Here is a 57671-nt window from a genome sequence, read left to right as displayed (position 1 = left end):
TCATTATCCCCCGGATTGAGATTATACAAAACCGTTTTGGCCAATTGATCTGTCGAATCAAGTTTGTTTAAAAACCTGGATAATGCCTGCGCCTGGCTATAATCGCCGATGGAATCCCAGCCAGTATCCGGCCCAAGCGTACTCAGCATCCGGGAATTATTATTTCTTAATGCACCTAAATGAAACTGTTGCGCCCAGTCTTTGCTGTGATCCATTTTGGCTAGGCCATATAACAAAACAGATTTGAAGGCCGTACGCAACTCAGCGGAACTCGTTTTTCCTGATAATGTTTCCGCAAGTGCCATACGCGCCGCTGTTTCGTCAAAAGATGCATATATATGTTCCAGACCGTGATCGGACAATCGTCCGCCCATTTCAGCAAAAAAATCGTGGCGGTTTTTTAGTGCAGCCAGTAAATCTTCGTAAGTACTGCCATTAGAAACACCGGCTACTTCGAATAATTTATTCAGATATTCTTGAAATTCAGCCGGAGAATCTATTAGTAACATCGCTTTATCCGGACGGAAAGTCGGTAAAACTTTTATGTCAAAATTGCTGTCAGCGATGATCTGATGATGTTCCAGAGAATCTGTCGGGTCGTCTGTTGTGCAAATCACCTTCACATTCATACGGCGCAAAAGACTTCGGACACTAAAATCTTTTTGCTTCAATTTTGCAGAACATTCGTCGTAAATTTCCCTTGCAGTATCTTTATTAAGCAGAATATCAATATCAAAATATCTCAGCAATTCCAGGTGCGTCCAGTGATACAGCGGATTTCGCATGGTGTAAGGAACAGTAGCTGCCCATTGCTCAAACTTTTCCCAATCGCTGGCATTTCCGGTGCAGTATTTTTCGTTAATGCCATTTGCCCGCATAGCGCGCCATTTGTAATGATCACCATAAAGCCAGATCTGCGTCAGGTTTTCAAACTGTTTGTCCTGTGCGATCTGATCCGGAGGTAAGTGGCAATGGTAATCAATGATCGGCATTTCCTTTGCATAATCATGATACAATATGCGTGCAGTTTCTGAACGTAAGAGAAAATCTTCGTCAATAAACGTTTTCTGGGCGGTCGTATTTGTGGCTATCATTGCTACATTTTTTACTTCGGCTGTCAGCAATCAGCTGTCAGACTATTTTTGAATATTTTCTATCAAACTTCTTTCGATTCCCATTTCCAGACCACGCAATTCTGCCAAACCACGCAATCTGCCAATGGCCGTATAACCAGGGTTTACGCGTTTTGTTGCCGTTAGATCATCCAGCATTCTATGCCCGTGATCGGGACGGAATGGCATTCTCAAATCTTTTCTATTCTCAGAAATCCTTCTTTTTTGTTCCAGAATCAAAGCGTGCATCACAGCGTACATATCCACATCTCCATTCAGGTGGTCCGCCTCATAAAAACTTCCATCCGGCTCCCGGCTTGTAGCGCGCAAGTGGATAAAATTAATTTTATCTCCCAAACGGTTCACCATTCCTGAAAGGTCATTATCCGCCCTGACACCATAAGAACCGGTACAAAAACATAGTCCGTTTGCCGTATTGTCGTATGCTGCCAGTAATAAATTGGCATCGTTTTCCGTGCTGACAACTCTTGGAAGGCCTAAAATCGGATAAGGAGGATCGTCCGGGTGAATGGCCAGATTAATTCCCGACGCTTCCGCAACGGGAGCAATGGCCTGAATAAACTGATACAGGTGTGTCCGCAGTTCCAGGTCGCCAACATTTTTATAGGTACTTAAAACCTTACGAAATTCTTCTATGGTAAAACTTTCCTCAGAGCCTGGTAAACCGGCAATAATATTTCGGGTCAGTTTGTTAACATCGTCTCCGCTGGCTTTCTCCAGCCACTGTAATGCAGCCGTTTTTTGTGTTTCACTATATTGATCTTCCGCATCTTCTCTTCTTAATATATAAAGATCGAAAGCAGCAAACTGCGTCGCGTCAAATCTCAAACCCGTTGAACCATCGTGCATTGGCGCGTCCAGATCGGTTCTGGTCCAATCCAGGATCGGCATAAAATTGTAGCAGACCGTATCAATTCCGCATTTTCCCAAATTGATAAGTGACTGCTGATAGTTCAGAATATACTTTTCAAAATCTCCGGTCCGGGTTTTGATTGCTTCATGAACCGGAATACTTTCCACTACAGACCATGTCAGACCGGCTGCTTCAATAATTCCTTTACGATTTAGGATTTCATCTACTTCCCAAACAACACCGTTTGGTATATGATGTAAAGCAGATACGATTCCCGTGGCTCCTGCCTGACGGATATCCTGTAATGAAACAGGGTCGTTTGGGCCAAACCAGCGCCAAGTTTGTTCTAATGACATATTTTGATAGCTATTGGCTTTTAGCGATGAGCTTTTAGCCTATGGCAATTTGAGGTTTTATTAATTTTATACCAAAATGTTTTTAGCTTTTAGCTGATAGCTATCAGGCTACCAACTTATGCTCCGGCACTCTTTCACGCAAAACTTTCAATGCCCGGCTCATTTGGGTTTCTACTGTTTTAACTGATATTTTTAAACGATCAGCAATGTCACGGTAGCGCAGACCTTCCTCACGGCTTAACCTGAAAATGACTTGACACTGGCGTGGCAGATCCTGAATACAACCTTCCACGCGTTCGTAGAATTCATTAAAGGCCATTTCTTCGATCGGTGTGTAATGATCAGCGTGCGTCAGGTTCCATTGCACATTATCCAGGGATTCCCGCTCGTGCTGACGGTGAATTTTTAATTTCAAATAATCCAGCGCCTGATTTCTGACTGCCCTATAAATATAAGCCTGAAAAGAAGTATGCACTTCAATCTGTTCCCGGTTCTTCCATAGTTTTACGAAAACATCCGAAACCACTTCCTCTGCAATTTCTCTTGTTACCACAACCCGCATCGCATAATTACAAAGGGAGCGATAGTGATGCGTAAACAATTCACGAAAAGCTAAATAATCTCCATTGGCGACTACCTTACCAAACAGGTTTTCCAGAAGACTTTTCTGCGAATAAACAGCTGGTAATACATTAGTAAACGATTTCGTTTCCATCAACATTGGGAGTAGGTGAATATAGAAAAATTCTCAGATTATGAACGCACCATTCAGTGCAACTACCTCTATTATTCGTCTAGTTTAATGATTGGTTCGTTGATATACAAAAATAAATCTTGAAAAAAATCAATATATTTACGCAACCGTTCCCGAAACCGTTCCCGGAAAACCATTTTTCCCGGAACAGTGAAAAATAGTTTGAATTTTGCTCCAATTCTGTCTCTGGTGCATTTCAAAGATTAAATATTATAATTGCATTATTCTGATATCCTCTTCTATATGAGAAAAGCGTCCATTACCATTAAGGAAATAGCAAGACAGTTAAATGTTTCAAAATCAACGGTTTCGAGAGCACTGCGCGATAGTCCGGAAATTAGCGAAGAGACAAAGAAGAGGGTTATTGCACTGGCGGAATCACTTAATTATTCTCCAAATCCCATTGCATTAAGTTTATTGAAAAACCGGACGCAAACGCTGGGTATCATTGTTCCTGATATTGCCAATGCGTTTTTCTCAACGGCAATCGGCGGTGTTGAAGATATTGCTTATAGCCGTGGCTACCATACGATGATTTATCAAAGCCATGAATCTTATGAACGGGAACTTGCGGACACAAAACACATTGCGACAAGGCGTGTAGACGGGCTCATCGTTTCAATATCCAGTCAGACAGAGAATCATGATCATTTTGTAGCCTTACAGGAACAGGGAATTCCCGTCGTATTTTTTGACAGGGTAAGCGAAACCATGCCAAGTCACAAAGTTCGGGTGGATGATTACAAAGGTGCTTATGAAGCTACGGAACATTTGATCAGCCGTGGTTGTAAAAAAATTGCTCATATAGCGGGTCCCGCGAATCTGTCCATCAGCCGTAACCGATTAAAGGGTTATCAGGATGCCCTGGTCAATAATGGATTGGAGTTGCATGACGAATGGGTGGTGAGCAGTGAATATAATCAGGCCGGCGGAACGGAACGCGCCTATCAACTAATGGCTTTGAGAAACCGTCCGGATGCAATTTTTGCAGCAAGCGACCGGATTGCGTTCGGCGTTCACTGGGCTTTGCGCCAGTTAGGTTACCGGATGCCGGATGATGTTGCCATAGTCGGCTTTTCTGACCTTGCCATTTCTTCTTTGCTGGATCCTCCGCTTAGTTCTGTTGCGCAACCGTCATTTGAAATGGGACAACTTGCAGCTACATTATTATTAGACCTTATTGAAAGCAAAAGCACCCCGGTCGCTTTCGAAACCAGGGTGCTTACTTCCAATCTTATAATCAGAAAATCGTCTATGAAAGAATTAGTTGGTGATTGATTTCAACTTTCTTTCGAACTCAGACAAAATTCTTTCTTTCATTGCAACTTTACGCTTCTGGATATTGATACGTCCCTGTGCCTGTTTGTCTTGCTCAGGATCGCCGGTAGCTGTTCTGTCAAACTCGATGACAGCGAATTCAAGGTCGCTTTTTTCGCGTTTTGCAAGCCACTCCAATTCTCTGAGTTTCGTACGAAGCTGTTCTTCCTCACTTTTCATTTCGAAAGCAGGATATTTACGGCTGATTACACGGGCCAGATAACTAAGCTCAAAAATCTTGTCGCAAACAGAACGGAAACGCTCAGCCAATTCCTTATCAGCAAGTTTGAAAGGAATTTTAATTTCTTTCCATTTGCTCAACAAAACCTTTGCTTCCTGTGATGCTTCAACGATATCTTTTTGTCTCAACAAAGTTTCAGCGCGCGCTAACAATGCCTGTTGTTCAGCAATTCTTGGGTCAACACGTACCTTTGGCTCAATACCTTTGGCAAGATTATACTTGTCGTAGAATAATTTAAGGAAATGGCGGTAAGCCTTATTCACCTTAAAGAATCTTTTTGGAGGAACTTCTCCCACATTGTTCCATGCCACCCGAACTTCGCGTGCCTTATTATAGGCATCGTCAAGGTCGCGGGAATAACTAAGTGTTTTAGTGATCTTGATCAGACGCTCGTATTCATCGATACGCTCCTGATTAATTTTATTTTGTTCGTCAAAATAATCGCGGCGTCTCTGGAAGAAACTATCAAGAATTTCCTGGAAAGTAACTTCTACTTCATCCTGAAATTCTTTTTCAACCGGGCCGGTCCTAATCCACTTAGCTTTAATTTCCTGAATCTGATCCGTTGCTGCTGCATAATCTTCAATAGCAGCCGCCACTTTTACATCTTCAATCAGTGCGCGTTTGATTTCAAGGTTTTTTAACTGATTAATTTCAATTAAACCCCGCAAATACTCTTCCTTTTCCTGAAGTCTTTCCAACAGAGGGACGAAATCTCCCAATGCGTCAAAACTTATCAGTTTCCGTTGCAACTGTATAAGTTTTGTCAAGTAAGAACCTTTGTTCAGCGCCTCGTCAATTTCAGTTTCCAGTTGTTCTACCTTGTTAAGTACGATAGAAAAACGGTTTTTGAAATAATCGATAGCTTCTTGTTCCGTCCTTTTTACTTCTCCAATTTGCCGGTCTGGGTACTCTAAATACCCTTTTAAAAATACTTTGCTGTCTTTAACATAGCCGTATTCATCATTCAATGTGGCATTTTCCATTCTTTCAAGTTTTTTATCTGCTAAGTGTAGGGATAATAACGATATTTGCTTTGCACAAATTAACTAAAAAATGAGTAACGAAACCATTATTTTCTCAATGTCGGGAGTTAACAAAATCATTCCCCCCAACCGACATATCATAAAAAATATTTATTTATCCTTTTTTTATGGAGCTAAAATTGGTGTACTAGGGTTAAATGGCTCTGGTAAATCTACACTTTTACGCGTCATAGCAGGTATAGATAAAGACATTCAGGGAGACGTTGTGTTTTCTCCCGGCTACTCTGTTGGCATGCTGGAACAGGAACCAAAACTTGATCCGACCAAAACCGTTCGCGAAGTTGTGGAAGAAGGTGTACAGGAAATTGTAAATCTTTTGAAAGAATACGACCAGATCAACGAAGCTTTCGGCGAGGAAGATGCTGATTTTGATAAATTACTAGAAAGACAAGGTACGGTTCAGGAAAAACTGGACGCGACCGACGCCTGGAATCTCGACAACCGTCTGGAAGTTGCGATGGATGCTTTGCGCTGTCCCCCTTCCGATACGCTGGTTGGTACTTTATCCGGCGGAGAAAAACGCCGGGTAGCCTTGTGCCGTCTTTTACTTCGTCAGCCCGATGTATTATTACTTGATGAACCAACCAACCATTTGGATGCGGAGTCAGTACTTTGGCTTGAAGAACATTTAAGGCAATATAAAGGAACTGTAATCGCAGTGACCCACGACAGGTACTTCCTGGATAATGTAGCAGGCTGGATCCTTGAACTTGACCGTGGTGAAGGAATTCCATGGAAAGGTAATTATACTTCCTGGCTGGAACAAAAACAGGAGCGTCTGAAAAAAGAAGAAAAGACAGAATCCAAGCGCCAAAAAACACTTGCACGCGAACTGGAATGGGTACGTATGGGCACCAAGGGTCGCCAGGCTAAATCCAAGGCGCGTTTAGGAGCATATGAAAGATTATTGGGTGAAGAAGGAAGAGAAAAAGAAGAAAAACTGGAAATCTTTATCCCGGCGGGCCCACGATTGGGTAGTAAAGTAATTGAGGCGCATGACGTTTCAATGGGTTTTGGTGATCGTTTGTTATACGAAAACCTGAATTTTGCTTTGCCTCCAAATGGTATTGTTGGAATTATTGGTCCAAACGGTGCTGGAAAAACTACGCTGTTCAAACTTATCACCGGCGAACTGAAACCATTACATGGCCATTTTGATGTTGGAGAAACGGTTCAACTGGCTTACGTTGATCAGGAACACGATAATCTGGATGCCAATAAAACGGTTTATCAAAGTATTGCGGACGGAAACGACTGGATCATGATGGCGGGAAAACAATCCAACGCACGTGCATATGTGAGCCGTTTCAATTTTGGTGGCGGAGATCAGGAGAAAAAAGTTGGAACACTATCAGGTGGAGAGCGAAATCGTGTCCATTTGGCTATGACATTGAAGGAAGGTGGAAATCTTCTATTACTCGATGAACCTACTAATGACCTGGATATCAACACACTTCGTGCATTGGAAGAAGGTCTGGAAAATTTTGCAGGCTGCGCCGTAATCATCTCCCACGACCGGTGGTTCCTGGATAGAGTGGCCACACATATCCTGGCTTTTGAAGGCGATTCTCAGGTTTACTGGTTTGAAGGTAACTTCTCGGAATATGAAGAAAACAGGAAAAAAAGATTAGGTACCGAAGCGACACCAACGCGTATTAAATATAAGAAACTGGTGTAGTCAGTTACAACTTAAACAGGATTGAAAAGACGGTCACTAAAAAGTGAACCGTCTTTTTTTCTGACACAAACTTCTACATCAAAAAACATCTCATAGTAATAATTTCAGTTTAAGTTTTTACCGTTCACTAAATTTTTTCTATTTTTTTTCAAATTCATAAAAAAATTTATTCTTATATAAATTTTATATTTTACGGTACTTTATAAATAATTTTGGCCAAAATCGTACCTTTTCAGGCCAAAATCAATATCGACTGATCGAAACATATTACTGATACGTATAGTATACAACTACATTGATAGTATAAATTCTACGATTATGTAGTATGTTTAAAAGCGGAAATGTCAAATCCACTTACAATACGGTCGATTATATGTGCGGAAACAACTACCTTACATCTCTTCTTTGCTTAGCTCAAACAGTAAGGAAAATCAAGTCAGGTTTTATCATTATTTTTATTTTCTGTGTGTATAGTCCAAAGCTTTCGGCCCAGCCCGAAATCATTTTGAATACAACAGGTTATGGATTTAATAAGGATGAGGCGAACGGAATCAACAGCGAGCAATGGGATTATATCAAAAGATTTGTCAACCTTACCTACAATGGTCAGGATGCGAGCATTTCTGCTGTCCGTTTGCACATTGAATGGAACCAATATGAGCCTACACCTGGAAATTATCAACGCGATAAAATAAAGGCAGCGGTAAAAGCAATTACCGAGTTAAAGCCGGGGATGAAATTTGCGCTCCACTTTCCTTACCAGCGCCCGGGCTATTGGAATGATTCCTACTTTGGAAGTGCAGACATTGCGCAGACTAAATATGGAGCACTTGTACGGTCAGAAATTGCATATTCCTGCCCGTCTATTTTTTCAGATTATGCCCAAAGCCGGTTTAACGCTTTTGTGGATGATGTGTTAACCCAGATCAAGGATTATTATCCAAAACTATTATATGTTCAAATGGGCAACAGCCCTGCTGAGGAATTTGCTATTCCTTTTAACAGCGGAAGTTCAGGGCCTGATCCCGGATTTTTTGAACAAAAGGCTTTGGAATCATGGAGAACCAAGTTTTTGCCTCTTCGTTTTCCAAATCAAACCACAGCGACATGGGGAAGTCAAAAAGTAAATATCAGCACAGCTCCACAGCCTACCGACGGAAATTACAACTCTGAAATGGGAAGAGATTTGCATCGTTTTGCTGGCTGGGGACTTATGAGAAAATTTCAGGGTTTTTACAAAACGGTAAAGAGCCACAGCCAATCAATAAAAGTCCTTTATTTTATTTCTGATTTTGGTACGCCGCAGGGAAATGTATCGTTTCTTCATAACAGCACCCTGCCTTTGGCCCTGGAACTGGCGGATGGTATCTATACATCAGACGGAACAACACAATATGATCTTCAGAAAAAGATACTTGCACTTGACGTTTTAAAAGGTACGAATCCTAATAAAATAGCGGCAATTGAATTTGATCCGGAAGATTTAGGCGAACAAGCTGGCGGTGGCGGTCCGGGAATTAATTGGAACATCCCCTACGAATGGATGCCGAGAGGTTATAAACATGGTGCAGACTATATCCATTTAGCCATGCACTACACGGAGACGGTGATGAATCAGCTGGCTCCAACGCTTGCAATCATTAAATCTCAATATGTTGGTAAAAATTATAAAGCACCAGCTCGTGAGGCGGCGGTTCCTGTAAATATTTTCCCAAACGTATTTACCGATAGATATTTATTTCAGCAATGGAACGATACAGGAGGAGGAAACTGGTCAGCCACAGATAATCGTCCAAAGTCATTTAAAATGACTGATGACGGATATTGGGATAATCTTTGGGACAGTACTGATCTTCTCCCATGTACTTTCACAATTCAGGCCGCAACTTCCGACGACAAACCTGCGGCAGGGAAAACAACGACACTATCTGTAAATTGTGCCGGTGGAGAATGCGGAGACGTAAAATATACCTGGAACGGCGAGGGCGCTGTTAACAAAACCGGAGCGTCCATAGCGATACAGGCGCCATCTGCAAGTGGAAGTTATGTATACACAGTAAAAACCAACCGGGATGGGTGCAGCGCTAAGGTAGCAACAACTTCTTTGGCTGTTGGAGATCCGTTGCCCGTTACTTTGACTAGTTTTACAGCTAAAAAATCAGAAAAAACAGCTTTGTTGAATTGGACAACAACCATGGAAACAAATAGTGACCGGTTTGATATTGAGCATAGTACCGAAGGAAAAAACTGGGAAGTTTTAGGAAATGTAAAATCAAATGGCGAGACGAATCAAACGCTTTCCAAATATTCCTTTACTGATGCCCAACCTGTAAATGGCGAAAATCTATACCGGTTAAAAATGATTGATAATGATGGTTCTTTTGCATATAGCCGCATTGAGAGCGTAATATTCGAAACAGGGAATCTGGCAGTAGTTTATCCAAATCCGGCTGTAAATAAGTTAACAATTACGGCTGATGACTGGAGTAAAATTGACAAAGTACAGATTCTGAATCTTTCCGGATCAGTTATTTATGAGTCTGACAATAAAGCAGGACCTGAAATTAATGTGAGCGGATTGACACCAGGTGCTTATGTGCTCAGACTTGTGCACACAAGCGGTTCACAGGAAACACAAAAATTTGTAAAGAGAGGTTAATTTTTCAAAATATAATTCCGTGAAGCGGCTGTCTAAAAATAGATAGCCGCTTTTTTCTGTTAAGGTTTAACTATTTTTACCAGGCGCATTTCATCGGTCATTTGCCCAAAGATCAATTCTTAGTAACTTCGCTTCGAATCAGCCATTACGATAATAAATAATGAGTCAAAATACTTCGTCCAGAAAAATACATTTTATCTCCATAGGCGGGAGCGTCATGCACAATCTCGCCATCGCATTACATCAAAAGGGCTATATTATTACAGGGTCTGATGATGAAATATATGAACCTTCGGTTAGTCGCCTGGCAAAACATAATCTTTTACCAGCAGAAACGGGCTGGTTTCCTGAGAAAATTACTCCCGATCTTGAATCTGTTATTTTGGGGATGCATGCCAGAGAGGATAATCCTGAGTTGAAAAAAGCGCAGGAACTGGGTATCAGGGTTTATTCTTATCCGGAATATATTTTTGAACAAAGTGTTGACAAGCAGCGTGTGGTTATAGCAGGAAGTCATGGAAAAACAACCATTACTTCGATGATTCTGCATGTGCTGAACTTTAACAAACGTGTTTTCAATTATCTGGTCGGAGCACAGATAGAGGGTTTTGAAAATATGGTCAAACTTTCTGATGATGCGCCAGTTATTGTTATTGAAGGAGACGAATATTTCACATCACCTCTGGACAAAACGCCTAAGTTTATGCATTACCAGCCGCATATGGTACTCATCAGCGGTATTGCCTGGGATCATTACAATGTTTTTCCAACCTGGGAATCTTATGTAAAACAATTTGAAGTCCTTGCTGATTCTATTCCAAAGGCCGGTGCGATCGTTTTTGACCAAACTGATGATATGCTGGATGTGATCGGACAGAAAGAGCGCCCGGATGTAGTCAGTATTCCTTACGAAGCACATCCTTATAAAATTGAAAATGGCAATACTTTCCTGACAACGACTGATCAGGGCGATATTCCTCTTTTGGTATTTGGTGAACACAATATGAAGAATATCAGTGGCGCCAAAGCAATTTGTGAAAGACTTGGCCTTACTGACGAGGCATTTTATACAGCCATACAGTCTTTCAAAGGTGCTTCCAAACGCATGGAACTGCTGGGAAGTAATGAAAACGTAAACATTTACAGGGATTTTGCTCATGCTCCATCAAAAGTGGAAGCTACCACAGCCGCTGTAAAAGCGCAGTTTCCTGATCGGAAATTGATTGCATGCGCAGAGCTGCACACTTTCAGCAGCCTCAACAAAACATTCCTGAAACAATATCGCAGAAAATTGAATGCGGCTGATATTGCAATCGTTTATTACAATCCATTAACGGTAGAACATAAGAGACTGGAACCGATATCAGAAACGGATATCAGAGAGGCATTCAAACGTGAAGATCTGAATGTTTTCACGGACAGTAAAAAACTAGCTGATTTCCTGAAAGCACAGGATTGGGAAAATACCAATTTACTGTTGATGAGCTCCGGAACTTTTGGAGAACTGGATTTTAAAGAGCTGACTGAAAAAATTATTAAATAAAAATCGCCGTTTTTTAAATATCATGCAATGCAATCCATCGTAGTATACTGCGGTTCAAATTTTGGCACAAAAGCTATTTACAGTGAAATGGCCTATGAACTTGGCCGGGAACTGGCAAAGAAAAATATAAAATTGATTTATGGTGGCGGAAATATGGGGCTGATGGGCCGCGTATCAGACGGCGCTATGGAAAATGACGGGTCTGCAACAGGAATCATACCAAATTTCCTGGCACAGCTGGAAGTGGCAAATAAAACGTTGACCGAACTTCATTTTGTTGAAACCATGCATGAGCGTAAAGCCAAAATGGTTTCGTTGTCTGATGGTGTAATTGCTTTACCAGGCGGATTTGGCACATTGGATGAATTGTTTGAAATACTGACCTGGTCGCAACTGAAGATATTTAAAGGCCCGATCGGACTTTTAAATATTAATGGTTTTTACGATCATTTGCTGGCCCATTTGGACAAGACAGTAGAAGAAGGATTTTTACATATTGAAAACCGGGAATTACTTTTGGTGGCTGATAACGCCTCCGAACTTCTTGAAAAGATGGAAACTTTTCATCAGCATTAGAAAGAAATAAGCGGCCAGAAATATCGTTGTATTCCAAAACGGGAAACTGAAATTTCGTTTTTATTTATTCAAAACACACCATATCCTCCAACAAAAATGCGTGTTCTTCTGCTTTTAATATTTTCCGCGCTGATTATTTCTCCGGTTTGGGCACAGCTTGAAAATCTTGGTAAAACGGTTAATACTGAATTTAACGAAATTGCTCCGATCATTTCTCCGGATGGAAAAACAATCTATTTTTCAAGAATCAGTCATCCTCAAAATACAAATGGCACAAAAGGCAGCCAGGATATCTGGTTTTCTGAATTAAAAAATGATAAATGGACGCCCGCCCGCAGGTTGCCATCTCCTTTAAATAAGGAAGAATACAATAGTCTTTACAGTATCACGCCTGACGGCAATACGCTTTTAATCAAAGGCGCATACAAAGCCGGTGTTTATGAAACCCGTGGATTTTCATTAAGTAAAAAAACCGCCAAAGGCTGGTCTGTTCCTAATAAAATTGATATCCCGAATTATTCCAAAATAAGCAAAGGCCAGTTTGATTGCGGTTATTTGTCGACTGACGGAAAGTCGCTGGTAATGTCTTTCAGTGAAAAAAAGAACAGTAAAGTAGATGATCTGTATGTCAGTTTTAAACAAAAAAACGGTACATGGACAAAGCCGATGAATCTGGGCCCGGAAATAAATACAGAAGATTTTACTGAAACCACGCCATTTCTTGCTCCTGACGGGGTGACACTCTATTTTTCGAGTGATAGAAAAGGAAGTCAGGGAAGCAACGATATTTATTACAGCAAACGGATTGACAAATCCTGGAAAAGATGGAGCCGGCCGGTAAATCTGGGTGCTGCTATTAATACAGACGGTTACGATGCGTATTATACCATTTCCGCCGCAGGAGATTATGCTTATATGATTTCTTTCAAAAATACAGAAGGAAAAGGTGATGTGGTAAGATATAATTTACAGCCGAAACCTGTTCCGGGTGACACTGCCACGACGCAGCCAAACATACCAACATCAGATCCGGTGGTGATGATCAGCGGTAAAGTAATTGATTCAAAAACAGGCAAACCAATAGAAGCGACAATAATTTATGAAACTTTACCGGATGGCGAAGAAGCGGGAACAGCTACTACGAATCCATTGACAGGTGAATATAAAATCGTACTTCCTTATGGTCAAAAATATAGTATGCGTGCCGTCGCACCCAACTTTATTGCAGAGGGAGAAAGCGTTGATTTGACAGATTCCACAACCACAGGTAAAGGGAAAAACTATAAAGAAATTTCAAACAAATCTTTAAAGCTGATACCCATTGAAGAAGGACAAATTGTTCGTCTGAACAATATTTTCTTTGCATTTGGTAAGGCAACATTAAATTCAGAATCATTCCCGGAACTGGACCGTATTGCAATTACGATGAACGAAAATAAAAAATTGTTTATTGAAATTGGCGGACATACCGATAACGTCGGAGGCAATGAAGCCAACCTCAAACTTTCACAAGACCGCGCTGATGCCGTGCGTGAACATTTGATCAGCAAAGGTATTGAGCCGGACCGCGTGGCAAGCAAAGGATATGGTGAGACGATGCCGGTTGCCAAAAACGACACCCCGGAAGGCCAGCAAACTAACCGTCGTGTGGAGTTTAAGATCTTGAAGAAATAAATTTCTCAGTCCATTTTCATTTTAAGGTTATGCAAAATATCGAATTTCAAATATTGATATCAGGCACCTTGGATGAGTACAAAAACTTTATCAAAGAGAAGGATTTGCAATCTTACTTTGATAAATTAAAGGACAGCGAAATTTCTGTTGATACTTTCAGCTTTTACACATCAGTAGCCGCTGTTTTTTCTTCCAAAATTGAAGGTGAAAATATTGAGCTGGATTCTTACGTGAAGCACAAAAGATTCGGGATAGAATTTTTACCCGATTATACACGTAAAATAGACGACTTGTATAACACATATCAGTTTGCCAAAGAGTCCTTACTAACTGAAAAAAATATTCTTCTGGCTCATAAAAATCTTACAAAAAATCTTTTGCCTGAAAATCGCCAGGGACAGGTCAGGACTGGAAATATGTATGTAACCACCTCTGACGGGAAAATAGAGTATGTTGCTGCGAGTCCTTTTGTAGGTAAAGAAGAACTATCCAAATTTTACATGGATATGGATTTATTGTTAAAAACTGATCTCTCAATAACTGAAATATTTTATTTCGCATCTATGCTTCATTTGGTATTTGCAAAAATCCACCTTTTCGATGACGGTAACGGGAGAACTTCAAGGCTAATTGAAAAATGGTTTCTTGCTACGAAACTTGGTCCCAAAGCATGGTTTCTGCAATCGGAGAAAAATTATTATATACAGCATCAAACATATTATAATCACATTCGCCGGCTTGGCATTGAATATGATCAACTGAACTATGAAAAGGCCCTTCCCTTCTTGTTGATGTTGCCACAGTCTTTAAATACAATGAACTAACATTTTTTTAATCCCTCCTACCCGATTTTAACTGTACATTTGAGGAATAATTAATCCTTATGACTTCGAGAAAATCTCCGGCGATCGGCTTTATATTTGTTACACTTCTGATTGATGTAATTGGCCTTGGTATTATCATTCCGGTCATGCCAAAACTTATCAGCGAACTCGTGGGCGGCAGTTTAAGCGATGCGGCTCGTTATGGAGGCTGGATACTTTTTTCCTATTCCTTTGTACAATTCATCTGCGCTCCGATTGTTGGAGGCCTAAGTGATCAGTTTGGTCGACGTCCGATTCTGCTGGCTTCCCTGCTCGGTTTTGCACTGGATTATATGTTTCTGGCTTATGCGCCAAGTATCGGATGGTTATTTGTAGGCCGGATCATCGCGGGAATCATGGGTGCAAGTTTTACAACCGGCGCCGCTTACATAGCAGATGTCAGTTCTCCTGAAAAACGCGCTCAGAACTTCGGACTTATTGGTGCAGCTTTTGGATTAGGTTTTATTATAGGCCCGGTTTTGGGTGGTTTATTAGGTCAATATGGATCGCGGGTTCCTTTTTTAGCAGCGGGTGGACTTTCTTTGGTCAACTGGATTTATGGATTTTTTATCCTGCCTGAATCTTTAAAACCAGAAAATCGCCGGAAGTTTAGCTGGGATCGTGCCAATCCGGCCGGTGCACTAAAAAATCTGCAACGCTACCCGGTCATTTCCGGACTCATTGTTTCCCTGGCCTTATTGTATATCGCCAATCATGCGATACAGAGCAACTGGTCGTACTATACCATGGAAAAATTCCACTGGGACGCAAAAATTATTGGTTATTCCTTAGGCGCAATGGGACTGCTCGGCGCGATTGTTCAGGGAGGGCTCATCAGATTGATTATTCCTAAAATCGGCCAAAAGAAGGGTGTCTATATTGGTTTATTTCTTTATTCCGTAGGCTTTGTTTTATTCGCTTTTGCAGCCGAAACCTGGATGGTATTTGTATTTATGATTCCATATATTTTAGGAGGAATTGCCGGACCGTCGTTACAGGGACTTATTTCAACGCAGGTACCTGCCAATGAACAGGGAGAGTTACAGGGCGCCATGACCAGTTTAATGAGCCTGACCTCTATCATTGGCCCTCCGCTCATGAGCAATCTTTTTTACTTTTTCACAAAGCCTACCGCTCCGTTTTATTTTCCGGGCGCGCCTATGCTTACCGCAGCTGTACTGACTTTGATCAGTGCTTTTTTAGCAAGGAAAAGTTTAAACAAGAATTTTTAATAGGTATTGAAGAAACTCAACGAAAGCAACAAAAGGAAAACAGCAACCCACAGCACATCGACAAAATGCCAGTAACGGGTTATCAATTTAAGTTTTAAGCGATTAGGAGGATTGACGCTGTAAACGAAGGAATCCACATAAGTCCTGTTTTTTAAAGCCTTTTTAAACATGATCCCCAGATAAATTACCCCAATCAGGATATGGATCAAATGTAGTCCTGTGAGTATGTAAATAAATCCAAAAGAGGTGTTGTTCTGATTACCAAAACTTCTGCTTTCAATAATTTCCATCCAGCCACCGCCCTGCAATAACATAAAGGTGATTCCCAGTGTAAGTGTTGCTGCAAGAAAAATCCTGTAATGCAGAAAACGCTCCTGAACAAAGGCCAGGTTAGCCTCATGTAAAGTAATACTGCTGAAAAGAATAACCAGAGTGCTCAGCCAGAACATATCAGGCAACGCTACAAAATGCCAGTTCGCGCCTTCTGCACGAAGAATATATTCAAGAAAAATTATCCCAAACAATAAGGAACTACCAAAAACCCCAAGCCAGAGCATGAACCCGAAAGGCTCCCTCCGCTTTGTAAATGGATTTTCTTTGTCTTTAGTAGATTGTTTAGGACTCATTATTTCAATCTCTTTATCAAAATAGGTTAATTGGACGGGAATATAAGTTTTTATAACGACAATTTTTGTAGTATAGATACAACAAAATCAGAATAATTATTTAAGATAGCCCTGCCATACTTTATACTCATTAAATTTATAAGATAAGTCCGTTTCCTCTTCAAAAATACCAAACAAAGTCGATCCGGAGCCGCTCATTGCTGCATATTTTGCCCCTTCGTGATACAACCTTTCTTTTATTTCTTTTAGAACCGGATATTTTGGAAATAAGGATATTTCAAAATCGTTTTTAACAACTTCTTTCCAACTTTCCATTGGCATTTTTAGCATGTCACGAAGATCGTTTTCTGATTTTAACGGCCGAATTCCAGCATAAGCCTCGGCCGTAGAAATGTGCAGTTCAGGATTAACCAGTACAATCCATTTACCTTCCAGTTTTAGACTGATTTCCTCAAAGCGGTCACCTTTTTTAAAACAGTACAACGGTTTATTTTCTATAAAAAAGGCACAATCACTTCCTAATCTACGTGCATAATCCAGTTGTTTTTCCAAAGAAATTCCTAATCCGAATAATTCGTTCAAAGCCTTTATTGTGAATGCGGCATCCGAAGAGCCACCGCCCAGGCCTGCACCAATGGGCACAGCTTTCAGCAAATGAATACTCACCGGTCCAAGTGCATAATCCGCCGCCAGCATGTCATACGCTTTTGTACAAAGATTTGTTGCCGGATCTCCCGGAATATTTATACCATCCGATTGAAATGAAAAACTTTCAGCAGGAAGTATTTCCAATGCGTCAGACCAGCCAACCGGATAAAAACAGGACTCAATATTATGAAATCCGTCCTGCCTTTTTTCAACAATATTAAGTCCGATATTAATTTTCGCGTTTGGAAAGACAACCATGAATGATGAAAAGTATGTTAGCAAACGACAAATATCAGCAGTAATTCTTGAAGTGGTATGGAAGGCTTGAAATAAGTGTTCAAATTTATTTACTTACCTTTTCATCTTCTCATCAAACATAGGAACAATTGGAAAACACGATCAAAAAAATTCGTCAGCTCGGTCTGAATGAGGATTTGCTATCGGATTTTGTTCTTCGCCTTGAAAAAGCAGAATATCCGAAAGGACATTTGCTGATCAAGTCAGAAAAGATTGAACGATCTGTTTATTTCATAGAAAAGGGAATTGCCCGCGCTTATTGTGATCAGGAAGACAAAGAGGTAACGTTTTGGTTTGGAGCAGAATCAGATATTTTACTATCCTACAATAGTTTTTTTCTTGGTAAGCCGGGATATGAAACCATTGAATTACTCGAAGATTCGGTGCTTTATAAAATCTCAAACGAGGTTTTGCAAAATCTTTACAATACCAATTTAGACATGGCCAACTGGGGAAGAAAACTTGTGGAAGCTGAATTGATAAAAACAGAAGAAAGATTTATTTCCCGGCAATTTAAAACGGCGGCATCGCGCTATGAAGATTTCATAAGTTCCTACCCTGCCATACTTCAAAGAGTTCAACTTGGACATATTGCTTCGTATCTCGGGATAAGTCAGGTTACGCTAAGCCGCATTCGGGCAGATATCAGGTAATTTCATTTTTTAACATTTGTAAAATTTGCATTGGAAAAACTGTCGGAACTTTGCCGGCATAGTTCTTAGTGTTTTGCTTTTACAAATTCTGACTTATGTATTGGATCATCTTAATCATTGCCGGCCTTTTTGAAGTAGGTTTTACAACTTGTCTAAAACATTCTGACAATTTCACGAATCTAAAATGGAGCGCAGGCTTTCTGGTTTGTATCACATGCAGTTTCCTTCTTTTAAATAAAGCAATACAAAGCATACCCCTTGGTACCGCTTACGCTGTCTGGACCGGAATTGGAGCAGTTGGAACTGTGATTATCGGAATTGTTTTTTACAAAGATCCGGCCGATTTCTGGCGAATATTTTTCATCACCTTACTGATCGGCTCAATCGTTGGAATAAAAATGGTCTCGAAATCATAATTCCGGGACCATTTTTTAAAACTCAATAAATTTTAATCATCACTCTCCCCATCTCCACTCCTGCCCGATCACAAGCTCTTGTTTCAATCCCTGGGAAATCAGGTAATCTCTTGTTTTTGTATCAGAAAGTTTTTTGCCCGGCAGTTTATCCGCATTTGAGAGCGCATATAAACACATGGACGCAATGCGCACCGTATTTTCAAGCTGAGTTTTGTTAACAAGTTTGAAATCATCACAGTCCGCGTGATAACATTGAATCACTTCCGGAGCCAGCGTACCTGAAAGTCCCGCAACCGGAATACCTTCCAACATAAATGGCTGATGATCACTATGCAAACCGGCCCTGTTGGCTTGTTCGTTTTTATAACCTGCATCGACAGTATGAATTGCTTCGCCAACACCTTTGAAGAAATCTGTCATTTCATCTTTTCCAAAAGCATTGATCCCTTTTGGATCATTGGTCATGTCAAGGTTCATCATATAACCGACTTTGTCAACCGCTCCGGTACGTTTTAATTCACTTACGAAATGCTTGGAACCTAATAATCCCTGCTCTTCACCCATGAATAAAACAAATTGGATTGTACGTTCCGGTTTGATTTTCAAAGCCTTGAAAGCACGCGCAATATCCATCACAGCGAAAGAACCGATACCATTATCTATGGCACCAGTCGCCAGATCCCACGAATCAAGGTGACCGCCGATGATAACTTTTTCGTCCGATTTGCCTTTTAATGTTGCAATTACATTTCTCGCCTTAATTTGTTTTGAAATGTTGTGCATATCAATATGCGCTTGCAGCGGTCCTTCATCTTTCAGCCATCCACGAATTTCTTTTCCACTATCATTTGAAACACAAACAGCCGGAATCGAAATGATAGCACCGGTAACCGAAGCTGTGCCTGTCAGCAAAATTTTGCCGGGAGCCTGGTTTACCATGATGATCCCATCTGCACCATATTTAATCGCAAGAGCTGTTTTTTCAGAACGGTGCAAATTCTTTTTGCCTGTCACGCCCACGACACCAATATTGGCCAAAACAATTTTGCCCTTAATCTTATCTTTAAGTGCTTCAAAATCTTCTTCCAAACCATTGCCAACATCCACAATGTCCCCTTTCAGATTTGACTGTACAGGTGAATGCGCAAGCGAAACCACTGGCACATCCCGGAAATTATCACTGCTTCCCGGAACAATACTTAGCGTTACAGTATCGCGCATCCATGCTTCCACTTCGAAAGGCTGGTATACTACATCTGTAAAACCATAACTTTTTAACAATTTGTAAGCATATTCTTCGGCTTTCTCCCCATTCGCACTACCTGTCAGCCTATGGCCGATGGTCTGCGTGGCACTGCCCAAAGTTTCGTACGCTTTACTGTTTTTCCTTACCTCGGTGTCAAGACGTGTAAAATTTTTTTCCCATTTTTTGTCATCTGAATTAAATCCGGTGGTTAAAAAGAATAATCCGCCGGCTACCGCAACCAATATTAATTTTTTCATAATTTCCTTAAAAAGGACGATGTAGATTTACGAAACCTAAGTTAGCAAAGAATTTGAATTTTATTATCCACGACAAATATCTAAAACCAAAATCAGGTTTAAGATGCAACAAGACTTTTGAAAGAATCATTTGGATTACGGTAAAAAATTGGTGATTTATGATTTTGATATAAAAATAAACATTTCAGTTATTTTAAAGTGTAATTTATACACTTATTATTTATTGTAATATCCGACAAATTCAACAATTTTGTATTTCTGATTTTAATCTGTTAATATTTATAATTTTTCTAATAAACCGACTAACCTTAAACAACCTATATGTATTTCCTGGGATTCGATTTAGGCAGCTCATCAATAAAGGCATGTCTCCTGCATGCAGATACCGGCCAGGTGATTGCCTCGGCTTTTTATCCTGAAAAAGAAATGGCAATTGCAGCACCAAAACCTGGTTTTGCTGAACAGCATCCAGAACAATGGTGGGAAAACGCATGTCTGGCTTCGAAGGCTGTAATGGAACAATCCGGAATTTCTCCTGACTATGTGGGAGCTATCGGAATATCCTATCAAATGCACGGTTTGGTTGTTGTGGATAAAGAATTGAACGTGTTGCGTCCATCAATTATCTGGTGCGACAGCCGTGCTGTTGAAATTGGAAATAAGGCTATGGAATCCATTGGCGAAAAAACTGTTTTGCCACATTTACTGAATTCTCCGGGTAATTTCACGGCCTCAAAACTGGGATGGGTAAAACAAAATGAACCTGAAGTATATGCCAAAGTTCATAAATTCATGCTTCCGGGAGATTACCTGGCAGCAAAGATGACCAGCGAAATTGTTACTACACCTTCGGGACTGTCGGAAGGAATTTTCTGGGATTTTAAAGAAGAAAAACCTGCTGATTTCCTTTTGGACTATTTTGGTTTTGATAAAAATTTGATTGCCAATGTTCTGCCAACATTTTCTGAACAAGGAAAATTAACAGCAGAATCAGCCTCTGCACTTGGTTTAAAGGCAGGCATTCCAATTACATACCGTGCAGGAGATCAGCCAAATAATGCATTTTCATTAAATGTTTTAGAACCAGGCGAAGTAGCAGCAACCGCAGGAACTTCCGGTGTTGTTTATGGCGTGAGTGACCAGATTAAATTTGATGAAAAATCCAGGGTCAATACTTTCCTGCACGTTAACCATACCATTGAAGCTCCTCGTTATGGCGTTTTGTTATGCGTGAATGGCACAGGAAGTTTGAATAGCTGGCTGAGAAATACATTATTGCAAGGCAATATTTCATATCCCGGAATAAACGATTTAGCCGGCCAGGCACCTGTTGGTTCTGATGGATTGATTTGTCTTCCTTTTGGGAATGGTGCGGAGCGAATGCTAGACAATCAGGATCCCGGAGCAAATTTCCAAGGAATACAATTCAGCCGTCATGGTTTAAGTCATTATACCCGTGCTGCCCAGGAAGGGATTGTTTTCGCGCTTTATTATGGTATGGAAGTGATGGAAACGCTTGGTGTATCATTGAAAAACATCAGAGCCGGCGAGGCAAATATGTTTTTAAGCCCTGTTTTCCGCGAAACTTTTGCGAATATTTCGGGCGCGACGGTAGAGCTTTTCAACACGGATGGTGCTCAGGGAGCGGCACGTGCAGCTGGCCTGGGTTTGGGTTATTACAAAAACCGTGATGAGGCTTTTACGGGTTTATCCGCCGTGCGCACCATTGAACCGGATGCGGCATTAACCGAAGAAACAAAAGAAGCTTATGGAAAATGGAAAGAAGCACTTCTTAAAGAAGTATAATCTCAGTATTCGTCGCTTCATCCGGGAATGCACATAATTGTCAATTACCGATTACTACGAATCCTTGCTCCGTCGGAGTTTCCTGATATTTCCAGGCGGCTCCAATGGAGCCATGATTTTTAAAAGCAAGTCTTTCTATAAACAGGAATCTCCCAAAGGAGATGTTTCTCGAAGATCACTTTACCCAATATAAAGCTGCTTTTGTTTTCTTTCAATATTAAGGTATTTATCGCTCCTTCGGAGCATCCTTTTTATAGCACTATTAATGAAATTTTCGAATCCTAACCAAAGGAGATGTTTCTCGAAGATCACTTTACCCGATATGAAGCTGCTTTTGTTTTCTTTCAATATTCAGGTATTTATCGCTCCTTCGGAGCGCCCTGTTTATAGCACTATTAATGAAATTTTCGAATCTTAACTCCATAGGAGTTTCCTAATATCTCCAGGAGGCTCCGATGGAGCCAGGATTTTTAAAAGCATGTCTTTTCTATAAACAGGAATCTCCTAAGGAGATGTTTCTAGTAAAGTCACTTTACCCAATATGAAGCTGCTTTTGTTTTCTTTCAATATTCAGGTATTTATCGCTCCTTCGGAGCGCCCTGTTTATAGCACTATTAATGAAATTTTCGAATCCTAACTCCATAGGAGTTTCCTAATATCTCCAGGAGGCGCCGATGGAGCCAGGATTTTTAAAAGCATGCCTTTTCTATAAACAGGAATCTCCTAAGGAGATATTTCTCGTAAAATCACTTTACCCAATATGAAGCTGCTTTTGTTTTCTTTCAATATTCAGGTATTTATCGCTCCTTCGGAGCATCCTGTTATTAGCACTATTAATGAAATTTTCGAATCCTAATCAAAGGAGATGTTTCTCGAAGATCACTTTGCCCAATATGAAGCTACTTTTGTTTTCTTTCCAATATTCAGGTATTTATCGCTCCTTCGGAGCGCCCTGTTTATAGTACTATTAATGAAATTTTCGAATCTTAACTCCATCAGAGTTTCCTAATATCTCCAGGAGGCTCCGATGGAGCCAGGATTTTTAAAAGCATGTCTTTTCTATAAACAGGAATCTCCTAAGGAGATATTTCTCATAAAATCACTTTGCCCAATATGAAGCTACTTTTGTTTTCTTTCCAATATTAAAGTATTTATCGCTCCTTCGGAGCGCCCTGTTTATAGTGCTATTAATGAAATTTTCGAATCTTAACTCCATCGGAGTTTCCTAATATCTCCAGGAGGCTCCGAAGGAGCCAGGATTTTTAAAAGCATGTCTTTTCTATAAACAGGAATCTCCTAAGGAGATATTTCTCGTAAAATCACTTTGCCCAATATGAAGCTGCTTTTGTTTTCTTTCAATATTCAGGTATTTATCGCTCCTTCGGAGCGCCCTGTTTATAGTGCTATTAATGAAATGTCATAATCCTAACTCCATAGGAGTTTCCTGATATTTCCACGAGCTCCGATAGAACCAGGATTTTTAAAAGCAAATCTTTCTATAAACAGGAATCTCCCAAAGGAGACATTTTTCCAAGATCATTCTTATAAGATTATTCCACACGCGAATAAAATATGAGCCATTTGAAAGTCTTAATCAAATATTGAATAAAACCAATTATTTATTTAATATTTCCGTTAAATAATCCTTCTTTTTCATACTTTCGGTTCAATAGTAATTTTTACGCTATACACACCTTTACTATGAATGGAAATTTTTACGCAAAACAGCTTTTGCTGTTAATCGTCTTCTTTCTTGCGCCTGTGCTTACTTTCGGGCAAATTTATTCCAATACCTTTACAGGGGCTTCTGCCTGTCCAACACCTGGTAATGTTGCCACACCAATTTCTGGTGTAACCGGGACTGCACTTACAAGAAGCATAACAACTTGCACGGCGTTTTCCAACGCTTTCAACTCTACCACACTTAATAATACGGCAACAATTAATAACAACTCATATATTGAATTTTCAGTTACGGCGGACGCTGGTTCACAACTGAATGTTACTTCGCTAAGTTTTTTCCGGCAAGGAAGTGCCACGGCTCCTAACCAGCTTGAAATTCGTTACAGTACCGATGGCTTTGCTACCTCGACCGCCTGGGGAGCGGCTCCTTTGACAGTTACATCACCCGGCGCTACAACAACCTGGAATTTTGATGATTTTACCGTGGCAAGCGGTGTCAAATTAACTTTCAGAATTTATCCTTACGGTACCCAAAGAGCTGATTTAGGTACTGCCAGAGCATCAGCCAGAGGAAGTTTCCGGCTGGATAATGTCACACTTAACGGAACTGTAATTTCTGCTATGCCTGTCAAGCTAAGTTTTTTTGAAGGGACATTTGAAAACAATACGGTTTTATTAAAATGGGAGACCACCCAGGAAGATCAGAATGAAGGTTTTGAAGTACAGAGAAGTATTGACGCTATTATTTTCAATAAAGTTGGATATGTTGAAGGTAATGGTACTACCCGACTAAAATCCGTTTACGAATTCTCGGATACCGGTATAAAATCCGGACAGACATTTTATTACCGTCTCAAACAAATTGATCTGGATGGAAGTTATGAGTATTCAAGAATTATTGATTTTAAATCAGTCTCCGGGATGGAAAAACTTTATGTTTACCCCAATCCAACAACAGGCATTTTTGAAATAAAATTGACAGACTTCAAAAACCCTGAAATCAGATTATTTGACCAAACCGGAAGAGAGGTCCCAATAAAAATAACTAAAAGCGAAAATCCGGATTCCTATCAAATCACTATTCAAGGCACTCAAACACCCGGAATTTTCGAGTTAAAAATAAATGATAAGCAAAGTAATTCCAGGTCAAAATCTGTAAAAATATCAGTAATTAATTAAAAAAGGTATTTTCCAATAAACCCTTAATAAAGCTCCGAACCTCTTAATTGAGTTAGGAGCTTTCTTTTTGTATCAAAACCATCGTCATATTCCTGTGAATCCGGCGAGTAATTCAAAAATTGGATTGCTATTTTTAAAATTAGGGTATTTTTGCAACCTGATCCAACCAACACCACCGAATGAAAAAAGTTAGTTTAAGTGATTCCGGCCCAAAAGTATCCGAAGCAATTTATGGCTTCTGGCGATGGAAAGATGAAGGTGCAGAAACAACAGCCGCCATTGAAAGGACAATTAACTTGTGTTTGGAACTTGGCATAAACACATTTGATCATGCCGACATTTACGGCGATTTCACCGTGGAAGAACATTTTGGTAAAGTAATCAAAACAAAATCCTTTAAGAGAGAAGACATTGTTCTTTTTAGCAAATGCGGTATCAGAAAGTCGGATAATGGAGATTTTAAATATTATGACACTTCAAAAGAACATATTATCAACAGTGTAAACGGTTCTTTAAAAAGATTGAATACGGATTACCTTGATATTTTCCTTTTACAGCACAGCGATTTCCTGGCTGATCCGGAAGAAACTGCCGGCGCACTTGCAGAAGTAGTAAAATCCGGGAAAGTGAAACATATTGGAGTAGCCAATTTTTCTGTTTTCCAGCACCAGCTTCTGGCTTCCTATCTAAGAATCCCAATTGTTACGAATCATATTGAATTAAATTTAATGAACACGACGGCTATCGAAGACGGCCGGATTGATTTTATCAAACAATGTTTTAGTAAACCATTGGCATGGGCACCTTTGGCAGGCGGCCGAATTTTAGATGGAACCGATGAGAAAGCGGTGGCTCTAAGAGCAAAACTTGAAGAAATTGGTAAAAAATATAACGCTAATATTGAACAAACGGCTGTTGCCTGGCTAATGAAACTGGGTACTCTACCGATTATCGGTTCTTTATCCGAAACAAGAATCAGAAATGCGGCAAGTGCCTCAGATATTCAATTAACAAATCAGGATTGGTACGCGCTTTATCAGGTCGTAAATCCTTTCTTATAAATAATAAGTTTTTCCTCAAAAGCCAGTAATGTTCTCGAAACGTAACTGGCTTTTTTATTTTATATCGGTACAAAAATTTTTCTGTACAAATGTGACTTATAGAGCTCTAATCCGTATAAATACGGAAAAGCGAAAGCTTTAAACCTCGATTATAAAACCACATAAGACAACATGAAGAAAATATTGATTATCGCCGCTCTGTTTGCATTCTCTTCCGCATCTTTCGCGCAGGATTCTGATTCAACAAAAACGCAGAAAGCTGTTGCAGCTACAAAATCAAAAGCTAAAAAAGTTGGTGCTGTGATTAAGAAAGATGCAAAAGTTGTTGGTGAAGGCGTAAAAACCGGAGCTGAGAAAGTAGGCGAAGGTGCTGAAAAAGCATACGATGGCACTAAAAAAGTAGCAAAGAAAGTAGGAAACGGAGTGAAAGAAGGAGTGAAAAAATTGTAAGATTTCTTTCTGTGACATAATTAAAAAACCTGCTTTCCGGCAGGTTTTTTAATTTCAAAGCAAGCATTTAGGTTTTATTTTTTGCTTAAAACAATACTCCACTTATTGCCACTAAACACATTATACTTTTCTGAAAAGCTACCCATATTTATTCCCAGAGAAAAATTAAGTAAGCTGTTGAAATAGCCCACATCGTTTCCTTCGGTCACTTCTCCAAAAGTATTGACAAATTTGACAGTCCCTTCGTAGACCTTTTTATCAGCATTGAAAACCTGTACTTTGATATTATCGCCAACTTTGACACCCAATTGGCCGAAAAGCTTTTTATCAATATCAGTCCACACATTTCCGTATTGAATATCCAGAATGGGTATTGTCCCCTTAACTACCCCGTTTCCGAATGACGGTTTTGTGTATGGAATCGAAACAATCTGATTAGGAAGTTTTGGCCCGACCTGATCGTAGGTAATGGTTTTGGAAGCAAGTCTTGCGCCGGTAAACGCGTATACATCACGGCCGTGAAAAGTATAGGATTCGTTTGAATTTTTACGCCGGTTTTTCACTTCATCAATTTCACGAACTTCCTGAATGCCCATTTGTTCGGCAACCAGGGTCAGAGTTCCGTTGTCGGGCGTAACAAAATAGTGTCCAGACTTAGTAAGCAGAACCACCGACTTCCTTTCTGTCCCAACACCCGGATCACAAACGGAAACAAAAACAGTTCCGGCAGGCCAGTAAGGTGCGGTTTGAACCAACCGATAAGATGCTTCCCAGATATTATATGCCGGGATTTCATGTGTTACATCAAATAATTTAAGGTCCGCGGAAACGCCCATGGCTACGCCTTTCATAGCAGAAACGGCGCCATCTTTCAGTCCAAAATCAGATTGAAAAACGAGTATATTATTTTGAGCAACAGAAGTAAAAGAGATCAGCATCAGCATAATGGACGCAACTGAAAACTTTGATTTCATGGATTGATTTACTAGGCAAACTGAGGTCATATTTATATCAGAATAATTCAAAATTATCAGTTACTTTCCCGAATTTGAAGATACAATACGCTTTCGTAAAGTCATAAATTTAACAGATTATCTCGTCAGGCTATTAAAGATCGCTGTTTGGCATAGCTTTTTACCCATATTTCATAATTACTTTACTCACTTCAATTTAACAAAATATTCATGGCAGTTATTGGAGAACTGATTAAAAAGGCGATTGACCTGACAGGTTATATAAAGAGCGAACCGGATCCGGTGAAAGAGCAGCGGGAAATTCTTCAAATGCTGCTTGAAAAGGCAAGATTAACCGCGTTCGGAAAAGCATATAAATTTAAGGAAATTCTGGAAAGTGACAACATCGTTGCCGCATTTCAGCAACTTGTCCCGGTTCATGATTATGACAAAATGAATGCAGACTGGTGGCATTATTTACTTGAAGGCCATCAAAATGTAACCTGGCCTGGAGGACAGAAATATTTTGCACTGAGCAGCGGCACAACAAGTAATAGTAAACACATTCCCGTTACAGACGATATGCTGGACGCTATTAAAAAAAGCGGAACGCATGAAATCATGAACCTGAGTGCATTTAATCTGCCTGCCGAATTTTTCGAAAAACAGATTTTAATGTTGGGCAGCAGTACCAATCTGATCGAAAAAGATGATCATCTGGAAGGCGAAATTAGCGGTATCAGTGCCAGCAATATTCCGGGTTGGTTTAGTGGATATTACAAACCTGGCCGTGAAATTGCTGATATCAAAGATTGGGACGAACGTGTAAAAGCCATTGCCGAGCAAGCACCAGACTGGGATATAGGCTGTTTGTCAGGAATTCCTGCATGGATTGAACTGATGCTTAAAGAAATTATCAAAAAGCATAACTTAAAAAATATCCATGAAATCTGGCCGAATCTTCAGGTATATACCACAGGCGGCGTTGCGTTTGAACCTTACCGGAAAAGTCTCGAAAAATTATTTGCGCATCCGCTAATTTACATTGATACCTATCTGGCTTCCGAAGGTTTTATTGCGATACAAAACCGCCCTGAAACTTCTTCAATGGCCTTATTAACAAATAGTGGAATTTTCTTCGAGTTTGTGCCTATGGAAGGTGACAATATTGACGATGACGGTTTGGTAAAACCGAATGCAGAAATCGTTGCTCTGGAAGACGCGGCAGAAGATGTAAATTACTGTCTGCTGATCTCGACCGTTTCCGGTGCCTGGCGTTATATGATTGGCGATACGGTGATGTTAACCGACAAAGCAAGGGCGGAAATTAAAATTACCGGAAGAACAAAACATTATCTCAACGTAGTGGGCGAACAGCTTTCTGTAAACCAGATGAACGGTGCTTTACGCGTTCTGGAAAAAGAATATGATTTGGTTATGACCGAATTTATTGCCGCGGCGATTCATAAAAATGAAGAATTTATTCTCAAATGGTATATCAGTTCAGACAAATTTCCGGACTTCAACAAAGTTGCAGAATCGTTGGATAATGCCTTGCAGATCAGCAATAAAAACTATAAAGTTGCCCGTGGAAAAGCACTGAAAGGCATTGAAGTTGTGCTAATTTCTGACACACTTTTCCATAAATGGAGCGAAGAAACCAAGAAACTGGGTGGACAAGTTAAAATCCCGCGGGTAATGAAAGAGGAAGACTTCTTAGAATTTGAAGCTTATATAAATCAACATTTATAAAGTTGCTCTTTGCACTTCCAGTAATCTCACTTGCTCGACTATATCATCAGGAGAAAGATATAGCCGGGCAATTTTTTGTTTATACTTTTCTGGTAATTCGGCATGATTCAGGATGAAATTTTTGGTTTGGATAATATATGCGCCCAAGCCATGTGTCACGGCAAAGGTATCCGCCACTTTTTCTGCCTGCTGAATGTATTTTGTTGAAAACAAATACCCAAACCCAAACCGAATCATCCCAAAAATATTACGGTTATGATAATCCATAATGTGTCCTAACTCATGCCCTACCCAGCCAATCAGAATATCTGCCGGAATCTGGTGAATAGGTATTGCTGTATGGGTCAATTTAAACAAGGCACTGATATTGATTTGATAACCACGGTTTTTCCTGACCGAAAACATCGTTCCGATTTTAGGCTGCGCCTGCATAACCGATTTTTTTATATTTTGTTTGAATACAAAATCAATCGGTACATTCTGCAATTCCGGGTAAAATGAAAGTGCGTGCAAAATCTCGTTTTCAATCACTTTCGGAATTTTTTTATTCTCCCGGAAACGGATAAATTCTTCCGGGTTAAATTGATCCTGGTCAGCCATATATTCTGCTACGTTAAATAAGTTAATTGCAGGTAGCAAAAACCGATCCAAATCAATCCTTTAAGGTTTTTACGTCTACTTTTCTAAGAATTTCTTTTTTGTCAAATAATAATCTCCAAAGCGCAAATGATGGCGTTTTATCAGCTAAACAGGTTTTACAAATTGTAAGATCTGCCGGAACGTTATAGACAACTGTGGTGTCATTAATTGGCTGAACATTGTCGCTTAATGATGACGCATTACTTTTCGCGCTAAATAAATATGCTTCCAAAAGCTCGATTTCTTTCTTATCAAGTTTTACATTTTTAGTATCATCCGGGCCGAGCAAAGATATTTTCACACCATATTTTTTTTCCAAAGCACCGATAATCGGGATCTCTGAGGGATTTTTGCAAAGTTCAGCACCCTTTTCCGGATTTTTAGTCAGAGCTTCTTCCAGTGATTTCTGAGCAAGTTTTGAGATTTTCTTTCCCCATTCATCAACGGTGTAAATGAGCTGTGTATTGGTGACACGAACAATTTTTGATGCTTTTATTTCATTAGACAATTCCTTCGTATTCTCAACACGCGTATTGTTGCAGCCAGACAAAAGCAATCCAAAAGCCAGAAAATATAGGATACGGTTCATTTTTTATTTTTAAAATGGTAAACGGGTAGAAAGTTTCAAAAGCAGATTTCAATCAGCAATATTCAGCGATTTCCTATGCTTATTCTTCAACGTTAAATACAACTTTGTAATTCAAAACAGACAACGAACGTACGAAAAACATTCTTCAACCTAAAATGCGTATCTTTGTCGCCCGAATATGCAATGCCAAAAGACATTAACGCGATATGCAAGATAAATTAGAAGCCATAAAAGAACGTTTCGAAGAAGTTTCGCAACAAATTATACAGCCTGAAATCGTTTCCGATTCTACGAAATATTCCAAGTTAAGTAAGGAATACAAAGATTTGGGAAAGATTGTTGAACAATATGCAATTTACCAAAAACTTCAAAAGGATATTGCAGGGACAAAAGATATGATCGTCAACGAAAAAGACGAAGAGCTGCGCCAAATGGCAAAAGAAGAATTAGACGAATTACTTCCAAAAATGGAAGAAATGGATCTGATCATCAAAGAATTACTGATTCCAAAAGATCCAAACGACAGCCGTAATATCATTCTTGAAGTAAGAGGTGGAACCGGTGGCGATGAAGCGGCAATTTTTGCCGGAGATATTTTCCGCATGTATCAGCGTTTCTTCGAAAAAATGGGATGGAGATCTTCCATCATGGATTTTACAGAAGGAACAAACGGAGGTTATAAAGAGATTATCTGTAAGGTTGAAGGTGACGATGTTTATGGTAAAATGAAATTTGAATCGGGTGTTCACCGCGTTCAGCGCGTGCCGCAAACGGAATCCCAGGGCAGAATTCATACCTCAGCTGCGTCGGTGGCCGTTTTGCCGGAAGCAGAAGAAGTGGATGTTCAGATCAATATGAATGACGTCCGTATCGACACTTTCATGTCGTCAGGTGCTGGTGGACAGTCCGTTAACACAACTTATTCCGCTGTTCGTTTGACACACATTCCTTCGGGGCTGGTTGTCAGCTGTCAGGATGAACGTTCACAGTTGAAAAATAAAGACAAGGCGCTGGGAGTTTTGCGTTCACGTTTATATGAGATTAAATTGAAAGAACATAATGATGCTGTCAGTTCTCAACGTAAATCGATGGTTGGTAGCGGGGACAGATCTGACAAAATCAGAACATACAATTATCCACAAAGCCGGATTACGGACCACCGTATCGGTTATACTGTTTACAATTTGCCGGCTGTTATGGAAGGTGATATCGGAGAATTTATTGAACGCCTGCGTATTGCTGAAAATGCAGAAAGAATGCAGGAAGGCGAAACGATTTAAGCTCGGATGTTTAGCTCCATAGGAGCTTCCTGTTTATAGCAATAGCATTTGTTCCGCAAAATTCTGGCTCCTTCGGAGCCTCCTGTGAATATTCGTTGAATTATTGGCCCAAACAGGAAAGAAGCAGATTACAGGCGACCCCGAAGGAGTCTGGATTCCGTCACGACTATTAGCTTCTATAAACAGGACATCCCTATGGGATGGATTCGCCGACTCGATTGACAAGAAAAACGATAAAGGCTTAAAAATGAATTGTTATCATTTTTAAGCCTTTATCGTTTCTAACCAGGTTATTTACTTGTATAAAGCTGCTTATAAGTCTTCGCTTTATAATCTTCAAAAGATTCTTTCTTATTATAATTATCTCCAAAAAAAGTAATCACTTCATGAAATTCTTTTGCCTTCATATATCCCGACAGAGGCTGAATCATCTGAAATTTGTCGTCTAAAAACACCGTTGTTGGGAAACTCGGCTGATTATTCGTGAGTGCCAGGGCTATCTGATGAATACCTTTTTGCCCTTCCGCAATAAATTCAAATTTTTGACTACCCAGCGTTATTGATTCTTTTTGTTCGGCATTCAGTTTTACTGCATAATATTTTTTGTTGATGTAATCAACGACCTCGGCATTTTTATATGTATCCCGATCCATCACCTTACACCAGCCACACCAGTCTGTGTAGACATCTACCAATACCTTGCGAGGTTCCTTCTGGATTTTTACATAGGCTTCCTCAATGGTAATCCACTGAATTTCCTGTGATTTTTTCATTTCATCGTCTGTCTGAAAGCTCGTTAACGCAATAAGCACAGCGATAAAAAAGACTATTGTATATGGTGATCGTTTCATAATTTTCTGATATCCAATTTTTCTAACACAATTTTCGGGCAAATAATTTTTTTCTGAATTAATATCAGTCAATTTTATAATTGAATTCTACCATTACACATTCTTGTCGAACAGGCTATCTTTCTGGTTAGCATAAAAAGTATTCAATCATGAAAGTAAACAAAGTTATTCCGCTTATCCGAATATTTGATGAAGCAAAAGCAATTGAGTTTTATGTCAACTGGCTCGGTTTTACCATCGATTGGACGCATCAGTTCGACGCCAACGCTCCACTTTATTTACAGATATCAAAGGAAGGAATTGTTTTACATCTCACAGAACATCACGGGGATTGTACGCCGGGAAGCAAGGTTTTTATAGACTGTGTCGGTTTGACAGCGTACCATGCCGAATTAATTGAGAAAAATTACCGGTTTAACCGACCAGGATTGGAAGAAGCACCCTGGGATGCCATTACTATGGAAGTCATTGATCCGTTTGGAAATAAATTACTATTCAACGAGGCGAAAGATTAACTGTTCTCCGCCACGAATATTCAATAAATTATTGGTGTATCTGTGGCAAGTTTAAGTGCTCGTTTTGTCTTTTGAAAAGGAAACAAGTAATCCCCCGCCAATAATCATTGCCATTCCTAAGAACGTGGCAATGGTTGGAATAGCTTCTCCCATCAAAAACCCAAACACCAGAGCAAAAAGAATATTGGAATATCCAACTGCTGCAATACGTCCTGCTTTGCCAAAGGTGAAGGATTGTGTCATCATGATTTGCCCGATCATCGCGGTTATTCCAATAGCAAGAAATCCAAGCCAATGCTGCCAGGTGGCCGGCCATTTGAAAGTTCCTATCAGGAAATCAAGATGGTCATTTGGAAAATAGGTACCGATCATGATTGAAAAAATTGGCAGAACAATGCCGCTCAACATAAAGGAAAGTACGATAGCACGGGTGTCATAAACCTGCCCAAGCTGGCGAATGGCCAGATATGCCACAGCAGTTAATAAGGCATTGCCCAAACCAATTACATGATTTCTCACCGACATGGAAAGATCAGGACGGAAAACGAAAAGAATTCCGGCAAAGCCCAGCAATATTGCAATCCATTCCGTGAGATTTAATTTTTCACCCAGAAAAAGCCAGGAAAGAAATGCCAGAAAAATCGGATAAGTATATTGATAGGTCGAAGCGCGGCTTAACCCGAGATTCTGAATGGCGTAAAAAAGCAGATATAACGAAAGTGTCCCGACCACGCCTCGAAAAATAAGTAAGCCCAGGCGGCCACCTTTTTGTTTTAAAGGTCGCTTTAAAATGCTTGTACCGATAAACAATACACCAATAATATTCCGAAAGAAAACCAGCTGCACAATATGAAAATCCCGGCTCAGCCATTTGGAAATAGCCGACATCAGCGCAAAGAAAAAAGATGCGCCCAGCATCAGCAGGACACCTCTTTGAGGAGCAGTTAGTGAAAAACGATTCGTGGTGGCGGGTAACAAAATGTCATAATTTTAAGTAAAGATAACGCATCCGATTGTAAGGAAAGCTCCGTTTTTGAAAAACGATTACGTCCTGCCCGCATAATTTCCTTAACTTTACAATGTTTTTGGTGCCAGGCGTTGAATCAAATCAACAGGATGGCTTAATAGGGAATCCCGCGAAAAACGGGAGCTGTCCCCGCAACTGTAAGTCTTACAAAAAACTGATCTCATCTGCATAACCACTGTGAAAACGGGAAGGTACAGGATCAGCAAGACAAGCCAGGAGACCTGCCAGAAATATTCAGCGTTTTGATTTTCGGAGGAAAAATCATTTAATCGTTTTGTATGATGATCTTGAAGTTTTACGGTGCGTAGCGGGCAAAATCGCTTTTATCTACTGCTTTTGATTCTGTTGGTTCATGCCTTTGGAAATCAATTAATGGCACAAAAGGATTCAATCCACTTGAATCCGGTAACGGTTTATGGCTATGCGCCCGAACGTTTTATGAGCGGGTTGAAAGTTCAGAAAATTGATTCTGCTGCTTTGGAACAATTTCGTTTCCGGAATATCACGGATCTGCTTTCATTAAATACACCAATCATTATAAAAAATTATGGTCCGGGACAACTCGCAACGGTTGCGTTTCGGGGAACATCAGCCAACCATACAGCTGTACTTTGGAATGGCCTGAACATAAATTTGCCAACCTTGGGACAAACTGATTTTTCAACAATTCCGGTCGCAGGATTTGATCAGTTATCAGTTCAATATGGTTCTTCTGCTAGTATTGTTGGTACTGATGCCGTTGGCGGAAGTATTTTATTGGGGAGCACTATGCCCCAGGCTGGTTTACAAATTATGATCGGAAGACAGCAGGAAAGTTTCCGCAATAGTCAAATGCAGGCAACAATTAAGTACGGAACCAGTCTTTCAAATAAATGGATAATTGCCGGGAAAACGGCGGCGTATGATAGTCGTATGAATAATCACTATCCATACACCGAACGCAATAAGAAAATAATGATACCATCGGAAACCTTCCAGAAAGGAATTGTTCAGGATTTATATTTCACCAAAAATAAACATCAATTATCCGCTCATTTTTGGCTGACAGATAATCAACTTACCAATAATCCTGAAATTTTTACAGGCAGAGAGTTTACAGGAATAAAATCTTACCGCTCAATGCTGCGTTATCAGGTTGAAAACTGGACAGTCAGAACTTCCTGGATCCGGGATATTCTTAATCACGCATCAGGTGATTATTCAAAATTAGATCATGCAGTCACTGATAGAATTGGTGCCAGGATTGAGCGTGCGTTTGAATGGAAATTTACAAATCTGGGCAATATTCAAATACAGGCAGGGGGAGAATTTACGCACTACATAACGCATTTTACCGATTATGAAAAACCCGTTACCACAGAGAATCGTGAAGATTTGTTTCTCCTGACACGCTGGCAGGCAACTTCAAAATTTTTGGTTTCCGTCAATCTGCGCCAGGCTTTTGTCACAGGCTTTAATCCACCGTTCACACCTTCATTGGGTGCTGAATATCAGCTGATTCAGACTAATGTTAAGTCGTTAAAAATCAGAAGTTCAATTGGAAGAAGTTACCGCGTCCCTACCTTGAATGAGCGATATTGGAAAAGTCTGGGGAATCCGGATATTCGCCCGGAAGATGGTTTTAATAAAGAAGTCGGTTTGGAAGGAAAACACATTTCTAACAATATAAATGCATTTACGGCCAGCGTTACAGCTTATCATAACCGTATCAACAACTGGATTTACTGGAATCCTTCGAGAAATTTCCATGTAGAAAATCTTCAACTGGTTGTTGCAAGAGGAATTGAAACACAAATTGGCTGGAAAGGGAATTGGACAATTTGGAAGGCTGGTAGTAATCTGAATTATGCTTTTACAAAAAGTACACAAGAAAAAGTATATGATGCTTATGCATCTGATAAAGTTGGGAAGCAATTATCACATATTCCTTTACATTCCGGAAATATTAATTTGTTCGTTCAATATAAACAAATTCGATTCACGAATCAGTTACAGTGTGTGTCAAAACGGTATACTTTGGACGACCATGCACAATTTTCGCAAGGATATATTCTGGAAAATTTCCTGGCTGAGACAACATTTAATTGGCATGGAACCGCCGCATCGTTACAGGGCAGGGTAAATAATATTAACAATTCTTTTTATCAATCCATTAATGGAAATCCCATGCCCGGACGTAGTTTTGCCCTTAGTTTATTGATTTCTTTAAAAACTGACAATCATACTTTATAAATCAGCATCAACAACACCAATAATAATTTTAAACGAATACTTAATTAAAAAACAATGAAAAAACAATTATTCAGAATTCTGACAATCACTTCTATATCAACAGTTTTATGGTCTTGTAACCAGAGCGATCCGGTTCCAAAAGGTACTTATGTTCAGGGTGTTTTTGTAATCAATGAAGGTAACTTTTCGCAAAATAATGGTATGGTTTCCTATTTTGCACGTGAAAGCAAAACTGCTGACGCCGATGTTTTTTCTTTGGTAAACGGGAATGCACTTGCCGGTGGAATCCAGGGTTATGACATCGCCGGAGATCACGGATTGATCCTTGTTGACAACTCTGCTGCCGGACAGGATAAAATTCAAATTGTAAATGCCAATACTTTTGTATCCGAAGCTACAATAAATGCTGACATTGAAAATCCCCGTGACGTGGTAGCCGTAACAAATGAAAAAGCATATGTTACTTGCTGGAATACATTGAATTCAGATTATACTTATCCGGTTGGTTATGTTGCTGTTGTAGATTTGACGACTAACAAGGTAATCAAGAAAATCAGTACAGATAAGGGCCCTGAAAAAATGATTTTCTCGAAAGACAAAGTTTTTGTTGGTGGTTACGAATACGGGGCCGGTAACAAGCTTACGGTTATCAGCACTTCCTCGGATGCAGTTTTAAGCAGCATTACTTTCAAATCTGCCCCAAACCCAATCGGAGTTGATGCAAACGGGAAATTATGGGTACAGGCAGGAATCGAATTATTTCGCTTGAACACCGAAACTTTTGCTATTGAAACGACCTTGAAAATAGGAACGGATACCAGTAAAACACCAGGTAATTTTGCAATGGCTCCGGATCTTTCAACGATCTATTTTGTTCTTTCTTATTCAGATGCAAATTATGTTAACCACGGTGCAACATATAAATTCTCAATCACAGATACACAGGTTAACGTAACAACTCCTTTTGTAAACAGAATCTTTACTGGTCTGGCAGTTGATCCTACACAAGGATTGGTTTATGCTGCCGTTACACCTTCTTATTCACAATCTGGTTATGCCGTTCGTTATCGCGGAGATGGTTCTTTGGTTGATTCGGTTAAAGTGGGCGTGGCTCCTACCGGATTTTTCTTCAAGCAACTTTAATTCAAATCAATAAAATAATTTGATCAAAAAAATAAGTCAACCTGAAAAGGATGACTTATTTTTTTGTCTGCTCTAAATCAGATTTCTAAATAACTTCTTACTTAAAAAACCCTAACGGATCAGGCATTTTTGCTTTTAAAAGCTCAACAAATTCAATATTTAACTGACTAAAATCCAGTGACCGGCCTTTGTGAAGACGCTCCCAGGATTTCTCCGGTTCGTTTCTGTTGTAGTATACCAGTGCAAGATTATACTGGCCCAAAGCATAAGTTGAATCCAGCGCAACCGCTTCTTCCAACAACTTATTCGCCTCATCCAGGTCTTCCTGCTGTTTGTTCATCGCATAAAGTTTCAGATCAACTGTAGAAAGATCAACCAGCAAAGGAACATTGTTCGATTGAAGATTCACGCCTTTACTCAACATACGTTTTGCATCTACCCAGTTTTCTCTCTGGTAACATACTACACCAAGTCCCCAATAAGCTTCAACATTTTTGTCGTTCAACAAATTAGCAAGATTGAAACGATAGCATGCTGTATCCAAAGATCCTTCCTGTAAATATTCCCAGGCGCGGGCAGAAAAAAAGCTGCTGGCCTCCGGTCTGCTTGAAAATGATTTATCGCAATCACTTAAAAATTTTATTTCTTCATCAATCTGCTGAGAAGTTTTGCTTTCCTCCCCAAATAAAGGAACGACACGTCTTTCTTTTAATTCCAGCGGCCTTCTTTGTGAAATATTGGTATCAGAACCAGGTGCCGCACTCGCCAGATGTTTTTCCTGGGCAAGCCCGAGAACAGGTATTAAAAGAGCAAACCAAATAACAACGGATTCTTTCATAAATTAAAAATAGAGAAACAGGCTTTTCTATTGTCCAAGTTAAACGGAATTATTGGATATCGTATTGTATTCTTATCGTTTACTTCGCTTTGTAGCTGTCTTTCTACGACCCGTATCTTTGGCCTTAGAAGTAGTTTTAGCCTTGAACAAGTGTGCGTTCTTTTTCTCATGAAATGCACCCAGAAACGTCGGATCCTCTTTTCTTTTCTGATTATCAATTTCGCGAAGCATCATCTGGCGCTCATCAACCGGCGTTTTTGCGATTTCAAGATCTTCCGGCAATTCCTGACGTGGAATTTCCATCCGAATCATTTTTTCTATTTTTGCAATGTGATATTCATCGGCAATTGTCATGAAAGTAATCGCTTGTCCAAGCATATTTGCCCTTCCTGTCCGCCCGATTCTATGGACATAATCCTCGTAAATCAAAGGAACGTCAAAGTTGATTACGTGGCTTACTTCGGTGATATCAATTCCCCTCGCCACAACATCCGTCGCCACCATTACCCGCACAGATCCTTCCTTAAAAGCATCCATTGCATTCGTCCGGGTGTTTTGCCCTTTATTGGCATGTATAACACGGAGCTCATTTTCTTTTACAACCCCATTGAGAAGATAACTGTGAACCTGTCCGGCCACTTCACGACTTCGCGTAAAAATCAGTACACGCTTAAAAAATTCTTCGTCTTTCAATAAACTGGAAAGCAGATTAATCTTTGTCCGGAAATTGGGCAGTTCGTAAAGTACCTGCGTAACTCTTTCAGCCGTTGTTGCCTGCGGTGTTACTTCTATTCGGGTAGGATATTCGAGAAACTCAAAAGACAGCTTTTCAACCTTATCCGAAAAAGTGGCCGAAAAAAGCATATTCTGGCGTTTGCGGGGGAGGATTTCAAGAAAACGACGGATCTGCGGCATAAAACCCATATCCATCATTTTATCAGCTTCATCTAAAATCATGACGTTGATATGCTTCACAACAATTTCCTCCTGTAAATACAGATCCATAAACCGTCCTGGTGTAGCAACGATTATATCCACGCCTTTCCGGATCGCATCGATCTGCGATTTCGGGCCGACACCGCCAAAAAGGACGACGGTGCGAATGTCAGTATATTTGCTCAACTCGGTAACAGCCTCTGCTATTTGCATAGCCAGCTCACGTGTTGGAGCTAAAATCAAAGCGCGGGGATCCTGTCCCTGTGCGTATTTGATACGCATCAGCAAAGGTAAAGTGTAAGCAGCGGTTTTGCCGGTACCTGTCTGGGCAATGCCCAATATATCCTGTCCGGCTAGTGCTAAAGGTATTGCCTGTTCCTGAATGGGTGTGGGCTCCGTGTAGCCTGCTTCTTCAATTGCATTGAGTAATTGACGGTTAAGCTTAAATAGCTCAAATTTATTTTGCGTAGTTTGCATCGCGCAAAGGTACGAAAACAAAAATCAGGTTCCATGTTTTAAGCCTTTATAGCTTCATCAACCATCGTAGAAGAACCGACATAAATGGGAGAACGCTGATGAAAATCAGAAGGAACAATGTCCAGAATATCACAAAAGCCATCGCTTGCCCTGGCTCCGGATTTCTCTGCAATAAATGCCAGCGGATAACATTCATACAGCAAACGCAGCTTCCCTTTTGAATCTTTTATAGTAGAAGGATACAAATAAATACCGCCTTTCAACAAATTCCGGTGAAAATCCCCGACCAGAGAACCTATATACCTGGCACTGTAACTTTTTAATTTACAATTTGTTATATAACTTTTTATTGATTCAGGATAACTGTTATAATTCCCTTCATTGACAGAATAAATCTTCCCATCGGAAGGAGAAATTATATTTTTGTGTGATAAAATAAATTCGCCCAGTGACTGATCATACGTGAAGCCATTTACGCCATCACCTGTTGAATAAACAAGCATGGTTGACGAACCATAAAGAATATAACCGGCAGCGATCTGTTTTCTTCCACCTTGTAAAAAATCATTAATATTGGCCGGCGAATTTATCGGTGTAATCCGTCTGTAAATAGAAAAAATTGTACCGATTGAAACATTTACATCAATGTTCGACGAACCATCCAGCGGATCCATCGCCACTACATATTTGCCATGATTGTTGCCGGTATGAATAATATCCTCGTCTTCCTCTGAAAGAATCGCGCAAACTTCTCCTCCGTTTTTTAAAGCTCTTATAAAACGGATATTAGCAATGATATCCAGTTTTTGCTGATTTTCACCCTGCACATTTTCCGTACCGTTTGCACCTGTCACGTCAATTAACCCTGCCTGGTTAACCTCCCGGTTTATGATTTTTCCTGCCAAAGCAATATCTCTTAACAACTGTGAAAGTTCTCCGGTTGCATATGGAAAAGCACTTTGTGAATGCATAATAAACCGATCCAGCGTAACACCTACCGGCAAAGCCAGTTCCTGTGTAGTTTTTGATTCAGAAACACCCATATTTTGAATTTTCAACAAGTTGTGAGATGTGAAAAGCAGTATGATTTGATCAAATGTCAGACTCTTTTTGGACAATTCAGCACGATCCCAACTATATTTTAAAAGTAGAAAATTAACTATATACGTTGTTCAGGGTAAGTAGTTTATATTATCGTCTGGCTCATTTGAATATAAAAAGTTAAATGATTTTCTTTCCAGCTTCCGTTCCGAGACTAAAAATGAATTCCATCTAAAATGTTTAGTTTGTAATCTCAATCAATCGATTCCTAAACTAGATAGATATGTACCTACTGCTACTCACTTTCATTTCAACCTTTTCTCCGGCCTTTTTAGAAAATTTTTCTAAAAAGGAAAAATCTGTTACCCTGCAAGATAGCAGCATTCACATCCCAATCGGTGGAAATTCCTGGATTCAAAATGGAAAAACAGAAAAGATAGGTGAAACAGGATTGTCGAATTGGACAAATCTGGGATCAATTCTCCAAACTTATGTACGTTTGTCAAAAACCGGGCTAATCAATATTTCATTAAAAGCCTCTAATGAAACAGGAAAAAGTAGAATTAGCATTTTGGCCGCAGGTAAATCAAAAGAAATTGAGTTATCTGGTATCGAAAAAATTTATGATCTCGGATCTTTCGAAATTAATCAGGCCGGATATTTACAAATTAGTGTTCAGGGAATTTCAAAGTCGGGAAAAGAATTTGGAAAATTGGGTGAATGGATTTTAAATGGTACTCCCATCAATGAAAAAACTACTTTCGTAAAAGACAATTCAGACAATTTTTTCTATTGGGGAAGACGTGGTCCTTCGGTCCATCTTAATTATCCTATCCCTGCCGAGGAAAATATTGAATGGTTTTACAATGAAGTAACCGCTCCAGAAAAACAGGATGTGATCGGTTCTTATTTTATGGCTAATGGCTTTGGTGAAGGCTACTTTGGGATGCAGGTAAACGCTTCAACAGAACGCAGAATTCTCTTTTCAGTATGGAGCCCATTTCACACAGATGATCCGAAATCAATTCCAGAAGACAAACAGATTGTGATGTTGAAAAAAGGGAATGATGTATATACCGGAGAATTTGGGAATGAAGGCTCAGGCGGACAAAGTTATCTGAAGTTCAACTGGAAGGCTGGAAATACTTACAAATTTTTATTGCAGGGTAAACCTTCAGGTGATAGTACTACTACTTACACAGCCTATTTTTTTGCTCCCGAAATCGCAGAATGGAAATTAATAGCAAGTTTTAAAAGACCAAAAACGCAGACTTATTTAAAAAAACTTCATTCTTTTTTGGAAAATTTTATTCCGGAAACCGGAGATCAGACGCGTAAACTTTATTTTGGAAATCAATGGATCAGAAATTCCTCCGGCAAATGGACAGAACTTAATCAGGCAAAATTCTCAGCAGACGCAACAGCCAGGAAAGGTTACCGAATGGATTATGCTGGCGGAAAAGAACAGAATTATTTCTATTTGAAAAACTGTGGATTCTTTAATGAATTTACAACGATTGGAGATTTGTTTATTCGTGAATCTGGTGGAAAAGCACCGGAAATTAATTTTGAAAATCTGCCTTAACTATGTAAGAATGGAGATTTAATTTGATTTACCTATGTCACCCTTTCAGGGTTTGCATTAAAGCTATATCCATCATTTCTATAATAATGTCATCCTTTCAGGATTGTTTGACGGAGGTATTCACAGATGAAATTATGTCATTTTTTATAATAATGTCACCCTTCCTGGATTGTTCGACCGAGGTATTCCCAGATGAAATTATGTCATTTTTTATAATAATGTCATCCTTTCAGGATTGTTCGACGGAGATATTCACAGATCAAATTATGTCATTTTTTATAATAATGTCACCTTTCAGGATTGCTCGACAGAGATATTCACAGATCAAATTATGTCATTTTTTATAATAATGTCACCCTTTCAGGATTGTTCGACGGAGATATTCACAGATCAAATTATGTCATTTTTTATAATAATGTCACCTTTCTGGATTGTTCGACGGAGGTATTCACAGATGAAATTATGTCATTTTTTATAATAATGTCACCCTTTCCGGATTGTTCGACGGAGGTATTCACAGATGAAATTATGTCATTTTTTATAATAATGTCACCCTTTCCGGATTGTTCGACGGAGGTATTCACAGATGAAATTATGCCATTTTTTATAATAATGTCACCCTTTCCGGATTGTTCGACAGAGGTCACAGATGAAATTATGTCATTTTTTATAAAAATGTCATCCTTTCAGGATTGTTCGACGGAGGCATCCCAGATCAAATTATGTCATTTTCTATAATAATGTAATCCTTTCAGGATTGCTCGACGGAGGTATTCACAGATGAAATTATGTCATTTTTTATAATAATGTCACCCTTTCCGGATTGTTCGACGGAGGTATTCACAGATCAAATAATGTCATTTTTTATAATAATGTCATCCTTTCAGGATTGTTCGACGGAGGCATCCCAGATCAAATTATGTCATTTTCTATAATAATGGAATCCTTTCAGGATTGCTCGACGGAGGTATTCACAGATGAAATTATGTCATTTTTTATAATAATGTCACCCTTTCCGGATTGTTTTATCGCTGTAAACCGTCCGGAATTATAAATTCAAAGACATTCCAAAGTCCGAAGGACTGATATTATTATAGAAAACATTCACGCTCATTGCGTAAAACCACGAAGTGGTGACATAAAATCTTTGCCATGCCAATTATTTAAACAAAAAAAACAGCGCTGAAACCAGAAGGTAACAGCGCTGTTTTTTATATATTTATTGTCTATCCAAGTCTTACCAAAGCCTCTTTCAAAGTGACAATTTTCGCCTCCGCATCTGCCATTTTTTGTCTTTCTTTTTCAACAACATCAGCATTTGCATTTTGAACGAAACGTTCGTTTGAAAGTTTTTTAGCAACCGAATTCAGGAAACCTTCTGTGTATGCCAGTTCTTTCGTCAGATTTTCACGTTCTGCTTCAACATCAATTTCTCCTTCCAGATTAATGAAAAATTCATCAGAACGAACAAGGAATGACATACCCGGCGCTTGTGCTGTTACAAAATTAATTTCAGCCACGTTGGCAAGTTTTCTTACCAATGCTTCCAAACCTTTGTAAAGTTGAGGTTGCTCCGACTTTACTGCGAGAGGCAATTCAATTTTCGGACTGATATTTTTTGTATTTCTTAAATTCCGAATCGCAGAGATTAATTCAAACAGAATTTCAAATTCTCCTAAAAGATTGGTATCAACTGGACCAACGGTTGGAAAATCAGCAACACAAATACTTTCTTTTTCCTGACGCTCACGAATATTTTGCCAGATTTCTTCTGTGATAAATGGCATATACGGATGCGCCAGACGCATTAATTTATCAAAAAATTCGAGCGTTGCTTCAAAAGTTGCAGCATCAATCGGCTGTTCGAAACCTGGTTTGATCATTTCCAGATACTGAGCGCAGAAATCATCCCAGATCAGTTTGTAAACCGAATTTAGTGAATCGGAAATACGGAATTTATTGAAATGATCCTGAACTTCGGCCAGCGTCTGGTTCAGTTTACTGTCAAACCATTTCACTGCCAAAGCCGAGCCTTCCGGTGTAGAAAGAGACGTATCCACGCTCCATCCTTTTACCAGACGGAAAGCATTCCATATTTTGTTACAAAAATTCCGTCCCTGTTCAACAAGTTTTTCATCATAAGGCAAATCATTCCCGGCCGGGGAACTGAACAACATACCGGTACGAATTCCATCCGCACCATATTTTTCAATCAGATCAATCGGATCAGGGGAATTCCCCAGTGATTTCGACATTTTCCGTCCTTGTTTATCACGGACTATCCCTGTCAGGTAAACATTTTTGAACGGATATGTACCTTTATATTCATACCCGGCAATGATCATACGCGCCACCCAGAAAAATAAAATTTCAGGTGCCGTTACCAGATCATTCGTCGGATAGTAATAATTTATTTCTTCGTTATCCGGCTTCTTGATTCCGTTAAAAACAGAAATCGGCCACAACCAGGAAGAAAACCAGGTATCCAGAACGTCGGCATCCTGTGTCAGATCTTCTTCGGTAAGTGCAAAAAGCTGATACTCGTGCTGGGCAATATGAAGTGCTTCATTTTTTGTTTTAGCAACGATAACCGTTCCGTCCTGCAAGTAAAAAGCCGGAATTCTGTGTCCCCACCAAAGCTGGCGGCTGATATTCCAGTCGCGCACATTCTCCATCCAGTGGCGGTAGGTATTTTTAAATTTTGGTGGAATCAGCTGAATGGTATCATTCATTACATTTTCCAGAGCCGGCTCGCTTAACCGGCTCATTTTCAAAAACCATTGTTCCGAAATTCTCGGTTCAATAACCGCATTGGTACGTTCTGAATGACCAACATTCGATTTATATTCCTCGCTTTTCACCAAATTTCCTGATTCTTCAAGCAGTTTTATAATTTTCTTACGGGCCACAAAACGGTCTTCACCAACCAGAATCTGCGCTTTTTCATTCAGCGTTCCGTCCTCGTTTAAAAGATCGATGATCGCCAGATTATGTTTTTTCCCTAATTCGTAGTCATTGGTATCGTGTGCTGGTGTTACTTTCAATGCACCCGTACCAAATTCCATTTCCACATATTCGTCAGCGATTACATCGATAGCACGGTTGATCAACGGAATAATAACCTGCTTTCCAATCAAACTTTGGTAGCGTGCATCGTTTGGATTGACACAAATTGCTGCATCCGCCATAATTGTTTCCGGACGTGTTGTAGCAATGATAATTCCTTCACCTTCTGCACCGCCAACAAGATTGTAGCGGATATAAACCAGTTTCTGATTTACCTCTTTTGTGATTACTTCTTCATCAGAAACGGTTGTACGCGCCTGCGGATCCCAGTTCACCATACGGTGACCGCGATAAATATCTCCTTTTTTGTAAAGATCAATAAAAACATCAATCACAGAATCATAAAGATCCGGATCCATCGTGAAAGCAGTACGGTCCCAGTCGCAGGATGCACCCAGTTTGCGTAATTGCTGCAAAATTATACCGCCATATTTGTGCGTCCATTCCCAGCAATATTCCAGAAATTCATCTCTCGAAAGATCCCTTTTGTTGATTCCACGTTCTTTCAACATCGCCACCACTTTCGCTTCCGTAGCAATAGACGCATGGTCCGTTCCCGGAACCCAACATGCTTCTTTGCCTTCCATCCGCGCCTTACGGATCAGGATATCCTGAATCGTGTTGTTCAGCATATGCCCCATATGCAAAACACCCGTCACGTTTGGCGGTGGAATTACGATGGTATATGGCTCTTTATCAGGATTTGGTCTGGAATTAAAATATTTGTTTTCGATCCAGTAGCTATACCATTTATCTTCTATCTCTTGTGGCGCGTAGGTTTTGGAGATCATTCTATTTGTAAAATATGGGCGTTAATAACAATTGCAGTCTTAAAAAGATGGCAAGTTATCACTTGAAACCGATATTTTCACGTGATTGATAGCAGATTAATGATTGTCCGGACAATTTTTATGCTTCCGCAGGAGCAATGGGGAGCCAGATAATAAATGTACTTCCATGACCCGGCCTGCTATGCACATTAACCGTTCCTTCATGGGCCTCCACCATTTTCTTGACATAACTAAGTCCGAGACCAAAACCCTTCACATCGTGAACATTGCCGGTTGGAACACGGTAAAAAGTGTCAAAAATACGCTGAATCTGTTCTTTGCTCATACCTAAACCGTGATCGGTTATGGCAATGGAAATTCCGTTATTTTCATTTTCCGTCCTGACTTTCAGATGCAGCTTTTCAGGAGAATATTTGATCGCGTTATCAACAAGGTTATTCAGTACGTTAGAAATATGCAGTTCATCACAGGAAATAATTTCATTGACCGCTTCAAATTCCAGATCAATTTCGCCAGCTTTCTGCTCAATCTGAACGCTTTGGCTGTTTAAAACTTTTTCAATCAGATCATGAATATTGGCCTCGCTCCTTTTCAGTTTCACATGACCTTTGTCCAAAAGTGCCATTTGCAAAACCTTCTCCACATGCGTTCCGAGCCGTTTATTTTCTTCCCGGATAATGCCCAGATAACGCGTCATACGTGGAGAGGCCTCGTTGCCGGCAGACCTTGAATTTTCCTGAGCCATATCTGCCGCCAATGCTATTGTAGAAATCGGCGTTTTAAATTCATGGGTCATGTTGTTGATAAAATCATTCTTGATATCAGAAAGTTTTTTCTGATGAAGTATCGTTGAAACGGCCATATAAAAACAAGCCATAATCACAATGATCAAAATCCCTGAACCGCCAAACATGACGCCCATATTGCTTAGAATATATTTCTGCTGATCGGGGAAAAAGACGAAAAGCAAATTATTCTCCTGCAAAGTTTCATTTGGGAAAAGTGATGCTTTGTATGATCTCTGCTGCCATTCGGAAGATTTTAAACTTGCTGTTGAAAACACCAAACCGTTGTTTGCATTTCCCTGAACAGCAAATTCATAAGAAAGTGTGATACCATTCTGAGCAAGCTCCTTTCTTAATAAGGTATCCAGCAGAAACCGGTTAACACGTTCCTGGATTGGCCTTTTGGTATACATCAGATCTTTCATCACCTCACGAAGCAGATCCGCTCTGTCAAGATCTTTTGCTTTTCCGTTAATCAGTGGTTTGGTTCCTGCAAGCTGCGGCGATCTTCCGATATTCGGATTGATTTTACGATAAGCGATTGGCTGGTTCGTTGTATCCGGTCGCGTGGAATTTTGATTTTTCGAAGTATTTTTCTGATTTGGAAAAGCTTCCTGAAATGCATTGCCAAGTTTCTTTTCCTCATCAAGCCTTCTTCGCATAAATTCATCCATTCCCTCCGCACCAAAACGCTGAGCCTGAAAAAATTCTTCAATTATTTGCTGCTGATGATCAAGTGTAACCCGGAAGTTTGGGCTTAACACATCCGAAGGAGCGGCTTCCGCAAAAAACTGGTAATGGATTTCTCCACCATTTGGATCAATAAAAACCTGGATATTGGGCGGAGGCGAAACCGCAGAAAGTTGTTTTTTATTTCGTTTTCCAGTCGTCTTTTTAACCGGCATTTCTCTAAGCTGCGTGATACGGTTCAGCTTATCCTTTTGTTGCTCCGTTTCAATACGCTGCTGAAGCAGATACATCATTTCCTGTTTTTCGAGACGGTGCACGACTTCCTGTACAGATTCGGCTACTTTTTGGTTAAACTGCTCATTACGGATTGCAATTGCTTCGCGTATCCAGTACCATTGAAAACCAATGAGACCAATAAGCGCGAGGCACATTAAACCGATAATAATCTGAATTTTCCGCTTTGTCATTTTTATTTATTTGTCGATGCACAACTTATGATGCAACACCGGCACTTTTTTCTGCGACATTATTATGTTGAACAAATTTAAGGCTTCCATTCCAGCCGTTTTTGTTTTTAACAAAATTTAACAGCCCGTATTTTAAGTAAAAATTAAATTTGTAATTATCTCAAAAACAAAACAATAAAGCATCATGAGACAAAAATTTCTTTTACGTGCCGCTTTGTCTTTATTCGTTATTACAAGTCTTTCAGGCTTTGAAAAGACTTTCGCGCAATCCGAAAAAGATGATCAGAAGAAAACTTCTATCCGTATTAAAGTAACGGAAGATAAGGATGGAAAATCGAGAACGGTTGAAAAAAATTACGAGTTGCCGGATATGCCGGGACCGGAAAGAGAAAACTTCGTTGACAAAGCGATTGATTCAATGAAACTTGATCCCAATGGTAAAAAACAGGTTACTATAACTGTTGACGACGGCAATGGAAATAAACTTGTTCAGCGTCGTGGGAAAATGCAGAAAAAATCAAAAGATGATCATGAAGAATTCGCATTTAATTTCAGAAATGATGATTTCAAAGATTTGAATTTCAACTTTGATGAATTACGTAACCAGACCAGAAATCTGGAAAGAGAAATTCGTCCGAAGGCAAAAATCATGATACGTGATATGGAAGATTTTGGAAATCGCATGGGTGATCGTGCCAGCAGTTTTTGGAATAATGAAGTGGCAAAATCATCAACGGTCCGGGAGCTGAATGTTTATCCAAACAATCCTGATAATGGTGTTATGAATCTTCGTTTTTACGTTCCTCAAAAGGGCGATGTATTTGTAACGATCTCTGATACAAAGGGAAAAGAAGTTGGCAAAAAGGAAATTAAAGATTTTAGCGGCGAGTTTGTCGGGCAGATTGACATTAAGAAAAATACAAAAGGAACGCTTTTCGTAACGGTTACGCAGAATGAAGACGGAGCTGTGAAGCGTGTAGTTCTTCCCTGATCTTTTGAATAATTTTACCATGGTCCTCTTGATTAGTAATAATTAAGAGGATTTTTTATTGGAAAAAAACGAGATAATTGAACTGACATGTATTAAGTAATTGTAAATTTGCACCCAAACCATCTTTTTCTCCGAAATTTATTTCATTAAGCAATATGCTGAATCTTATACTATTTGGTCCTCCGGGTGCTGGAAAAGGCACACAAAGTGAAAAAATCATAGCACAATACAAGCTCATACACCTGTCTACCGGAGACTTGCTTCGTTCTGAAATTCAGGGCGGCACCGAACTAGGACTTCGCGCAAAAACCTTAATGGATCAGGGATTACTGGTTCCGGATGAAGTTGTGATCGGGATGATCGACAATAAATTAAAAGAACATAAAGGTTGCCCGGGATTTATTTTCGATGGCTTTCCACGCACCGTTGCACAGTCGGAAGCTCTGGATGCTTTGCTTGCCACTTATGGCGAAAGTATTTCTGTGATGGTTGCTCTTGTGGTTGATGACAACGAACTTCTTGCCCGTTTGTTAAACAGAGGAAAAACTTCCGGCCGTCCGGACGACCAGAACGAAGCGCTGATCAGCAAACGAATTCATGAATATAACAGCAAAACAAAACCGGTAGCTGACTATTATCAGGCGCAGGGAAAATATATTGCAATTAATGGTATCGGAGAAATCGAAAAGATTTTTGAAGGAATCACCGAAGCAATTGAACAGGCATAATAAAATGTAGTAAGGGTGTAGGGCACCAAGGTAAAACGTACCTGGTTTCTACACCTTTCTTTCTGTAAGTACAATAAAGTAGTTACACTTCTCACAAATTTAAAAAAAACGGTAGCAGGGCATGGCATCTTCAAACTTTATAGATTACGTAAAAATTAATGTACGCTCAGGCGCTGGTGGCGCGGGAGCTTTACATTTTCGTCGTGAAAAACACGTTGAAAAAGGTGGGCCGGATGGTGGAGACGGAGGCCGCGGTGGGCATGTTATTTTGAAAGGAACAACACAGGTCTGGACACTTTTACATTTAAAATATACCAAACACATCCGCGCTTTTGACGGTAAAGGTGGTGAAGGCGGAAGAAGAAAAGGTGCTGACGGAAAGGATATTTATCTGGAAGTCCCACTAGGAACTATCGCAAGGGATGTGGAAACGGGTGAACAGCTTGTTGAAATCACCGAAGACGGGCAGGAAGTAATTTTGATGAAAGGCGGACGCGGCGGATTGGGAAATGATCATTTTAAATCAGCAACAAACCAGACTCCACAGCATGCACAAACGGGAGATCCGGCCATTGAATCCTGGATTATACTGGAATTAAAGGTATTGGCAGATGTTGGTCTGGTTGGTTTTCCTAATGCGGGAAAGTCTACCCTGCTTTCTGTTGTTTCTGCTGCACGCCCTGAAATCGCAGATTATCCATTTACAACACTTGTTCCGAATTTAGGCGTAGTTGATTACCGTAACTATAAGTCGTTTGTAATGGCTGATATTCCGGGAATTATTGAAGGTGCTTCACAGGGAAAAGGCCTGGGACTAAGATTCCTCCGACATATTGAAAGAAATTCGATTCTTCTTTTCATGGTGCCCGGCGACAGCGAAGATATTGAAGCGGAATATAATACGCTCGTTAATGAACTTCAGTTATATAACCCATCTCTTTTAGATAAAGAACGACTTCTTGCCATTTCAAAAGTTGATATGCTTTTGGAAGAAGAGCGGGAAGAACTTGTCAAAAAATTACCACAAGGAATTTCTACCACTTTTATTTCTTCGTTAACAGGAGAAGGAATTGATCAATTAAAGGACAGAATCTGGGAATTACTCAATGATTCAACAGCCGCTAAATAAATTTCTGAAATATTTTATTTTGAGAGGCAACCTTTTGTACCCACTTTTGTGTCCAATAGGTTAATTCCAATTGATTCCTTTTCCATGAAACACTTTTTACAATTCTTTTTTTGCTTAGGAATAGTGAGCTGTTTATGTTCCTTCACGGCAACAGCACAAATTTCAATAGATTATCCCTCAAACAGAGCTATTTTTCAACGTGATAAAAATAACTTCGCGACGATTTATATCGCTGGAAATTATACACAGATCATAGACCGCGTTGAAGCCAAGCTGACTTCAATTACCGGCGGATCTTCAGTGGACTGGCAACCCATGTCAAATGTTCAGGGGGGAGTGTTTTCCGGGAGCATTGATGCAAAAGGCGGATGGTATCAGCTTGAAGTTCGCGGATGGAATGGAAGCCAGCTTGTGGGTACTGTACCATTGGATCGGGTTGGTGTCGGAGAGGTTTTTATGATTAGTGGCCAGTCAAATGCCGGCCAGATAAATCCGGAGGATTCAAAAGGCATCACCGGCCCAGGCGCCAGTGATGACCGGGTGAATTGTGTTAATTCCAACAATGCAAACAATCCCAATACGGATTTATCCTATCCACAGTTCTCGCATTTAAATGCTGATACCTACATCGCTCCGAGAGGTAATTTCGCATGGTCATGGGGAAAACTTGGAGATTTACTGGCTAGTCGCCTTGGCGTACCGATCTTGTTTTATAACAGTGCCTGGACCGGTTCTGCTGTCAAAAACTGGCGGGAGAGCATAAATGGCACGGCTTATAATATATACAACGGAGCTCCTTATCCAGTCAATGGAGCCCCTTATGGAAACCTTCGTTCTGTTATGCAAACCTATGTACCAATCACAGGTATCCGGGCTATTTTATGGTTACAGGGAGAAGCAGAAAAATTTGCGGGTACATCTGCAAGTTCTTATGCGGCTGACCTGACTAAGGTTATTGAAACCAGTCGGAATGAATCAGGAAAAGGTCTTGCGTGGATGGTCAGCCTGACTTCTTACAGTAATACCACTGGTGTTTATGCCAATGCAATTAATGGCCAGAAACAAGTTATATCCTCTGTCCCTAACGTGTACATGGGGCCTAATACTGATGTAATCCAGATTCCAAGAGACGGAGGACCAGACGGTGTCCATTTTACAGGCAACGGATTAAGCCAGCTGGCAGATGCCTGGAATACGCAGCTCACTGACGCTTTTTTTGCAAGCTCTACGCCATTTAAAGGGGTAAGTCCATTGATAGTTTCTGCTTCATGTGTCGGTAACGGCAATATGAATCTGGCTGTGAATACAGGCGGATATTCTTCGGTTAGGTGGAGCAATGGACAGTCGGCAGGAAATATTCAGGTTGGAAATGGTAATTACAGAGCTCAGGCCCGGGATGCAAATTCAAACATTATATTTTCTCCCGAAGTAAAATTAAACCAGACAATTCAACCCGCTCAGCCAGTTATCACGCTGGAAGGAAGTAATCCTGTGTGTAAAGGAAATACGGCTGTGCTTATTGCAAACACTTCTTCCAACATTCAATGGAATACGGGGGCAACCAGTGACAGGATCAATATTACAGTCGCCGGAGAGTATTCGGTAACAGCCAGGAGTGTTTATGGCTGCCAGTCGACCTCTGCGAAAGTCGCTGTGAATGTGCTGACATCTCCTCTTCCTGATAAACCAAGTATTTCCGCAGCCAGCGCACTTACATTCTGCGACGGAGGTTCGGTTAATCTGAAATCAAGTTCAACTGTTAAAAGTATATGGTCTAACGGATCAAATGATGCCACAATTTCAGTAAGATCATCCGGCGAATATCGTGTAAAGGCGCAGGATAATTTTGGCTGCATGTCTCCTGATTCTGATCCGGTTACTGTGAAGGTAAATGCTTTGCCAGCCAAGCCGGTTATTTCATTAAACCGTTCTCCGTTACTTTGCGAAGGTGAAAACATCACGATGACATCAAATTATGACAGCGGAAATACCTGGAACACAAATTCAACATCAAAATCCATAACTGTTAATGTATCAGGAACTTTTAGTTTGAAACAAAAAGACAGCAATGGCTGTGAGTCAACATCTGATGCCGTTACAACCAAGGTAAATCCACTTCCTGCTACTCCAACAATCACTTCGTTACGCCCTACAACATTCTGCGACCGTGATTATACCACGCTTCGTGGCAGCGAATCATTTGCTTATCAGTGGAGCAACGGTGCAAGCAACCGGGAGGTTGAAATACGAAACTCCGGTGATTATACACTTTCTGCAAAAGATGACAACGGGTGTTTATCACCTCCAACGCCTGCTATCAAAGTAGTAGTAAATCCATTGCCTCCAAAACCAGCCATAACCGCAAGCGGCCCAACCACTTTTTGTGCGGACGCAAGTATCAGCCTTACGGCCAATGATGCAGCCAAATATGTATGGAATACAGGAGCAAGTACGAAAGCGATCACAACCAATACTTCGGGAGATTATTCTGTTAAAACAATCAACGAATTCAGCTGTTATTCTGACCCCTCGGATGCTGTAAGAGTTCAGGTTTTGGCTCTACCGCCAGCTCCGCTGATTCAGGCACTAGGCCCGACTTCGTTTTGTGACGGAGATGCGGTAACATTAAGAGCTTCGAACGGAGATTCGTTTTTCTGGAATACCGGAACGGCAAACAGTTCATTAACCGTTAGCAAATCCGGAAGTTACTCTGCCCGTGTAAAAGATAATCAGGGATGTTTTTCACCCTATTCTACCTCTGTACTGGTGGATGTAAAACCATTACCTTCGAAACCGGAAATTCGTCAGGTTGGAACATATACACTGTTGGCAGAAAATAACATCAATGATGGAAATCACGTTTGGCAGTTTAACGGAGCCAATCTATCCGAAAATGGTGCTACGCTAAAAGCCGTTCAAACAGGACAGTACGTCGTAAACAACACGGTTATTTATAGTCCGGTATTGACATGTTTTTCAGCATTTTCAGATCCTTTCCTGTTTACGATGGATCCGTCAGGCGAAGAAGTCAGTGTTTATCCTAACCCAAGTGATAACGGATCATTTACAATAGAAACAGTTGCTAATCTTAAAAATGCAACGATTCAGGTTTATGATCTTAACGGCCGGTTAATCAGGACTTATCCTGCCCACAATTTTGATGAGCGAAAAACTATTAATCTCGCCCCGCTTGGCAATGGAACTTACATATTGTCAATTAGCGCACAAGACTATAAAAAAGCTAAAAAAATAATGCTCAATCAGTAAAAACTGATCAGTTACAAAAGAGAACAGAAAGCTAGCTTTCTGTTCTCTTTTTTTATTTATTTTCATGTAATTTAGCAACTTGAAATACGTTTTCTTTGGGGAAAGTGTCTTTTCGTAAACACTGAATCGTTATATTTTAATCTTTGACAAGTTATGATAATGCGTTAAATCATAACCACTGATATTTTAATCCAATATTGATTAAATACCCTGAGGATAAAAGAAGTACTTCAAAACCCAAACTTATATTTTAAATTTGCCGGAAGTTCAGCCTCAGACTCACACCATTTACGAACTTGAACACAGGATAATACTTAAACATATACAAATGCTTGATAAATTTTTTACTTCTTATTTTCTTCGGGCCTGGCTGTTTCTTACTTTAATTCCCTTAGGCCTAAGTGCCCAAGTTAAAATTACATCTCCGGTAGAAAGAGCCGTTTATCAGCGTGAAATGAACGGGCAGGCTACCGTATCCGTAACTGGAAATTACACTGTACCTATTGATAAAGTTGAAATTCATGCTGTACCTGCGGCTCCGGGACAGGCTGTTGATGCCTCTTCTGCCTGGACTCTTTTACAAGACAAGCCTACCGGTGGTGTTTTCAGCGGAACGATTCGTCTTTTGGGCGGCTGGTATACGATGGAAGTAAGGGGAATAAAGGACGGAAAGGTTGTAGGGCAACCTTTCACTATATCCAGAATGGGTGTTGGTGAAGTTTTTATAATTGCAGGCCAGTCAAATGCCCAGGGAATTGATTACACCAGTCCGGCCGCTACGGACGACAGAGTGAATTATATCGATCAGGACAATTCGGTAAACTCTCTTACCAACCCTCCATATCCAATATTCAAAAAAGTAGATTCCAATATTAAAACCATGGGCCCGAGAGGAAAAGGAGCCTGGTGTTGGGGAATTCTTGGTGATTTGCTTACCAAAAAACTAAATGTTCCTGTTTTGTTTATTAATACTGCCTGGGAAGGAACAGCAATCAAAAACTGGCAGGAAAGCAGCCAGGGATTGAAAACACAGAATTCATTCGGATTTATATATCCTGAGCAAATGCCTTACGGAAACCTGCGGATATCCATGCAGAATTATGGTAAAGAATTTGGTGTACGCGCCATATTATGGATGCAAGGCGAAACGGATACTTATCCGCTCGCAACAAAATATGAAGATTACAGATCACGTTTACAGGCATTAATAGATAAACTAGGCTCTGATATTGGCGCGAACGTAACCTGGGTTATTGCCCGTACTTCAAGAATAGCCAATGATAATGGCGTATCTGTTACCAGCCAGGATATAATAGGAGCGCAAAATGCTGTTATTAACCGTATTTTCAGCTCTGCCTATCCGGGCCCCGAAACAGATGGGTTATTCCCGCAAAGAGCTGACGGCACCCACTTCGCAGGTACAAACGGTGTTACCATTCTTGGGAATGCATGGAACGATGTACTTTCCAATAATTTCTTTTCAACAGTTAGCCCGCTTTTGTTGACACCTGTTCCAATATTGACCAGTGTTTGTGCACCTAATAATACTTCACTTATTCTTACCCTACCCGAGGGATATTCTTCATATTCCTGGTTGCCGGGAGGTTCGACGGGAAGAACTTTGACAGTAACAAATCCGGGAGAATATAGTGCGTTGGTTAAAGATGCTTCGGGAAATATAGTTCATAGCCAAAAGCTGGTTGTAGCATCATCTATCAAACCTGCAACGCCAACCATTGTTCAGTCAGGATCTCAACAAGCATGCGCAGATTCGGCGTTTACATTTTCTGTAAATGGAAATGATGCTTACAGCTGGTATAAGCAAGGAACCACCACAGTTCTTGCAACAGGTTCTACCTTTGCAGTATCCGAAGCCGGAAGTTTTACAGTAAATAGTCAAAACGTTTTTGGTTGTAAATCTGACAACTCTGCAACAGCATCGTTGATTATCCGTCCGGCACTGCCAAAGCCAACCATTACAAAATCAGGACCATTTACGATCATGGCTTCTGTTTCACAGGCTGGCCTTAATGAGCAATATGACTGGAAAAGAGATGAAAAAGTTTTATTGACGCATACAAATATTATCAAAACCGATACTTCCGGTAAATATGCTGCCCGGGCAAAAGTCACTTACACCTTAGCTAATAACGCTTTGACCTGTTACTCCGCATACTCAGATGCAGAAGAGATTGTTACCAATGAAAAAAACGACGTTGTAATTTTCCCGAATCCCGGATTGGTTGATGAACTTTATATTGAATCAAGGGACAATATGCGCAATGCTGAAATCACGGTTTATGACATTTCAGGACGTGTTGTGATCACTCAGAAACAGGATCTGACGAGTCGCGTTAGAATTCAGGTTAAAAATCTTTCCACCGGGAAATACATCATTCGCGTTAAAAATGACGAGGTAGATCTGAAAAAGCAAATTATGATTAAATAAATATTTTTTCTTTAATATTTACTAAATAGGCTCCGGGTAACCGGAGCTTATTTAGTATGATACTAATTTGGTAAAAGAAAAAGTAAAGAATTTGATTGATAAATTTGCAAAGGCTAATTTTGACAGTAATAAAGGTTTCCCAATTTGCAATCTTCGGGTTGCTGATAGCCAGCCATAAATTGAAATTAAAAATCAATGAATAATAACTATCTTCCTTCGGACTATTTACCCATTATTGTTCAGTTTATTCTGGCAGCAGGGTTCATTGGCGGCACGATGATTGTGACACACTTAATTGGTCCAAGCCGCAAAAGCAAATTGAAAGATGATCCTTTCGAATGCGGAATCCCATCTGTTGGCGATGCAAGAACACCTATTTCAGTGAAGTACTTTCTGATAGCAATTCTGTTTGTGCTTTTTGATGTAGAGGTGATCTTTATGTATCCATGGGCAGTCAATTTTAAACAATTGGGAATGTTTGGGTTCGTAGAAATGTTATTGTTTATGGCGCTGCTTCTTTCCGGATTTTACTATATTATCCGTAAAGGCGTATTGAATTGGGAAGAATAGATTATAAATTATTGTAATCAAAAAGGTTATGAAAGAGGTAACAATAGCGGAAGCACCGCAAGGACATAGCGGATCAGGATTTTTTGCAACATCATTTGACGAAGCAATCGGTCTTGCCCGAAGTTATTCATTATGGCCATTACCATTTGCAACTTCTTGCTGTGGTATTGAATTTATGGCTACAATGGGTGCGCATTATGATATATCACGTTTCGGTTCGGAACGTCCAAGTTTTTCACCACGCCAGGCAGATTTGCTTATGGTGATGGGTACTATTGCTAAAAAAATGGCTCCGGTTGTGAAACAGGTTTATCTTCAAATGGCTGAACCGCGTTGGGTTTTAGCTGTTGGAGCCTGTGCATCTAGCGGTGGGATTTTTGATACATACAGCGTTTTGCAGGGAATTGACCGTATTATTCCGGTTGACATTTATGTACCAGGCTGCCCTCCCCGTCCTGAACAAATCATTGACGGATTGATGGGAATCCAGAAACTGGCGCAAAACGAAAAACTTCGTCGCAGAAACACCGACGAATACCAGGAACTACTAGCATCCTATAATATTCAATAATTACCTATGCTAAGCAATCAGGAAGTAGCCGAAGAGCTATTAGGGAAATTTGGTGATCAGGT

At 40.1% G+C, this 57671-nt stretch carries 45 protein-coding genes and 1 riboswitch (2 of these 46 cut by a window edge); of the genes, 28 read left to right on the top strand and 17 right to left on the bottom strand.

The genetic code is table 11. From position 1 onward, the window contains the following. The 3 genes from uxaC to LXL81_RS12565 all read right to left on the bottom strand — a co-directional run. Positions 1–1094, bottom strand: partial view of a glucuronate isomerase gene (gene uxaC, locus LXL81_RS12575; RefSeq protein ID WP_234647141.1) — the 5' portion only. The gene continues 334 nt to the left of window position 1, outside the view; the window shows 1094 of its 1428 coding nt (coding positions 1–1094); its start codon is at positions 1092–1094; its stop codon lies off the left edge, out of view. Positions 1095–1136: 42 nt separating this feature from the next. After that, positions 1137–2342 carry a mannonate dehydratase gene (uxuA, locus tag LXL81_RS12570; protein WP_234647140.1) on the bottom strand — a complete coding sequence of 402 codons (1206 nt, stop codon included), beginning with the start codon at positions 2340–2342 and terminating at the stop codon, positions 1137–1139. Positions 2343–2445: 103 nt separating this feature from the next. Then, positions 2446–3057, bottom strand: coding sequence for an RNA polymerase sigma-70 factor (locus LXL81_RS12565; RefSeq protein WP_234647139.1), 612 nt, complete (start codon positions 3055–3057; stop codon positions 2446–2448). Between the two features lie 255 nt (positions 3058–3312). Here LXL81_RS12565 and LXL81_RS12560 point away from each other — a divergent pair, with 255 nt between their 5' ends. Next, positions 3313–4374, top strand: a complete 1062-nt coding sequence (locus LXL81_RS12560; RefSeq protein ID WP_255713704.1) for a LacI family DNA-binding transcriptional regulator — start codon at positions 3313–3315, stop codon at positions 4372–4374. Here LXL81_RS12560 and LXL81_RS12555 read toward each other — a convergent pair. Next, positions 4360–5640, bottom strand: coding sequence for a DUF349 domain-containing protein (locus LXL81_RS12555; RefSeq protein WP_234647137.1), 1281 nt, complete (start codon positions 5638–5640; stop codon positions 4360–4362). The two genes, LXL81_RS12560 and LXL81_RS12555, sit on opposite strands and share 15 nt — an antisense overlap. Positions 5641–5710: 70 nt before the next feature. Here LXL81_RS12555 and ettA point away from each other — a divergent pair, with 70 nt between their 5' ends. From ettA to LXL81_RS12520, 7 genes are all read left to right on the top strand, one after another. After that, the gene (ettA, locus tag LXL81_RS12550; protein WP_234647136.1) at positions 5711–7378 is read left to right on the top strand and encodes an energy-dependent translational throttle protein EttA; all 1668 of its coding nucleotides are present in this window, start codon (positions 5711–5713) and stop codon (positions 7376–7378) included. Positions 7379–7844: 466 nt separating this feature from the next. Further along, complete coding sequence (locus tag LXL81_RS29150) at positions 7845–10037, top strand: T9SS type A sorting domain-containing protein (protein WP_234647135.1); 2193 nt, start codon at positions 7845–7847, stop codon at positions 10035–10037. Between the two features lie 160 nt (positions 10038–10197). Further along, a complete protein-coding gene (murC, locus tag LXL81_RS12540; protein WP_234647134.1) occupies positions 10198–11580 on the top strand; it encodes a UDP-N-acetylmuramate--L-alanine ligase in 1383 nt (460 codons plus the stop codon). A gap of 27 nt (positions 11581–11607) precedes the next feature. Beyond that, positions 11608–12156 carry a TIGR00730 family Rossman fold protein gene (locus tag LXL81_RS12535; protein WP_234647133.1) on the top strand — a complete coding sequence of 183 codons (549 nt, stop codon included), beginning with the start codon at positions 11608–11610 and terminating at the stop codon, positions 12154–12156. A gap of 96 nt (positions 12157–12252) precedes the next feature. Next, positions 12253–13830, top strand: coding sequence for an OmpA family protein (locus tag LXL81_RS12530; RefSeq protein ID WP_234647132.1), 1578 nt, complete (start codon positions 12253–12255; stop codon positions 13828–13830). A gap of 29 nt (positions 13831–13859) precedes the next feature. Continuing rightward, positions 13860–14654 carry a Fic family protein gene (locus tag LXL81_RS12525; RefSeq protein ID WP_234647131.1) on the top strand — a complete coding sequence of 265 codons (795 nt, stop codon included), beginning with the start codon at positions 13860–13862 and terminating at the stop codon, positions 14652–14654. A 59-nt stretch (positions 14655–14713) separates the two neighbouring features. Next, positions 14714–15925, top strand: a complete 1212-nt coding sequence (locus LXL81_RS12520; RefSeq protein ID WP_234647130.1) for a TCR/Tet family MFS transporter — start codon at positions 14714–14716, stop codon at positions 15923–15925. Here the strand turns inward: LXL81_RS12520 and LXL81_RS12515 are convergent. Together LXL81_RS12515 and ispE are read right to left on the bottom strand one after the other, a co-directional pair. Continuing rightward, entirely contained in the window at positions 15922–16551 is a 630-nt protein-coding gene (locus tag LXL81_RS12515; RefSeq protein WP_234647129.1) for a cytochrome c oxidase subunit 3, read from the bottom strand. The two genes, LXL81_RS12520 and LXL81_RS12515, sit on opposite strands and share 4 nt — an antisense overlap. 96 nt (positions 16552–16647) lie before the next feature. Next, a complete protein-coding gene (ispE, locus tag LXL81_RS12510) occupies positions 16648–17457 on the bottom strand; it encodes a 4-(cytidine 5'-diphospho)-2-C-methyl-D-erythritol kinase (RefSeq protein WP_234647128.1) in 810 nt (269 codons plus the stop codon). Between the two features lie 128 nt (positions 17458–17585). Here ispE and LXL81_RS12505 point away from each other — a divergent pair, with 128 nt between their 5' ends. Beyond that, positions 17586–18149, top strand: coding sequence for a Crp/Fnr family transcriptional regulator (locus LXL81_RS12505; protein WP_234647127.1), 564 nt, complete (start codon positions 17586–17588; stop codon positions 18147–18149). Between the two features lie 95 nt (positions 18150–18244). Then, positions 18245–18565 carry a multidrug efflux SMR transporter gene (locus LXL81_RS12500; RefSeq protein WP_234647126.1) on the top strand — a complete coding sequence of 107 codons (321 nt, stop codon included), beginning with the start codon at positions 18245–18247 and terminating at the stop codon, positions 18563–18565. A gap of 39 nt (positions 18566–18604) precedes the next feature. On the opposite strand, the gene LXL81_RS12495 is transcribed toward LXL81_RS12500, so the two are convergent. After that, positions 18605–20068, bottom strand: coding sequence for a M20/M25/M40 family metallo-hydrolase (locus LXL81_RS12495; protein ID WP_234647125.1), 1464 nt, complete (start codon positions 20066–20068; stop codon positions 18605–18607). Positions 20069–20389: 321 nt separating this feature from the next. On the opposite strand from LXL81_RS12495, the gene LXL81_RS12490 reads away from it, so the two are divergent. The 4 genes from LXL81_RS12490 (at position 20390) to LXL81_RS12475 (ending at position 26247) form a co-directional block, all read left to right on the top strand. Continuing rightward, on the top strand, positions 20390–21874 hold the full coding sequence (locus LXL81_RS12490) for a xylulokinase (RefSeq protein ID WP_234647124.1): 1485 nt from the start codon (positions 20390–20392) through the stop codon (positions 21872–21874). Positions 21875–23575: 1701 nt separating this feature from the next. Then, positions 23576–24736, top strand: coding sequence for a T9SS type A sorting domain-containing protein (locus LXL81_RS12485; RefSeq protein WP_234647123.1), 1161 nt, complete (start codon positions 23576–23578; stop codon positions 24734–24736). A 179-nt stretch (positions 24737–24915) separates the two neighbouring features. Next, positions 24916–25797 carry an aldo/keto reductase family oxidoreductase gene (locus LXL81_RS12480; protein ID WP_234647122.1) on the top strand — a complete coding sequence of 294 codons (882 nt, stop codon included), beginning with the start codon at positions 24916–24918 and terminating at the stop codon, positions 25795–25797. A gap of 171 nt (positions 25798–25968) precedes the next feature. Next, positions 25969–26247 carry a hypothetical protein gene (locus LXL81_RS12475; protein WP_234647121.1) on the top strand — a complete coding sequence of 93 codons (279 nt, stop codon included), beginning with the start codon at positions 25969–25971 and terminating at the stop codon, positions 26245–26247. 74 nt (positions 26248–26321) lie between these two features. On the opposite strand, the gene LXL81_RS12470 is transcribed toward LXL81_RS12475, so the two are convergent. Further along, positions 26322–27221, bottom strand: coding sequence for an S-adenosyl-l-methionine hydroxide adenosyltransferase family protein (locus tag LXL81_RS12470; RefSeq protein WP_234647120.1), 900 nt, complete (start codon positions 27219–27221; stop codon positions 26322–26324). A gap of 210 nt (positions 27222–27431) precedes the next feature. Between LXL81_RS12470 and LXL81_RS12465 the strand changes: the two genes are divergently transcribed. Beyond that, positions 27432–28952 carry a GH3 auxin-responsive promoter family protein gene (locus LXL81_RS12465; RefSeq protein WP_234647119.1) on the top strand — a complete coding sequence of 507 codons (1521 nt, stop codon included), beginning with the start codon at positions 27432–27434 and terminating at the stop codon, positions 28950–28952. Here LXL81_RS12465 and LXL81_RS12460 read toward each other — a convergent pair. Further along, positions 28947–29552 (bottom strand): hypothetical protein, encoded by a 606-nt coding sequence (locus LXL81_RS12460; protein WP_234647118.1) that lies wholly within the window; start codon positions 29550–29552, stop codon positions 28947–28949. The genes LXL81_RS12465 and LXL81_RS12460 overlap by 6 nt on opposite strands. Before the next feature lie 52 nt (positions 29553–29604). Beyond that, complete coding sequence (locus LXL81_RS12455; RefSeq protein ID WP_234647117.1) at positions 29605–30180, bottom strand: hypothetical protein; 576 nt, start codon at positions 30178–30180, stop codon at positions 29605–29607. A gap of 206 nt (positions 30181–30386) precedes the next feature. Here LXL81_RS12455 and prfA point away from each other — a divergent pair, with 206 nt between their 5' ends. Beyond that, on the top strand, positions 30387–31460 hold the full coding sequence (gene prfA / locus LXL81_RS12450; RefSeq protein ID WP_234647116.1) for a peptide chain release factor 1: 1074 nt from the start codon (positions 30387–30389) through the stop codon (positions 31458–31460). A gap of 290 nt (positions 31461–31750) precedes the next feature. Here prfA and LXL81_RS12445 read toward each other — a convergent pair whose 3' ends face one another. Next, the gene (locus LXL81_RS12445) at positions 31751–32311 is read right to left on the bottom strand and encodes a DUF255 domain-containing protein (RefSeq protein WP_234647115.1); all 561 of its coding nucleotides are present in this window, start codon (positions 32309–32311) and stop codon (positions 31751–31753) included. Positions 32312–32460: 149 nt separating this feature from the next. Here LXL81_RS12445 and LXL81_RS12440 point away from each other — a divergent pair, with 149 nt between their 5' ends. After that, positions 32461–32826 (top strand): glyoxalase superfamily protein, encoded by a 366-nt coding sequence (locus tag LXL81_RS12440; protein ID WP_234647114.1) that lies wholly within the window; start codon positions 32461–32463, stop codon positions 32824–32826. A gap of 51 nt (positions 32827–32877) precedes the next feature. On the opposite strand, the gene LXL81_RS12435 is transcribed toward LXL81_RS12440, so the two are convergent. Then, positions 32878–33804: a DMT family transporter gene (locus tag LXL81_RS12435; RefSeq protein WP_234647113.1), complete on the bottom strand. Its 927-nt coding sequence runs from the start codon at positions 33802–33804 to the stop codon at positions 32878–32880. Positions 33805–33895: 91 nt separating this feature from the next. Further along, positions 33896–34097: riboswitch (cobalamin riboswitch) on the top strand. Positions 34098–34225: 128 nt separating this feature from the next. On the opposite strand from LXL81_RS12435, the gene LXL81_RS12430 reads away from it, so the two are divergent. Continuing rightward, the gene (locus tag LXL81_RS12430) at positions 34226–36085 is read left to right on the top strand and encodes a TonB-dependent siderophore receptor (RefSeq protein ID WP_234647112.1); all 1860 of its coding nucleotides are present in this window, start codon (positions 34226–34228) and stop codon (positions 36083–36085) included. Positions 36086–36139: 54 nt separating this feature from the next. Beyond that, on the top strand, positions 36140–37228 hold the full coding sequence (locus tag LXL81_RS12425) for a YncE family protein (RefSeq protein WP_234647111.1): 1089 nt from the start codon (positions 36140–36142) through the stop codon (positions 37226–37228). 97 nt (positions 37229–37325) lie between these two features. Here the strand turns inward: LXL81_RS12425 and LXL81_RS12420 are convergent, their stop codons facing one another. The 3 genes from LXL81_RS12420 to fbp all read right to left on the bottom strand — a co-directional run bounded on the left by LXL81_RS12420 (position 37326) and on the right by fbp (position 40522). Further along, positions 37326–38066 carry a M48 family metallopeptidase gene (locus tag LXL81_RS12420; protein WP_234647110.1) on the bottom strand — a complete coding sequence of 247 codons (741 nt, stop codon included), beginning with the start codon at positions 38064–38066 and terminating at the stop codon, positions 37326–37328. Positions 38067–38138: 72 nt separating this feature from the next. Further along, positions 38139–39479 carry a DEAD/DEAH box helicase gene (locus tag LXL81_RS12415; protein WP_234647109.1) on the bottom strand — a complete coding sequence of 447 codons (1341 nt, stop codon included), beginning with the start codon at positions 39477–39479 and terminating at the stop codon, positions 38139–38141. Positions 39480–39517: 38 nt separating this feature from the next. Beyond that, positions 39518–40522: a class 1 fructose-bisphosphatase gene (gene fbp, locus LXL81_RS12410; protein WP_234647108.1), complete on the bottom strand. Its 1005-nt coding sequence runs from the start codon at positions 40520–40522 to the stop codon at positions 39518–39520. A 281-nt stretch (positions 40523–40803) separates the two neighbouring features. Here fbp and LXL81_RS12405 point away from each other — a divergent pair, with 281 nt between their 5' ends. Further along, positions 40804–42105 (top strand): DUF3472 domain-containing protein, encoded by a 1302-nt coding sequence (locus tag LXL81_RS12405; protein WP_234647107.1) that lies wholly within the window; start codon positions 40804–40806, stop codon positions 42103–42105. A 1226-nt stretch (positions 42106–43331) separates the two neighbouring features. Here LXL81_RS12405 and LXL81_RS12400 read toward each other — a convergent pair. Further along, positions 43332–45962, bottom strand: a complete 2631-nt coding sequence (locus LXL81_RS12400; protein WP_234647106.1) for a valine--tRNA ligase — start codon at positions 45960–45962, stop codon at positions 43332–43334. A 118-nt stretch (positions 45963–46080) separates the two neighbouring features. Further along, a complete protein-coding gene (locus LXL81_RS12395) occupies positions 46081–47904 on the bottom strand; it encodes a sensor histidine kinase KdpD (RefSeq protein WP_234647105.1) in 1824 nt (607 codons plus the stop codon). A gap of 184 nt (positions 47905–48088) precedes the next feature. On the opposite strand from LXL81_RS12395, the gene LXL81_RS12390 reads away from it, so the two are divergent. From LXL81_RS12390 to LXL81_RS12355, 8 genes are all read left to right on the top strand, one after another. After that, positions 48089–48895 (top strand): T9SS type A sorting domain-containing protein, encoded by an 807-nt coding sequence (locus tag LXL81_RS12390; RefSeq protein ID WP_234647104.1) that lies wholly within the window; start codon positions 48089–48091, stop codon positions 48893–48895. 155 nt (positions 48896–49050) lie between these two features. Further along, the gene (locus tag LXL81_RS12385; protein ID WP_234647103.1) at positions 49051–49623 is read left to right on the top strand and encodes an adenylate kinase; all 573 of its coding nucleotides are present in this window, start codon (positions 49051–49053) and stop codon (positions 49621–49623) included. A gap of 121 nt (positions 49624–49744) precedes the next feature. Beyond that, positions 49745–50752 (top strand): GTPase ObgE, encoded by a 1008-nt coding sequence (obgE, locus tag LXL81_RS12380; RefSeq protein WP_234647102.1) that lies wholly within the window; start codon positions 49745–49747, stop codon positions 50750–50752. Between the two features lie 84 nt (positions 50753–50836). After that, complete coding sequence (locus LXL81_RS12375; RefSeq protein ID WP_234647101.1) at positions 50837–54019, top strand: T9SS type A sorting domain-containing protein; 3183 nt, start codon at positions 50837–50839, stop codon at positions 54017–54019. A 328-nt stretch (positions 54020–54347) separates the two neighbouring features. Beyond that, on the top strand, positions 54348–56468 hold the full coding sequence (locus LXL81_RS12370) for a sialate O-acetylesterase (protein ID WP_234647100.1): 2121 nt from the start codon (positions 54348–54350) through the stop codon (positions 56466–56468). Between the two features lie 195 nt (positions 56469–56663). Next, the gene (locus LXL81_RS12365; protein ID WP_234647099.1) at positions 56664–57038 is read left to right on the top strand and encodes an NADH-quinone oxidoreductase subunit A; all 375 of its coding nucleotides are present in this window, start codon (positions 56664–56666) and stop codon (positions 57036–57038) included. A 28-nt stretch (positions 57039–57066) separates the two neighbouring features. Next, complete coding sequence (locus tag LXL81_RS12360) at positions 57067–57609, top strand: NADH-quinone oxidoreductase subunit B (protein ID WP_137338216.1); 543 nt, start codon at positions 57067–57069, stop codon at positions 57607–57609. A 6-nt stretch (positions 57610–57615) separates the two neighbouring features. After that, positions 57616–57671, top strand: the 5' end (the start) of a protein-coding gene (locus tag LXL81_RS12355) for an NADH-quinone oxidoreductase subunit C (protein ID WP_234647098.1). The gene runs 445 nt beyond the window's last position; 56 of the gene's 501 nt are visible here — the first part of the coding sequence; it begins with the start codon at positions 57616–57618; the stop codon falls past the right edge of the window.

This window comes from Dyadobacter sp. CY356 (assembly GCF_021440195.1).
Lineage (GTDB): Bacteria > Bacteroidota > Bacteroidia > Cytophagales > Spirosomataceae > Dyadobacter.
The sequence above is the reverse complement of the archived record's forward strand: the minus strand, read 5'-3'. Positions and strand labels throughout refer to the sequence as shown.

Coding starts and splice junctions, on each gene's coding strand:
- ispE (WP_234647128.1), bottom strand. CDS start 17,457: ATGGTTGTCTTTCCAAACGCGAAAATTAATATCGGACTTAATATTGTT.
- LXL81_RS12360 (WP_137338216.1), top strand. CDS start 57,067: ATGAAAGAGGTAACAATAGCGGAAGCACCGCAAGGACATAGCGGATCA.
- LXL81_RS12385 (WP_234647103.1), top strand. CDS start 49,051: ATGCTGAATCTTATACTATTTGGTCCTCCGGGTGCTGGAAAAGGCACA.
- LXL81_RS12535 (WP_234647133.1), top strand. CDS start 11,608: ATGCAATCCATCGTAGTATACTGCGGTTCAAATTTTGGCACAAAAGCT.
- LXL81_RS12470 (WP_234647120.1), bottom strand. CDS start 27,221: ATGAAATCAAAGTTTTCAGTTGCGTCCATTATGCTGATGCTGATCTCT.
- LXL81_RS12425 (WP_234647111.1), top strand. CDS start 36,140: ATGAAAAAACAATTATTCAGAATTCTGACAATCACTTCTATATCAACA.
- prfA (WP_234647116.1), top strand. CDS start 30,387: ATGCAAGATAAATTAGAAGCCATAAAAGAACGTTTCGAAGAAGTTTCG.
- LXL81_RS12565 (WP_234647139.1), bottom strand. CDS start 3,057: ATGGAAACGAAATCGTTTACTAATGTATTACCAGCTGTTTATTCGCAG.
- LXL81_RS12475 (WP_234647121.1), top strand. CDS start 25,969: ATGAAGAAAATATTGATTATCGCCGCTCTGTTTGCATTCTCTTCCGCA.
- LXL81_RS12420 (WP_234647110.1), bottom strand. CDS start 38,066: ATGAAAGAATCCGTTGTTATTTGGTTTGCTCTTTTAATACCTGTTCTC.
- LXL81_RS12500 (WP_234647126.1), top strand. CDS start 18,245: ATGTATTGGATCATCTTAATCATTGCCGGCCTTTTTGAAGTAGGTTTT.
- LXL81_RS12525 (WP_234647131.1), top strand. CDS start 13,860: ATGCAAAATATCGAATTTCAAATATTGATATCAGGCACCTTGGATGAG.
- LXL81_RS12395 (WP_234647105.1), bottom strand. CDS start 47,904: ATGACAAAGCGGAAAATTCAGATTATTATCGGTTTAATGTGCCTCGCG.
- LXL81_RS12400 (WP_234647106.1), bottom strand. CDS start 45,962: ATGATCTCCAAAACCTACGCGCCACAAGAGATAGAAGATAAATGGTAT.
- LXL81_RS12430 (WP_234647112.1), top strand. CDS start 34,226: ATGGCACAAAAGGATTCAATCCACTTGAATCCGGTAACGGTTTATGGC.
- LXL81_RS12555 (WP_234647137.1), bottom strand. CDS start 5,640: ATGGAAAATGCCACATTGAATGATGAATACGGCTATGTTAAAGACAGC.
- uxuA (WP_234647140.1), bottom strand. CDS start 2,342: ATGTCATTAGAACAAACTTGGCGCTGGTTTGGCCCAAACGACCCTGTT.
- LXL81_RS12445 (WP_234647115.1), bottom strand. CDS start 32,311: ATGAAACGATCACCATATACAATAGTCTTTTTTATCGCTGTGCTTATT.
- LXL81_RS12460 (WP_234647118.1), bottom strand. CDS start 29,552: ATGGCTGACCAGGATCAATTTAACCCGGAAGAATTTATCCGTTTCCGG.
- LXL81_RS12365 (WP_234647099.1), top strand. CDS start 56,664: ATGAATAATAACTATCTTCCTTCGGACTATTTACCCATTATTGTTCAG.
- LXL81_RS12440 (WP_234647114.1), top strand. CDS start 32,461: ATGAAAGTAAACAAAGTTATTCCGCTTATCCGAATATTTGATGAAGCA.
- LXL81_RS12480 (WP_234647122.1), top strand. CDS start 24,916: ATGAAAAAAGTTAGTTTAAGTGATTCCGGCCCAAAAGTATCCGAAGCA.
- LXL81_RS12530 (WP_234647132.1), top strand. CDS start 12,253: ATGCGTGTTCTTCTGCTTTTAATATTTTCCGCGCTGATTATTTCTCCG.
- murC (WP_234647134.1), top strand. CDS start 10,198: ATGAGTCAAAATACTTCGTCCAGAAAAATACATTTTATCTCCATAGGC.
- ettA (WP_234647136.1), top strand. CDS start 5,711: ATGAGTAACGAAACCATTATTTTCTCAATGTCGGGAGTTAACAAAATC.
- LXL81_RS12495 (WP_234647125.1), bottom strand. CDS start 20,068: ATGAAAAAATTAATATTGGTTGCGGTAGCCGGCGGATTATTCTTTTTA.
- LXL81_RS12415 (WP_234647109.1), bottom strand. CDS start 39,479: ATGCAAACTACGCAAAATAAATTTGAGCTATTTAAGCTTAACCGTCAA.
- LXL81_RS12520 (WP_234647130.1), top strand. CDS start 14,714: ATGACTTCGAGAAAATCTCCGGCGATCGGCTTTATATTTGTTACACTT.
- obgE (WP_234647102.1), top strand. CDS start 49,745: ATGGCATCTTCAAACTTTATAGATTACGTAAAAATTAATGTACGCTCA.
- LXL81_RS12375 (WP_234647101.1), top strand. CDS start 50,837: ATGAAACACTTTTTACAATTCTTTTTTTGCTTAGGAATAGTGAGCTGT.
- LXL81_RS12490 (WP_234647124.1), top strand. CDS start 20,390: ATGTATTTCCTGGGATTCGATTTAGGCAGCTCATCAATAAAGGCATGT.
- LXL81_RS12515 (WP_234647129.1), bottom strand. CDS start 16,551: ATGAGTCCTAAACAATCTACTAAAGACAAAGAAAATCCATTTACAAAG.
- LXL81_RS12465 (WP_234647119.1), top strand. CDS start 27,432: ATGGCAGTTATTGGAGAACTGATTAAAAAGGCGATTGACCTGACAGGT.
- LXL81_RS12390 (WP_234647104.1), top strand. CDS start 48,089: ATGAGACAAAAATTTCTTTTACGTGCCGCTTTGTCTTTATTCGTTATT.
- LXL81_RS12405 (WP_234647107.1), top strand. CDS start 40,804: ATGTACCTACTGCTACTCACTTTCATTTCAACCTTTTCTCCGGCCTTT.
- LXL81_RS12370 (WP_234647100.1), top strand. CDS start 54,348: ATGCTTGATAAATTTTTTACTTCTTATTTTCTTCGGGCCTGGCTGTTT.
- LXL81_RS12485 (WP_234647123.1), top strand. CDS start 23,576: ATGAATGGAAATTTTTACGCAAAACAGCTTTTGCTGTTAATCGTCTTC.
- LXL81_RS12455 (WP_234647117.1), bottom strand. CDS start 30,180: ATGAACCGTATCCTATATTTTCTGGCTTTTGGATTGCTTTTGTCTGGC.
- fbp (WP_234647108.1), bottom strand. CDS start 40,522: ATGGGTGTTTCTGAATCAAAAACTACACAGGAACTGGCTTTGCCGGTA.